Here is a 53,396-nt window from a genome sequence, read left to right as displayed (position 1 = left end):
ATGTTCCGCATCGCCGACGGCGAGGAACTCGGCTACGACGACCCCGAGATCCGCGGCCACTCCTTCGAGTTCCGCATCAACGGCGAGGACCCCGGACGCAACTTCCTCCCCGCCCCCGGCACCGTCACCACCTTCACCCCGCCCACCGGCCCCGGCGTCCGCCTCGACGCCGGCGTCGAGTCCGGCTCCGTCATCGGCCCCGCCTGGGACTCCCTGCTCGCCAAACTCGTCATCACCGGCGCCACCCGCCGACAGGCCCTCCAGCGCGCCGCCCGCGCACTGGCCGAGTTCAAGGTCGAAGGCATGGCCACCGCCATCCCCTTCCACCAGGCCGTCGTCGTCGACCCCGCGTTCACCGCCGACCCGTTCCGCGTCCACACCCGCTGGATCGAGACCGAGTTCGTCAACGAGATCAAGCCCTTCGCCCCCGCCGGCACCGACACCGACGAGGACGAGACCGGCCGCGAGACCATCGTCGTCGAGGTCGGCGGCAAGCGCCTGGAAGTCTCCCTGCCGTCCTCGCTGGGCATGACCCTGGCCCGCACCGGCCTCGCCGCCGGCGCCAAGCCCAAGCGCCGCGCCGCCAAGAAGTCCGGCCCCACCGCCTCCGGCGACACCCTCGCCTCCCCGATGCAGGGCACCATCGTCAAGGTGGCCGTCGAGGAAGGCCAAGAGGTCAACGAAGGCGACCTCATCGTCGTCCTCGAAGCCATGAAGATGGAACAGCCCCTCAACGCCCACAAGTCGGGCACCATCAAGGGCCTCACCGCAGAGGTCGGCGCCTCCCTCACCTCCGGCGCCGCGATCTGCGAGATCAAGGACTGAACCCGGCCCCGGAGCACCGGGGTACGGTACGAAGGGCCCGCAGGCGTTCACCGCCTGCGGGCCCTTCGCCACAGGGGACACCGCACGAGGGAGGACGCCGTATGCGCGCCGACGCGCGCCGCAACCACGAGCGACTGCTGGCCGAGGCCCGCGCCGCCTTCGCCGCGCACGGCACGGACGCCTCCCTGGAGGACATCGCGCGCCGCGCCGGAGTCGGGATCGGCACCCTCTACCGCCACTTCCCCAGCCGCGAGGCCCTGCTCGGCGCCGTCTTCCAGGAGGCCCTCGCCGCCCTCCTCGACCGCTCCGCGGAACTCGCCGAGGCGCCCGATCCGTGCGCCGCGCTCGTCGCGTGGCTGCGCACCCTGATCGCCCACGCGGGCGAGTACCGGGGCCTGTCCGTCGCCCTCATGTCCGCCTCGCAGGAACGGAGTTCGGCGCTCGCGGAGTGCAGCGAGCCCCTGCGCGCGGCCGGCATGCGCCTCCTCGCCCGCGCCCAGGACGCCGACCGGGTCCGCGCGGACGTGTCGATCGGCGACCTGATGAAACTCACCAACGGCATCGCCCTGGCCGCAGAACGCTCCCCGGAGGACCCGGATCTGGCGGACCGCCTACTGGACCTGACGGTCCGGGGCCTCCGGGCGTGAGGACCGCGGTCTGCGGGGCGCGGGGTCGGTACGCGCACGTTGGGGCGTACGCGTGGCCGGGCCTGTGCGCGCACCATGAGGCGTACGCGTGGGCGGGGTCGGTACGTGCACCATGAGGCGTACGCGTGGCGAGGCCTGTACGCGCACCGTGAGGCGTACGTGGGCGGGGTCGCTACGCGCACCGTGACGCGTACGCGGGGTGAGCCCGTCAGCTCGGTGGGCCGCACACGCGGCGGGCCCTGCGCACGGTGAGCCGCACGCCGGGCGGGCCCGTAGGGGCGTACGCACGGTGAGCGTAGGAGCAGGTAGGCCGTCAGCGCGGTGAGCGGTACGCGGCTGAGGCCGTGCGCCCCCGAGTGGGCCGCCGTCGCGGCCCCTACTCAGCGTCGGCGCATGTCCGCGACGCGGACCGGGCGTTCTGGGGCCAGGACCTCGCCCGCGAGGGCGCTGCCCGGGCCGCCGCGGAACTGTCCGCCCGGCATCCGGCCGCGCTGCCCGGGCAGCGGGAGGTCACGGCGCGGGCGGCCGCCGCCGCCCGGGGGGTGCTGCTCACCCCCGTGTCCGGCACGCGCGCCGGCCACGGCGATCTGCACGCCCTGGTCTGCCAGGGCCTGGAGCTCGGTGGCGGCCCGCTCGTCGTGGGCGGGCGGCTCGTCCGTCACCAGGCGCGTGATGACGTCCGTCGGCACGGTCTGGAACATGGTGTCGGTCCCGAGCTTGGTGTGGTCGGCGAGGACCACGACCTCCGCCGCCGCCTGCACCAGCGCCCGGTCCACGCTCGCGGAGAGCATGTTGGACGTGGACAGGCCGCGCTCGGCGGTCAGTCCACTGCCGGAGAGGAAGGCACGGGACACCCGCAGGCCCTGGAGCGACTGCTCGGCCCCGCTGCCGACGAGGGCGTAGTTGGAGCCGCGCAGGGTGCCGCCGGTCATGACGACCTCGACGCGGTTGGCGTGGGCGAGGGCCTGGGCGACGAGCAGCGAGTTGGTGACGACCGTGAGCCCGGGCACCCGGGCGAGCCGGCGGGCCAGCTCTTGCGTGGTCGTGCCCGCGCCGACGACGATGGCCTCGCCCTCTTCGACGAGGCTCGCGGCGACATCGGCGATGGCCGTCTTCTCGGCGGTCGCGAGATGGGATTTCTGCGGGAAACCGGATTCTCGCGTGAATCCGCCCGGCAGTACCGCACCGCCGTGCCGGCGGTCGAGGAGTCCTTCTGCCTCCAGCGCCCGCACGTCACGCCGTACGGTCACTTCTGAGGTCTGGACGACGCGGGCGAGCTCGCGGAGCGACACGGCTCCATTGGCGCGCACCATTTCGAGGATCAACTGGCGACGTTCTGCAGCGAACACGAAACTGACAGTAACGTGACCAGCCGATAGTTTTCAGCAGTTTGCGCCGAATTGCAGAAGATGCACACAGGCGGGGTCCCCAAGTGGTATGGGGGTCTCTGCCGTTGCTCGTTCTATGCCCCGCCTTGCCGGGGGTTGTCCGGCTCGGCGAACCGTTCCCGCAGGCGGGGACGGTGTCCGGTCGGCGACAGCCGACGACCTCGGGCCCCGCCGGCCCGCTTTCGGGTGTGCAACCGCCGTGCCACTTCCACGATCGAGCCCGACAAGAAGAGGGAGGTGGTGAAAGGATTTACGACGCCTTTGACCCCGCCTCCCGAACGACCCGTCACGCCACGGCACTTGACAGTTGCACCCACACCCGCCCAGCCGACGAGGTGATGGGTCATCGGATGGCGACGAGCAGCACTCCTGGCCGGGCACGTGGAGTTCCGATTCTCCGACGCGCCGCCGCGCGCCGACGCCGGGGTGGTCGACGGAACGTCGCGTACCGCGTCGGCGCACCACGTCCTGGATCTGGCCGAGTCCCACATCCTGACCTCGTCGCCCGACTCCCAGCGCAAGCTGCTGGGAAGCCGGCTGCGGGATCTCACCACCGACGCGGAGGAGCTCGCCGCCACCGCCGACCGGAACGAGGAGAGGCCGCTCGCGCTCGAAGGTCCCCGGAGGACTGACCGGAGGAGAACCGCCGGGACGGGTGCCGGGACCCCTCGGTCCCCGCACCCGGCCCTTACTCCGGCGGGCACGGCCGCCGTCAGGCCTCGCCGGCTGCCTTTCGGGTGTGCAGCTGGCGCGCCACCTCCGCGATCGAGCCCGACAGGGAGGGGTACACGGTGAAGGCGTTGGCGATCTGCTCCACCGTCAGGTTGTTGTCGACCGCGATCGAGATGGGGTGGATCAACTCGCTGGCGCGCGGGGCGACGACGCAGCCGCCGACCACGATCCCCGTGCCCGGGCGGCAGAAGATCTTGACGAAGCCGTCCCGGATGCCCTGCATCTTGGCGCGGGGGTTGCGGAGCAGCGGCAGCTTGACGACGCGGGCGTCGATCTTGCCGGCGTCGACGTCGGCCTGCGTGTAGCCGACGGTGGCGATCTCGGGGTCGGTGAAGACGTTCGACGACACCGTCTTCAGGTTGAGCGGCGCCACCGCGTCGCCCAGGAAGTGGTACATCGCGATCCGGCCCTGCATGGCGGCGACGGAGGCGAGCGCGAAGACGCCGGTGACGTCACCGGCGGCGTACACGCCGGGGGCGGAGGTGCGGGAGACCTTGTCGGTCCAGATGTGCCCGGAGTCCTTCAGGCGGACCCCAGCCTCCTCAAGTCCCATTCCGGCCGTGTTGGGGATGGCGCCGACGGCCATGAGGCAGTGGGTGCCGGAGATGACGCGGCCGTCGGAGAGGGTGACCTCGACCCGGTCGCCGACCCGCTTGGCGGACTCGGCGCGGGAGCGGGCCATGACGTTCATGCCACGGCGCCGGAAGACGTCCTCGAGGACGGCGGCGGCGTCCGGGTCCTCGCCGGGGAGGACGCGGTCACGGCTCGACACCAGGGTGACCCGGGAGCCGAGGGCCTGGTACGCGCCGGCGAACTCGGCACCGGTGACACCGGAACCGACCACGATGAGCTCCTCCGGGAGCTCCTTGAGGTCGTAGACCTGGGTCCAGTTGAGGATCCGCTCGCCGTCCGGCTTGGCGTCCGGCAGCTCGCGCGGGTGCCCGCCGGTGGCGATGAGCACGGCGTCGGCGGTGAGGGTCTCCTCGGAGCCGTCGGCGGCGGTGACGACCACCTGACGGGAGCCGTCCATCGCCTGCCGCCCGTCGAGCCGGCCGCGGCCGCGCAGGACGCGGGCGCCGGCCCGGGTCACGGAGGCGGTGATGTCGTGCGACTGGGCGAGCGCGAGCCGCTTCACACGCCGGTTGACCTTGCCCAGGTCCACGCCGACGACGCGGGCCGCCTGCTCGATGTGCGGGGTGTCGTCCGCGACGATGATGCCCAGCTCCTCGTAGGAGGAGTCGAAGGTGGTCATCACCTCGGCGGTGGCGATCAGGGTCTTGGAGGGAACGCAGTCGGTGAGGACGGACGCGCCGCCGAGTCCGTCGCAGTCGACGACGGTCACCTCCGCGCCGAGTTGGGCGCCCACCAGGGCCGCCTCGTATCCGCCGGGTCCGCCGCCGATGATCACGATCCGGGTCACTGGGATCTACGCCTCGCGCTCTCGTTCTGCCGGGGGGTCCCCCCGCTGGGCTGCAGTGCGTACGCCATTGTCCCGCACGCTTCAAGTGCGTGTTCCATTGTCCCGTACGCGCGGCCGGGCCACGCGCCGGGGCCTCACCGGCGGGTCGTGCGACCCCCGCGGGCACCGTCGAGATCCGGCCAAGAGGCCGCCACCACGGACTTCACCCTCCACCCCGCCCCCTCCCGTACCCTCGACCCCATGTCGCTCTACGCCGCGTACGCCGGCAACCTCGACGCGCGGCTCATGACGCGCCGCGCACCGCATTCCCCGCTGCGCGGTACCGGCTGGCTGAACGGCTGGCGGCTGACCTTCGGCGGGGAGCAGATGGGCTGGGAGGGGGCGCTGGCGACCATCGTGGAGGCGCCGCGCTCCCAGGTCTTCGTCGCGCTGTACGACATCGCTCCGATGGACGAGGACTCGATGGACCGCTGGGAGGGCGTCGGCCTCGACATCTACCGGCGTATGCGGGTCCGGGTGCACACGCTCGACGGCGAGGAGCCGGCGTGGGTGTACGTGCTCAACGCGTACGAAGGGGGCCTGCCGTCCGCCCGCTACCTCGGCGAGGTCGCCGACGCGGCCGAGTCGGCGGGCGCGCCGCACGACTACGTGATGGAGCTGCGCAAGCGCCCCTGCTGACGCCGCCGCCGGAGGGGGAGGGCCGCATCCCGTCCTCTTTGTCGGAAACGACAAGACAACGATCGCAGGTCCGTGCGCGACGTCATCTACGCGCGTAGGGATTCTCGGGCTAGGCTTCTGCGCGTATCAAATCCGTCCGGGGCTCCCCTCGGACCCCCCTCCCCGAGGCGAGAGAGTCAGTGAACGCTACTGCCACCCCGTACGAGGCCGCCGAGGCCGCCGCCGCGCGCCTTCGCGAGCTGACCGGAGTCGAGAACCACGACGTCGCCCTGGTCATGGGCTCCGGCTGGGCCCCGGCCGTCGACGCGCTCGGCGCGCCCGAGGCCGAGTTCCCGGTCACCGAACTGCCCGGCTTCCCGCCGCCGGCCGTCGAGGGCCACGGCGGCAAGATCCGCTCGTACAAGATCGGCGAGAAGCGCGCCCTGGTCTTCCTCGGCCGCACCCACTACTACGAGGGCCGCGGCGTCGCCGCCGTCGCGCACGGCGTCCGCACGGCCGTCGCCGCCGGCTGCAAGACGATCGTCCTGACCAACGGCTGCGGCGGCCTGCGCGAGGGCATGCGCCCCGGCCAGCCGGTCCTGATCAGCGACCACCTCAACCTGACGGCGGCCTCGCCGATCGTCGGCGCGAACTTCGTGGACCTCACCGACCTGTACTCGCCGCGGCTGCGCGCGCTGTGCAAGGAGGTCGACGAGACGCTGGAGGAGGGCGTGTACGTCCAGTTCCCCGGCCCGCACTACGAGACCCCGGCCGAAATCAACATGGTCCGCGTCATGGGCGGCGACCTGGTCGGCATGTCCACCGTCCTGGAGGCCATCGCTGCGCGCGAGGCCGGCGCGGAGGTCCTGGGCATCTCCCTGGTCACCAACCTCGCGGCGGGTCTCTCCGGAGAGCCCCTGAACCACGAGGAGGTCCTCCAGGCGGGTCGCGACTCCGCGGCGCGCATGGGCGAACTCCTCACCCGGGTCCTCGACCGCATCTGATCCCACCCGCCGCGGTCCGCCGCGCCCCTCCCCCTCCCCCTCCCCTCCCCTCCCTTCCCGGAGCCGGGGCGGGCCTCCGGCCCCGGCGCCCGAGCTGCCGCCCGCCCCGTACGGGCGGACCTCCCCGCCCCGGCCCTTGCGGGGCTGCGCACGCAGCCCCGCGCGTACTGGCCGGGACCGGGCTCCGGGACCGAGGATCGGTTCGGGACCGGGGGCGGTTCGGGACCGAGGACGGTTCGGGCCTGACGTTCGGGACCGAGGGCCCGAGACCCCCGGGTTCCGGGGATCCGGGTTCCGGGGTTCCAGGGATCCAGACCTGACGTTCGGACCGAACGTCCGGGACCGACGAGGCTTCGGGACCGAGGGCCCGAGCGCTGACGCTGGGATCCGGGACCTGACGTTCGGGTCCCGGGGCCGGGGACCGGGTGTCCGCGCTCCGGGGTTCCGGCCCGAGGCGCCGAGACCGAGGCGAAGCCCTCGGCGGCACGGCCCCGACCGGCCGGCGGTCCACCGACGTCCGGGGACGCCACCCTGGCCCGGGCTCCGACCTGACAGGTTCTGGAGCAGGGGCAGGTCCGGCTCCGGCCCGACAGGGCCGGGCGAAGGTCCCGTCCCCGCCCGCCGCGGGGGTCCGGGGGCGTAGCCCCCGGTTACGGGAAGGGGCGGGGTGGGGAAAAGAAAAGCCCCGCTCGAAACGCCCGCACGCTTTCGCTCCGCCCGCACACTCTCCGAAAGGCACACCACCGTGACGCAGGACGACCTCCTCGCCCGGGCCCAGGCGTGGCTCGCCGAGGATCCCGACCCGGAGACCCGTGAGGAGCTCGCCGCGCTCCTCGACCGCGGGGTCACCGACGAGCTCGCCGCCCGCTTCGCCGGCACGCTGCAGTTCGGCACCGCCGGGCTCCGTGGCGAGCTGGGGGCCGGCCCCATGCGCATGAACCGCGCCGTGGTCATCCGCGCCGCCGCCGGCCTCGCCGCGTACCTCAAGGCCAAGGGGCAGACCGGCGGCCTCGTCGTCGTCGGCTACGACGCCCGCTACAAGTCCGCGGACTTCGCCCGCGACACCGCCGCCGTGATGATCGGCGCCGGCCTGCGCGCCGCGCTGCTGCCGCGCCCGCTGCCGACGCCCGTCCTGGCGTACGCGATAAGGCATCTGGGTGCCGTGGCCGGCGTCGAGGTGACCGCGAGTCACAACCCGCCGCGCGACAACGGCTACAAGGTGTACCTGGGCGACGGCTCGCAGATCGTGCCGCCGGCCGACGCGGAGATCGCCGCCGAGATCGACGCCGTGCGCGTGCTCGCGGACGTGCCGCGCCCGGAGTCCGGCTGGGACGTGCTCGGCGACGAGGTCCTGGAGGCCTACCTGGCCCGTACCGACGCCGTGCTGACCCCGGGGTCCCCCCGCACCGTGCGGACCGTCTACACGGCCATGCACGGCGTCGGCAAGGACGTGCTGACGGCGGCCTTCGCCCGGCACGGCTTCCCCCCGCCGGCGCTCGTCGCCGAGCAGGCGGATCCCGACCCGGCGTTCCCGACCGTCGCGTTCCCCAACCCGGAGGAGCCCGGCGCGATGGACCTCGCCTTCGAGGCGGCCCGCGCCGTGGACCCCGACATCGTGATCGCCAACGACCCGGACGCCGACCGCTGTGCCGTCGCCGTCCCGGACACCTCCGTCGACGGCGGCTGGCGCATGCTCCGCGGCGACGAGGTGGGCGCGCTGCTGGCCGCGCACCTGGTCCACAAGGGCGCGCGGGGCGTGTTCGCCGAGTCGATCGTGTCGTCCTCGCTGCTCGGGCGGATCGCCGAGGCGGCCGGCGTGGGCTACGAGGAGACCCTCACCGGCTTCAAGTGGATCGCTCGCGTCGAGGGCCTGCGCTACGGCTACGAGGAGGCGCTCGGCTACTGCGTCGACCCCGAGGGCGTCCGCGACAAGGACGGCATCACGGCGGCGCTGCTCGTCGCCGAGCTGGCCTCGGAGCTGAAGGAGCGCGACCGCACGCTCACCGACCTGCTGGACGACCTGGCGGTCGCGCACGGCCTGCACGCCACGGACCAGCTGTCCGTGCGCGTCGAGGACCTGAGCGTCATCGCCGACGCGATGGCCGCGCTGCGCGAGAGGCCGCCGGTCAAGCTCGCCGGGCTCACCGTCGTCTCGGCGGAGGACCTGACGAAGGGCACGGAGTCGCTGCCCCCGACGGACGGTCTGCGCTACCACCTGGAGGGCGACTACAAGGCCCGTGTGATCGTCCGTCCGAGCGGCACCGAGCCCAAGCTCAAGTGCTACCTGGAGGTCGTGGTCCCGGTCGCCGACGCGAGCGAGCTGGCGACGTCCCGCGCGACAGGCACCGAGGTCCTGAACGCGATCAAGAAGGACCTGGCGGAGGCCGCCGGTCTGTGATCCGCCCGGTGCGGGCGGACCGCACCGGAACGCCCGGCCGACGCCCGGTCGCCGAAGCGCTCCGGTGCCGCGGCGCCCGCGCACCGGAGGGCCCCACGGAATCGACTCCGCACGCGCCCAGGCACCGGAGGGCCCGTACGGAAACGACTCCGCACGCGCCCGCGCGCCGGAGGGCCCGTACGGAAACGATTCCGTACGGGCCCTCCGGTCTTCCCGCCCGGGTGAATTCGCTACGGCAGACGCCCTAACGCACCCCCCGTGTCCGAGTGCCCCGCGCCAGGGTGACCCGGTGTCCCCCGTGCCCCCGGTGCTGACCCCGCGCCCCTCCGTCCCGGCCGCGCGCAGGCCCGCTCCCCGACCGCGCCCCCGGCTGCTCCGCCGGGCCGGCCCCGCCCTCCTCGGCTATCTGGCCGTACGTCTCCTGGGGCTGCTCGTCCTCGCGCGCTGGGCACATCTCAAGGGCCACGGGGTGTGGCCGACGATCGCCACCTCGTGGGACTCGGGCTGGTACCTGGGGATCGCCGACCACGGCTACGACCACGAGCTGGGCACCCGCACCAACCACAACAACCTGGCGTTCTTCCCGCTCTACCCGGCCCTGGTGAAGGCCTGCGCGGCCGTCACCCCGGGCTCCCGCGCCTCCGTGGCCCTGGTCCTCGCCGGGCTCTGCTCGCTGGCCGCCGCCCTGGGGATCTTCGCGGTGGGCGAGCGGCTGCACGGGCGCCGTACGGGCACGGTGCTCGCGGTGCTGTGGGGCGCGTCACCGGCGGCGGTGGTGCAGTGGATGGGCTACACGGAGTCGCTGTTCACGGCGCTCGCCGCGGGTGCGCTGTACGCGGTCCTGAGCGGTCGCTGGGCGTGGGCGGCGGGCCTCGCCGTGGCGGCCGGGCTGACCCGCCCGACGGGGATCGCGGTCGCGGCGGCCGTGTCGGTGACGGCCCTGCTCGCGGCGCGGCGCGGTGAGCGGCAGGCCCTCGCGGCGGCCGTCACGGCCCCGCTGGGCTGGCTCGGCTTCGTGGGCTGGGTGGGGCTGCGGCTGGGCCGCTGGGACGGCTACTTCGCGGTGCAGCGGACCTGGGAGAACGAGTGGGACGGCGGTGCGGACACCCTGCGCGTCCTGCGTGACCTGCTGGTCTACTCCCGCCACCCGCAGCTGTTCCTGGTGGCGGTCTCGGCCGTCCTGGTCCTTTCGGCGGCCCTGTACGCGTTGTCCGTGGCGGACGGCCAGCCGCTGCCGCTCCTCGTCTTCACCGGGGTGCTGCTGCTGGTCGTCCTGGGCAGCGGCGGCGTCTACTTCCCGCGCGCCCGCTTCCTCGTACCGGGCTTCCCGCTCCTGCTGCCCGTGGCGCTGGCCGTGGCCCGCGCACGTCTTCCGGCCGCGGCCGTGGTGCTGGGCGGCGCCGCCCTGTCCTCGGCGTGGCTGGGCGGCTACATGCTGCTGGTGTGGCCGGGCCCGCCGTGAGGCGGCGGGGCGGTGCCGCCGGCCTCAGCCGGTCGCCATGAGGATGACGAGCAGGACGAGGCCCGCGGCGGTCGGGGCGAGGATCTCGTAGGCCCAGCGGATCGACGGCTCGCCCTGGGCCGCCGGGCGGTCGGCGAAGCGCTCGGCGAGCTCTCGGATGTCGGCCACGGTCTGGTCGGCGGGGGCCGTGCGGGCCTTGCTGTCGGTGACGTCGGCGGTCGTCGAGGTGCGCCCGTGCGGGTCGTCCTGCGAGGCCCTGGCGGCACTGCGGGCGGCCTTCTTCCGCTGGCGCAGCGAGACGGGGACGGCCCACAGCTGGTACCTGCCGCCGGCGTGCGTGAAGGCCTCGCTGGAGTAGCTGGCCCGGACGTCGGCGACCGCGCCCCAGGGCAGCGTGATGGTACGGAAGGGGTTGCGGATGCGCAGCCGCCGGTCGTTGGCGTAGACGGCGGGGCGGATCGTGAAGGCCACGATCAACGGGATCACGAAGATCATCGAGGCGAGTGCCAGCCAGGGCGTGCGGCCCTCGCCGCGGACGATCGAGTCCACCCCGAAGACCGCGGCGAGCACGATCAGGAAGACCCCGCCCGCGATGCCCAGGGGCGACCGGAAGACACGGTCCTCCTCGGCAGGCTCGGAGGGCTGTGCGGCGGGCGGCTCGGGGGTCGTCATGCGCCCGATTCTGCCTCAGCCGCGCGCGGAGGGCCCAGGGGGCTCGGCAGGAGGGGGCCGGGCCCCGGGGCGCCGGGCCGCCGCTCAGGCCGCCGGGGCCGCCACCAGGTCCGCGTACACCACGATGTTGTCCGGGCGGTGCCCGTCCACCAGCTCGCCGCCGCAGGTGATCAGGCGGAGTTCGGGGCGCCGGGTGTCGCCGTACACCTTCTCGGTCGGGAAGGCCTTCTTGTCGACCTGTTCCAGCTCGCGCACGCGGAACACCGCGTCCGTGCCGTCGGCGCGCGTGACGGTGACGCGGTCGCCGACGTGGATGCGGCCCACGTTCCGCAGGACGGCGGGGCCGTTCGCGGTGTCGTAGTGGCCGATGAGGATCGCGGGGCCGGTCTCGCCGGGCGTGACGCCCTTGCCGTACCAGCCGATCCGGTCCGCCTGGGCGACCGAGGGGACCTGGACGCTGCCGTCCTGGTTCAGGCCGAGCTCGAGGATCGGCCCGGTGTCGACGCCGGCGGCGGGCACCCGGACCCGGACGGGTTCGGAGCGGGCCAGGGGCGCGGTCGCGAGCTGTTCGGCCGGGGCGGGCGCGGCGGTGGTCGTGACCCGCGGGGCGGGGACCGTCGGGCGCGCGGGCGCGGCCGCGGGGTCGGCGGGCGAGGCGCAGCCGGAGAGCGCGAGGACGGCGGTGGCGCCGGCCAGGGCGAGGAGGAGAGGGCGGCGGGTCATGGTCGTGCTCCGGGAAAGGGGTGCGGCGGGCCGCCGAGGAGGAGGGCGGCCCGCCGGGGGAAGTGCGGCGCTGTCAGGGGTGTGTGCCGCGGGGGGTGTGCTCGGGTCAGGCGCGGTCGGCGGCGCGGCGGCGCATGGCGGCGAAGCCGAGGCCGGCGGCGACGACAGCGGCGGCGCCCGCGGAGGAGGCGAACAGCGCGGTGTCGTTGGCCTGCTCGACGGTGCCGAGCTCCGCGCCGGCGGCGACCCCGCCCTTGGGGACGACGCTGGTCTGGCCGCCCTGGGTACCGGTCTGCGGGGCGCTCGTCGCCGGAGTCGTGGGCGTGGCGGCGGGCTTCTTCCCGCAGTCCTTCGGGAGCTTCGGGAAGTCGTTCCAGCGGTACGGCGCGGTGTCGCCGCCGTTGGTGTGCTGCCCGAAGCGCGGCGTGCGGGTGTCGGCGCGCTCGATCTTCATGCCGTTGACGGAGTCGAACGGGTGGGCACGGTCGATCGTGGACAGGGCCTTGCCCTTGCCGTCCTTGAGGACGGCCTCGGGGCCCTTCGTCAGGTCGTTGGTGAGGGTGACGGTCCAGCCGTTGCCGTAGGACGAGGCGATGACCTCGGTGACGGTGCACTCGCCGATGGTGGTGGGGCCGCTGATGATCTCGGCCGGCGGCTGGGGCTGCGGCTTGGGCTCGGCGCTGACGTGGACCGGGGCGCCCTGCCGCTCGGTGAAGGGGTCGTACGCGGCGAACGCGCCGTCCGCGCCCAGGACGACCAAGCCGGAGCCGAAGTACCAGACCGAGTTGGTGGCGTACAGGTAGCTGAAGCCGCTGCCCTTGCCCGTCACGCGGTCGATCTTCTGCAGCCCCGGGCGCCCGTCCTTCGGGTTCTTGCCGAGCTCCAGGAGGGTGCCGTCGGCCAGCTGGTAGACGCCGGGCTTGGCCCCGGTGACGCGGTATCCGCGCCAGTGGTACATCTCGCCTTCGTTGGTGAGAACGAAGTAGCTGCCGGCGTCGTCGAGGGCCGCCGGACGGTTGGCGGTCTCCAGCGTGCCGATGCCGGAGTCCTTGCCGAAGATCTCGGCGCGGTAGGCCGCGGCACCGAGCTTGTACACCTTCGCGTAGGTGCCGTCGGGGAAGTTGCGCTGAACGAAGTCGCCCGTGGTCGTGCCCTCCGCGGTGGCAGCGGGGCCGTCCGCCGCGAAGGCGGATCCGGCGGCGACGGCCGGGGTGATCGCGAGGCCCGCGAGGAGGGCGGTGGCGACGGCGGTGCGAAGGGCGGTGCGCATAACGACTCCTGAAGACAGTCAAGGTGGATGGGAGAGCCGCATGCCGCTGACATCTCGTTCGGTTGGGGCCGGTGAGTTCTGGCTGGCTGCAGGAGAAACGTTATTGATCTTGGGTTCTGGACTTGTCCGCTCCATGTCACAGGCATGTGACAGGACTCACCCGCCCCACCTCTCCCCCGCACCCACCTGCGCTTTCGCACGCTCGGACGAGCGGCCCCCTGTACACGCCGCTACGCGCGTAGATATGCTCGACTGGTGACCATGCCCACCACTGCAAACGCAGCAACTACTTTCGCCGACGTGACCGCGTCCGACAGCACGCTGCGCCGCTTCCTCCACGGGCTGCCCGGCGTCGACGCCGTCGGCCTGGAGGCGCGCGCCGCGTCCCTCGGTACACGATCGATCAAGACCACGGCCAAGGCCTATGCCATCGACCTGGCCATCTCGATGATCGACCTGACGACGCTCGAAGGCGCGGACACCCCGGGCAAGGTCCGGGCGCTCGCCGCCAAGGCCGTCAACCCCGATCCCACCGACCGCACGACCCCGACGACCGCCGCCGTCTGCGTCTACCCCGACATGGTGGCCACCGCCAAGGCCGCCCTGAAGGGCTCCGACGTCAAGGTCGCCTCCGTCGCCACCGCCTTCCCCGCCGGGCGCGCCGCCCTGCCGGTGAAGATCGCCGACACGGCCGACGCCATCGCCGCCGGCGCCGACGAGATCGACATGGTCATCGACCGTGGCGCCTTCCTCGCCGGCCGCTACCTGGAGGTGTACGAGCAGATCGCCGCCATCAAGGCCGAGTGCGGCGACCGCGCCCGGCTGAAGGTGATCTTCGAGACGGGCGAGCTGTCCACGTACGACAACATCCGCCGCGCCTCCTGGCTCGGGATGATGGCCGGCGCGGACTTCATCAAGACCTCGACCGGCAAGGTCGCGGTCAACGCCACCCCCGCCAACACGCTCCTGATGCTGGAGGCCGTGCGCGACTTCCGCGCCCAGACCGGCGTGCAGATCGGTGTGAAGCCGGCCGGCGGCATCCGCAACACGAAGGAAGCCATCAAGTTCCTGGTCCTGGTCAACGAGACCGCCGGCGCGGACTGGCTGGACAACCACTGGTTCCGGTTCGGTGCCTCCAGCCTGCTCAACGACCTGCTGATGCAGCGTCAGAAGCTGGCGACCGGCCACTACTCCGGCCCCGATTACGTGACGGTGGACTGATCAACATGGCATCTGTATTCGAGTACGCACCGGCGCCCGAGTCCCGGTCCGTCGTCGACATCGCCCCCTCCTACGGCCTGTTCATCGACGGCGAGTTCGTCGAGGCCGCGGACGGCAAGGTCTTCAAGACCGTCTCCCCCTCCACCGAGGAAGTCCTCTCCGAGATCGCCCAGGCGGGCACCGAGGACGTGGACCGCGCGGTGAAGGCGGCCCGGAAGGCGTTCGAGAAGTGGTCGGCGCTGCCCGGCTCCGAGCGCGCCAAGTACCTGTTCCGGATCGCCCGGATCATCCAGGAGCGCAGCCGCGAGCTGGCCGTCCTGGAGACCCTGGACAACGGCAAGCCGATCAAGGAGACCCGCGACGCGGACCTCCCCCTGGTCGCCGCCCACTTCTTCTACTACGCGGGCTGGGCCGACAAGCTCGACCACGCGGGGTACGGCGCGAACCCGCGCCCGCTGGGCGTGGCCGGCCAGGTGATCCCCTGGAACTTCCCGCTTCTGATGCTGGCGTGGAAGATCGCCCCGGCGCTCGCGACCGGCAACACGGTCGTCCTGAAGCCGGCCGAGACCACACCGCTCTCCGCCCTGTTCTTCGCGGACATCTGCCGCCAGGCGGGTCTGCCCAGGGGCGTCGTCAACATCCTCCCCGGCTACGGCGCCACGGGCGCGGCCCTCGTCGAGCACCCGGACGTCAACAAGGTCGCCTTCACCGGCTCGACCGCGGTCGGCCGCGCCATCGCCAAGTCCGTGGCCGGCACGGACAAGAAGCTCACCCTGGAGCTGGGCGGCAAGGGCGCCAACATCGTCTTCGACGACGCGCCGATCGACCAGGCCGTCGAGGGCATCGTCAACGGCATCTTCTTCAACCAGGGCCAGGTCTGCTGCGCGGGCTCCCGCCTGCTGGTGCAGGAGTCGGTCCACGACGAGCTGCTCGACTCGCTCAAGCGCCGCCTGAGCACCCTGCGCCTGGGCGACCCGCTCGACAAGAACACCGACATCGGCGCCATCAACTCCGAGGAGCAGCTGGCCCGGATCACCTCGCTCGTCGAGCAGGGTGAGGCGGAGGGCGCCGAGCGCTGGTCGGCCGCCTGCGAGATCCCGACCGCCGGCTACTGGTTCGCCCCGACGCTCTTCACGAACGTCACCCAGGCGCACACCGTCGCCCGCGACGAGATCTTCGGCCCGGTCCTGTCGGTGCTGACCTTCCGTACGCCGGACGAGGCCGTCGCCAAGGCCAACAACAGCCAGTACGGCCTGTCGGCGGGCATCTGGACGGAGAAGGGCTCCCGCATCCTCGCGGTCGCCAACAAGCTCCGGGCCGGCGTCGTGTGGGCCAACACGTTCAACAAGTTCGACCCGACCTCGCCCTTCGGCGGCTACAAGGAGTCGGGCTTCGGCCGCGAGGGCGGCCGTCACGGTCTGGAGGCCTACCTCGATGTCTGAGAAGTCAGAGCAGCGTCTGAGCGTCCAGAAGACATACAAGCTGTACATCGGGGGAAAGTTCCCCCGCTCCGAGAGCGGCCGGGTGTACGAGGTGACGACGAAGGCATCGGCCGCTGACGCGGCGGGCAAGGGCAAGTGGCTGGCCAACGCTCCGCTGTCCTCCCGCAAGGACGCGCGGGACGCGGTCGTCGCGGCGCGCAAGGCCTTCGGCGGCTGGGCGGGCGCGACCGCGTACAACCGCGGCCAGGTCCTCTACCGCGTCGCCGAGATGCTGGAGGGTCGCCGGGACCAGTTCGTCCGCGAGGTCGGCGAGGCCGAGGGCCTGTCGAAGTCGAAGGCGGCGGTGGTCGTGGACGCGGCGATCGACCGCTGGGTCTGGTACGCGGGCTGGACCGACAAGATCGCCCAGGTCGTCGGCGGTGCCAACCCTGTCGCCGGCCCGTACTTCAACCTGTCGACCCCGGAGCCCACGGGTGTCGTCACGGTCGTGGCCCCGCAGGACTCGTCCTTCCTGGGCCTGGTCTCGGTGATCGCCCCGGTCATCGCGACCGGCAACACCGCCGTCGTCATCGCGAGCGAGAAGTCCCCCCTCCCGGCCCTCTCGCTCGGCGAGGTGCTCGCCACCTCCGACCTGCCCGGTGGCGTGGTCAACATCCTGTCCGGCAAGGCCGCCGAGATGGGCCCGCACCTGGCGGCCCACCTCGACGTCAACGCGATCGACCTGACGGGCGCGGACGCCGAACTGGCCCGCGACCTGGAGATCGCCGCGGCGGACAACCTGAAGCGCGTCCTGCGCCCGCGCACGGAGGACTTCACCGAGTCCCCGGGCACGGACCGCATGACCGCGTTCCTGGAGACGAAGACCGTCTGGCACCCGACGGGTTCGCTGGGCGCGAGCGGCTCCTCGTACTGAGGCGCCCCAGCGGTAGGCCCCCGGCGTCCGTCCGGCCGGGGGCCTACCGTCATGCCCCGCGGGAACCGGCTACGGCAGCAGCCCCTGCGCCAGCGGCCCCGCCACCGGCAGGTCGGCCAGCGCGCCGCCCTTGGTGACGTGGTCGGTCACCAGGTTCGTGCCGACCGGCTTGAAGTCGGCGACCTGCGTGCCGAGTCCGTTGTCGAGCGGGTCCACGCCGGTGTTGGCCAGCGGGTCGATCTGGAGCTGCGTCAGCGGCGCGACGCCGTGGCCGACGCCCTCCAGGGCGGCGGCGCCGTCCACCTGGGTCAGCGAGTCGGCCGGCAGCGGCACCCCCACCCCGTCGGCGGCCTGCGCCGCGGCGCCCGCGCCGAGCAGGGCGGCGCCGGCCGCCGTGACGGTGAGCCCCGCCTTCAGCAGGGTGCTGCGACGGGGGGTCCGGGACTGTGCGTGACGCGCCATGGAGATCCTTCCAACGGCTTCGGGGGGTGATCGGGCGCCCACAGACGGTAGCGGAGGTGTGATGCTCGATACCAACGGGTCACCTCGGGGATCCCCTTTACGGGGGAATGGTTCACACTGGTGTCCCGTGAGTTCCCAACCGATCCCGACCCGGGTCGTCCTGCTCGCGGGCCCTTCCGGCTCCGGCAAGTCGTCCCTCGCCGCCCGCACCGGTCTGCCGGTCCTGCGCCTCGACGACTTCTACAAGGAGGCCGACGACCCGTCCCTGCCCACCGTCGAGGGCAGCTCGGACATCGACTGGGACTCCCCGCTCTCCTGGGACGCGGACGCCGCCGTCGCCGCCGTCGTCGAGCTGTGCCGCACGGGACGGACCCACGTGCCCGTGTACGACATCGCCACCAGCGCGCGGGTGGGCCGCGAGGCGCTCGACATCGAGCGGACCCCGCTGTTCGTCGCGGAGGGCATCTTCGCCGCCGACATCGTGGAGCGCTGCCGTGAGCTCGGCGTCCTCGCCGACGCGCTGTGCCTGCGCGGCCGTCCCTCGACGACCTTCCGCCGCCGGCTGCTGCGTGACCTCAAGGAGGGCCGCAAGTCGGTGCCGTTCCTGCTGCGCCGCGGCTGGCGCCTGATGCGGGCCGAGCGGTCGATCGTCGCCCGCCAGACCGCCCTGGGCGCCCATCCCTGCGCCAGGGACGAGGCCCTGGGCCGCCTCGCCGCCGCGGCGGCCGGCCGCCGCCGCACGCCGGCGACCCGCTGACGCACGGACCCGGCGCCCGGCCGTGCCCTGGTGGCCGACCGCCCCGGGCGCCGGCCTCGACCCGACCCCGGACACGCCGAGGGCCGGACAGGATCCCCGATCCTGCCCGGCCCTCGCCGGTGTTCCCCCGTACCCCCGTACGGCCCCCGTGTTTCCCCCGTGGGGCCCCGTGTCCCCCGTGGGACCCCCCGTGTTCCCCCCTCGCCTTCAGGCCACCAGCTCGCCGAAGGACTCCTCCTCGTCACGGCCGAAGCTCAGCACCTCGTCCTCGCGCAGTCGCCGCAGCGAGCGCCAGATGCTCGACTTCACCGTGCCGACACTGATGTCCAGGATCTCCGCGATCTCCGGGTCGGTCCGGCCCTCGTAGTAGCGCAGGACCAGCATCGTGCGCTGGAGCTCGGGCAGACGGGCCAGCGCCTGCCAGAGGACCGCGCGCAGTTCGGTGCCGCGCATCGCGTCCGTCTCGCCCACCGTCTCCGGGAGCTCCTCGGTCGGGTACTCGTTGAGCTTGCGCCGCCGCCAGGCGCTGATGTGCAGGTTCGTCATCGTGCGGCGCAGGTAGCCGCCGACCGCGGCCTTGTCGCTGATCCGGTCCCAGGCGCGGTACGTGGAGAACAGCGCGCTCTGGAGCAGGTCCTCGGCCTCGAAACGGTCACCGGTCAGGTGGTAGGCGGTGGCGTACAGGGAGGCCCGGCGCTCCTGGACGTAGGCCGTGAACTCGGCCTCCGAGCAGGAACGCTCCCCCGTGACCTCCCCGTACGCCGCTCCCCCGTCAGCCACGGCGACCATGTACGGCGCCTTGTGCTGACGCCCGACGCTGCGAACGCACCCCCGCCCGTTCACCGCGCCGGACTTCTCGGTGCTCCGCGTGACGTCGTGGAGGCGCGTGACAACTGCGCTTGAGGTGGTGCTGTGCAGTGCGTTCATCTCGCGCCCCCCGTCGGTTGGAGTCCGTAGGTCCTTGATGTCGAAAAGCCTGCCCGGCCGACTTCATCGCGGTGTCCGCCGACTGTCACAGCCGTGTCACAGGCGGGGGGTCGGTCGGGTCGGGAAGGGAGGACCGGCCGGACGGTCGAACTCGGACGGCCGCATGCGACAGAATGAGGCCGTGCCTTTCCTGTTGCTGATCGAGGACGACGACGCCATCCGCACGGCCCTCGAACTCTCGCTGTCCCGCCAGGGCCACCGTGTGGCCACCGCGGCGACGGGAGAGGACGGTCTGAAGCTGCTGAAGGAACAGCGGCCCGACCTGGTCGTGCTGGACGTGATGCTGCCCGGCATCGACGGTTTCGAGGTGTGCCGCCGCATCCGGCGCACGGACCAGTTGCCGATCATCCTGCTCACGGCCCGCAGCGACGACATCGACGTGGTCGTGGGCCTGGAGTCCGGTGCCGACGACTACGTGGTGAAGCCGGTGCAGGGCCGGGTGCTCGACGCCCGGATCCGTGCCGTGCTGCGGCGCGGCGAGCGGGAGTCCACCGACTCCGCCACCTTCGGCTCGCTGGTGATCGACCGCTCGGCGATGACCGTGACGAAGAACGGCGAGGACCTGCAGCTCACGCCGACCGAGCTGCGGCTGCTCCTGGAGCTGAGCCGGCGGCCCGGACAGGCCCTGTCGCGCCAGCAGTTGCTGCGGCTCGTGTGGGAGCACGACTACCTGGGCGACTCGCGGCTCGTCGACGCCTGCGTGCAGCGGCTGCGCGCCAAGGTGGAGGACGTGCCGTCCTCGCCGACCCTGATCCGTACCGTACGAGGTGTGGGCTACCGGCTGGACGTCCCTGCGTGAGCAAAGGGATCATCTCGGTGCTCAGGTTCACCAGCCTGCGCCTCCGGCTCGTCGTCGTCTTCGCCCTGGTCGCGCTCACCGCGGCCGTGTCGGCCTCCGGCATCGCGTACTGGCTCAACCGCGAGGCCGTGCTCAAGCGCACCCAGGACAGCGCCCTCAACGACTTCCGCCAGGAGATGCAGAACCGGGCGGCGTCCCTGCCGCTGCGGCCCACCGAGGACGAGCTGCGGCGCACCGCCGAGCAGATGGCGAGCGGCAGCGCCGGCTACAGCGTGCTGCTGATCGGTGAGCGGGACGCGGGCAAGCCGATCGTGGGCGCCTCGGATCCTGACAGGTTCACGCTCACGGACGTGCCGCGGTCGCTGCAGACGGCGGTGGAGACGAAGCGGCCGGTCTCGGAGGCCAACGCCTACCCGTACCACCTGTTCTGGCAGCGGACCCAGCGTGGCTCGACGCCGTACCTGGTCGGCGGGACGAAGATCGACGGCGGCGGGCCGACCGGCTACATGTTCAAGTCGCTCGCCGCGGAGAAGGCCGACCTGAACTCGCTGGCCTGGTCCCTCGGCATCGCCACCGGCCTCGCCGTGATCGGCTCGGTACTGCTCGCCCAGGTCGCGGCGACGACCGTGCTGCGTCCCGTGCACCGGCTCGGGGAGGCCGCCCGGCAGCTCGGCGAGGGCAAGCTGGACACCCGCCTGCGGGTCTCCGGCAACGACGAACTGGCCGACCTCTCCCGTACGTTCAACAGCGCGGCGGAGTCGCTCCAGAAGAAGGTCGCGGACATGAGCGCGCGGGAGGAGGCGAGCGCCCGCTTCGTCGCCGACATGTCGCACGAGCTGCGCACGCCGCTGACCGCGCTGACCGCCGTGACGGAGGTCCTGGAGGACGAGCAGGACACGCTCGACCCGATGATCGCGCCGGCCGTCGCGCTGGTCGTCAGCGAGACGCGGCGCCTCAACGACCTGGTGGAGAACCTGATGGAGGTGACCCGCTTCGACGCGGGCACCGCCCGGCTGGTCCTCGACGACGTCGACATCGCCGACCAGATCACCGCCTGCATCGACGCGCGGGCCTGGCTCGACGCGGTGGACCTGGACGCCGAGCGCGGCGTCGTGTCCCGGCTCGACCCGCGCCGCCTCGACGTGATCCTCGCCAATCTGATCGGCAACGCCCTCAAGCACGGCGGCTCGCCGGTGCGGGTGTCGGTGCGGACCGAGCGGACCGAGGACGAGAAGACCGGCGAGACCGCGGAGGAGCTGGTGATCGCGGTGCGGGACCACGGCCCCGGCATCCCCGTCGAGGTCCTGCCGCACGTCTTCGACCGCTTCTACAAGGCGAGCGCCTCCCGGCCGCGGTCGGACGGCAGCGGTCTGGGTCTGTCGATCGCCATGGAGAACGCCCTGATCCACGGCGGTTCGATCACGGCCGCCAACTCGACGGACGACGAGGGCCGGGTGGACGGCGCGGTGTTCGTGCTGCGACTGCCCCGGGACGCTTCGGGGATCGCGCGGGAACTGCAGACCCGCAGCAGCCAGGGCGAGGTGGAGGAGAGTTGAGACGTCGGCGTACGGGTGCCCTGCTCGCCCTGGGCGCGACCCTGGCCGCCGGACTGGTCACCGGCTGCGGCATCAGGACGACCTCGGTGCCGGTGGACGCGGGCGCGGCGCCCTCGCGGGTGCCGTGCAGCGTCACGGGCGCCGCGGACGAGCCCGCGGCGCAGGGAGTGCCGCTGCGGGTGTACCTGCTGTGCGGGGCCCAACTGGAGGCGGTGGACCGCCGGTCGCCGCTGCCGGAGGAGAAGGTCTCGGGCGATCCGGTCCGCACCGCCTCGGCGCTGCTCGCCCAGCTGGAGAGCGAGCCGTCGGACGAGGAGCGCCAGGCCGGTTTCACCACCGCGGTGAAGGGCCCGCTCGTGGTGAAGGCCGGCCACAAGGACGACCCGGCGGGCACGCTGCGGCTCAGCCGCCAGCCGGAGGACCTGCCTCCGACCGCGCTCGCGCAGATCGTGTGCACGTTCGCGGAGAGCGCGGCGGGCGCCTCCGGCACCGGCGGCGACTCGGTGGTCCTGGGCGGCCCCGGCACGTACGCGCCGCGGCGCTACAGCTGCCCGCGGGAGCTGAAGGAGCGTCCGGAGTCGGCGGTCCCGTCGACACCGGCCACGGCGTCCTGACCACCCCGTAAACCTTCCGCAGGGCCGGTCGTGAAGCCCGTGGGGCGCGCGGCGGAACCGATTCCGCCGGACATCGCGTCTTGGGGGGCGTGCAGCGTCAAGGTTCGGGCGGTTCGGGCAGTTCCGGCGACAGTGTCGCCGTGGTCGTACGCGTGGCGGGGTTCGTCCTCCTCCTCGCCCATCTGCTGCTCGTGGCCTGGGTGACGCTCCGCCCACGCGACGTGGCCTGGGTGACCGCGCCCAACCTGACCCCGCTGGCCGGGATCAGGGGCGACCTGGCGCTCGGCCCGGCCGAGGCCGTCCGGCGGATCGGCGGCGGGCTGCTCCTCCTGGCCCCGCTCGGGGTGCTGCTCCCGATGTCCGACGGCCGGCTCACCGTCTCGCCGTGGGCGTCCCTGACCCGGACGACGGCGGCGGGCGCGCTGGTGTCGCTGGCGGTCGAACTGCTGCAGACGGCCGTGCCCGGACAGGTCGTGGACGTGGACTCGCTCCTGCTGAACACGGTGGGCGTGGCGCTGGCGCACGTCCTGGTCGTCCCGGCCGCACGGGCACGGCTGCGCCGCGCCGGTGCGGCGGGCGCCTCCCGCGGGCCGGCTTCCGGGCCCTCGCGGGGGTCGGGTCCCTCACACGGCTCCGCGGCCGGCGCCTCCCTCGGGTCCTCCTCCGGCAGGAGGAGGAGGGAGCGGGGCTCTCAGGGGGCGACCCCGACGATTCCCAGGGTCGGGATCGCCCCGTAGACCGACGTTTTGTCCGGCACCGCGGGCCAGGATGGAGGCAGATCGGGGGCCGGACGGACGGCCCCCGCGAGACTCCGAAGGAGCCCACCATGGCCGCACTGACCCGCCCTCGTGACGGACGCGTGATCGGCGGAGTGTGCGCGGCGCTGGCCCGGCGCTTCGGCATCTCCGCCTGGACGATGCGCGTGATCTTCCTGGCCTCGTGCCTGCTGCCCGGCCCGCAGTTCCTGCTCTACCTGGCGCTGTGGGTGCTGCTGCCGGCGGAGAAGTCGCCGAGCCCGGCCTGGTAGCCGACGCGCGTACCCGGTACGTCCGCACACAAGCCCGAGGGCGCCCCTCCCGGTCATGGGAGGGGCGCCCTCGGGCGTGTTGTGCGCGGGGCGCCTCAGAGCGGCAGGCCGCCGCCCAGGCCGCCGCCGAGCACGGAGCCCACCGGCAGGCCGCCGAGGAGGCCGCCGGCCGCGCCGAGCGGGGTGGCCGCGAGGCCGCTCTGCGCGCCTTCGAGCGGCAGGTCCTGGGCCTGCTTCTGCAGCTCGCCCGGGAGGTTGTCGGCCTGCTCGACCGCACCCGGCAGGGCGTTCACACCCTGCTCGACACCGGAGCCGAGGGCGGTCTCGCCGCCACCGAGGGCCTCGGCCGCACCGTCGGGGAGCTCGGTGACGCCGTCGCCCAGCGGCGCGACGCTGGTGACCAGACCCAGCGCGTCGGTGCCGACCGGCAGCGAGGCCGGGGCGGCGGCGGCCGTTCCGGCGGCGGCAGCGGCGAAAGCGGCACCGAGCGCGGCGACACCGAGCGTCTTGGCGGCAGACTGCTTCATCAGAAAATCTTCCTCGGGAATCTCGGGTGCGTCTCGGGGCACGGGAGGGCCCTGAGAACATGGGGAATTCGGGGAATGCAGAGTGGCTACGCAAACTAACCAGCAAAGTTGCGCACCGCAAACACCGAAATGCGGCCGGGCGCGCCACGCCCGGCCGCCGCGCTGCCCGCCCCCGAGGCGGCCGGTCAGCCCGCCTGAGGAGAAGAGTCGCTGGTGGTGGCCGTCTGCTGGAACAGCCATTCGGACTTCAGCTCGGCATACCCCGGCTTGATCACGTCATTGATCATCGCCAGTCGTTCATCGAAAGGAATGAACGCTGATTTCATCGCATTGACCGTGAACCACTGCATGTCGTCGAGCGTGTAGTCGAATGCCTCGACCAGGAATTCGAATTCGCGGCTCATGCTGGTGCCGCTCATCAGGCGGTTGTCGGTGTTGACCGTGGCACGGAAGTGCAGCTTGCGGAGCAGCCCGATGGGGTGCTCCGCGTAGGAGGCCGCGGCGCCGGTCTGCAGGTTCGAGGTGGGGCACATCTCCAGCGGGATGCGCTTGTCCCGGACGTACGCGGCGAGCCGGCCGAGGGCCACCGAGCCGTCGTCGGCGACCTCGATGTCGTCGATGATCCGCACGCCGTGACCGAGCCGGTCGGCGCCGCACCACTGGAGGGCCTGCCAGATCGACGGCAGACCGAAGGCCTCTCCGGCGTGGATGGTGAAGTGGTTGTTCTCCCGCTTGAGGTACTCGAAGGCGTCGAGGTGACGGGTGGGCGGGAAGCCGGCCTCGGCGCCCGCGATGTCGAAGCCGACGACACCGGAGTCGCGGTAACGGTTGGCGAGTTCGGCGATCTCCAGCGCGCGGGCGGCGTGCCGCATCGCGGTGAGCAGCGCGCCCACCCGGATGCGGTGCCCGTTGGCCCGGGCCTGCCGCTCGCCCTCGCGGAAGCCCTCGTTGACGGCCTCGACGACCTCTTCGAGGGTGAGACCGGCCTCCAGGTGCTGCTCGGGGGCGTAGCGGACCTCGGCGTAGACGACGCCGTCCTCGGCGAGGTCGACCGCGCACTCGGCGGCGACGCGGACGAGGGCCTCGCGGGTCTGCATGACGGCGCAGGTGTGCGCGAAGGTCTCCAGGTAGCGCTCCAGGGAGCCGGAGTCGGCGGCCTCGCGGAACCAGATGCCGAGCTTGTCGGGCTCGGTCTCGGGGAGGCTCTCGTAGCCCTGGGTCCGGGCGAGTTCGATGATCGTGCCGGGGCGCAGACCGCCGTCGAGGTGGTCGTGCAGCAGGACCTTCGGGGCGCGACGGATCTGGTCCGCCGAGGGGGTGCTGGGGATCTGGCTCGTCATTTCCGCACTCTAGCGCCTACGCGCGTAGAGCGCGCCCCGTCGCGCCGGATCGGCCAGCCGGAATTTCCGGTGCGGCCACCGGCCGCGCGCACCTAGCCTGCCGGTATGACCACACCATCGGACGCGTCCGACGCCGACCCCGAACTGCGCCGGATCCAGGCCTTCCTGATCGCGTTCACCCGCCGGCAGGCCGAGCGGACCGTCGAATTCCCCGGCTGCTTCGCCGCGCTCGACGACACCTTCGCACTGTCCCACGGCAACAACAACGTCCTGGTCGACGGCGCGCCCGACCCCGAGACCCTGCCCGCCGTGGTCGAAGAGGCCATGTCCCATCTGGCGCACCGCAGCGTCTACGTCCCGGACACGGCCGTCGCGGAAGCCTGCTCCGGTCCCCTCGCCCGGGCCGGCTACACCCGCACCGCCGTCCTCGTCATGCGCCACACCGGCCCGGTCCCGGAGCTCGGCGGCGCCCGCGAGGTGGACCTGCCGGCCCTGCGCGGCCCCGTGGCCGAGAGCTGGAAGCGTTTCCTGCCGGACGCCGACGCCGACACGGTCCACGCGCTGGTGGAACGCCGCGCGGCCCGCCGCCGCGGCGCCGACGACGTCCGCTTCCTGGCCTCCCACGACGAGTACGGCGAGGTCGCCTCCTGGGCGGACCTCTACATGGACCCGGCCTCGGGTGTCGCCCAGATCGAGGACCTCGTCACGGCCGGGACCCACCTCGGCCAGGGCCACGCCGGAGTCGTCCTGGACACCGCCGTCCGTCTGGCCGCGACCGCCGGCTGCACCACGACCTTCCTCACCGCCATGGCCGACGACTGGCCACGGCACTGGTACGCGCGGAAGGGCTTTGTCACGGTCGGCGAGATGCACTGCTTCGAACGGGCATAGGAGAGGCGGGCGTTCGCCCGGCCGACGATACGTAACAGAGACCGCGCGTACGGGTGGTGTACACCTCCGCTTCTGAGACTGTTCTGTCATGGCGCACTACGCACTTGTGGGACCGAGCGACTCCCGGAGACCCCGGCTCGGGCGGCCCGTCGGAGCCACGAACCCGGTGACCGAGGCGGGCGGGGTGGTCCTGCTGCTTCCGGACGGCGAGCCCGCGTCGGGGCGGCGGGCCTCGGTCCGGGCGCACGCGACGGTGCTGCCGCTGGGACGGCAGTTGGTGCGGGCCGGCCGGTCGGACGGGCTCGTCGCGCACGTCGTCCGCTACCGGGGGCGCGGATGGAACGGCACGGACGCGCAGTTGGCGGCGGACGCCTCCTGGGCGGTGGCCGAGGCGGTGCGGCGGTACGGGGACGTGCCGGTGTGCCTCGCCGGGCGCGGCATGGGCGCCCGGGCGGCACTGCGCGCCGGGGGGCACACGGCGGTGGCCGCGGTGCTGGCGGTCGCCCCGTGGCTGCCGGAGGACGACCGGGCGGCCGAGCCGGAGCCCGTGCGGCAACTGGTGGGCCGGAGGGTGCTGATCGTGCACGGCACGAACGACGCCCGGACCGACCCCGAGCTGTCCTACCGCTACGCCGAGCGGGCCAAGAAGTCGAACCGGGACACCTGCCGCTTCGAGGTGCACGCGGACGGGCACGCACTGCGCCAGTACCACGACGAAGTCCACGCCCTGGCAGCCGACTTCGCGCTCTGGGCGCTGTTCGGGCACGCGCCGAGCCGGCCGCTCGCGGACGCGATGGCCGCGCCGCCGCCGTTGGGACTGCGGATGCCGCTGGCGGCGGGTTTCGGGCGCTCGCTCCGGTAGTCACTCGGGCAGCAGGCTGCCCCGCTTGCTCAGCAGGAACTTCTTGAAGGCCGCGACGGGCGGGGTGTCCGGGTGCCCGTCGAGCCAGGCCACGCCGATCTCGCGGACCGCGCGCGGCGAGGTCACGCCCAGTTCGACGACGCCGGGGCGGGCGACGGCCGGCGGCGGGAGGAGGGCGACGCCGAGGCCCGCGGCGACCAGTCCGCGCAGGGTCTCGGCCTCCTCGCCCTCGAAGGCGACCCGCGGTGTGAAGCCCGCCTGGGCGCACAGGTCGTCGGTGATGCGGCGGAGTCCGTAGCCGGGTTCCAGCGTCACGAAGGTCTCGTCGGCGGCCTCGGCCAGGCGGATGCGCTTGCGGGAGGCGAGGCGGTGGTCGTCGGGGACGACGAGCCGCAGCCGCTGTTCGTCCAGGCGGCGGGCGACCAGGTCGGGGGCGTCCGGCACGGGCGAGGTGAGGCACAGGTCGAGGTCGCCGGCCCGGAGCCGTTCGATCATCGCCTCGCCGTAGTTCTGCACCAGGGTGAAGCGGACCTTGGGGTGGTCGACCCGGAAGGCGCGGATGAGCCCGGGCACGGTCTCGGAGCCCATGGTGTGCAGGAAGCCGAAGGCGACCCGGCCGGCCGTGGGGTCGGCGTCGGCCCGTACGGAGTCGGCGGCCCGCTCGACCTCGGTGAGCGCGCGTTCGGCGGAGGAGAGGAAGCGGCGGCCGGCGGGGGTGAGGGAGACCGTGCGGCCGCGGCGGGCGAACAGGGCGACGCCGAGGTCCTCTTCGAGCCGGACCACGGCCCGGGAGAGGGTCGACTGCGGCACGCCCATCTCGGCGGCGGCGCGGGTCACGTGCTCGTGCCGGGCGACGGCGGCGAAGTACGCGAGCCGGGGCGCCAGCAGCAGTCCCATGTCTTCTTCGTTACTGTTCGGTGACAGGCGAGGCTGTGACCTGTACTCATGCAGCATGGGAACGATTACAGCAGTTCCGTGCATTGGACGCATGAAGCGGGGCGTCCTACGTTCGAGACATGCCTGACGCCAGTACCAAGGCGGCCGCCACCAGCACGGTCGCCGAATCCAGCCCCGCCGAGTCCCGTCTCGCCCCCGGCGCCCCCGGCTACCGCCGGATGAGCCTCGCGCTGTTCGCCGCCGGAGTGGCCACCTTCGCCCTCCTCTACTCCACGCAGGCGCTCCTCCCCGCCGTCTCGGCCGCGTTCGGCGCCACCGCGTCGGCCGCCTCCTGGACGGTGTCCGCCGCGACCGGCGCGCTCGCCCTGTGCGTCCTGCCCCTCAGTGCGCTGTCCGAGCGCTTCGGGCGCCGCTCGATGATGACGGTGTCGCTCGCGGTCGCCGTCGCCGTCGGCCTCCTCGTGCCGCTGGCCCCGAACCTGGAGAGCCTGGTCGCGCTGCGCGCGCTGCAGGGCGCCGCCCTCGCCGGCGTGCCGGCCTCGGCGATGGCGTTCCTGGCCGAGGAGGTGCGGCCGAGGGCGCTGGTCGCGGCGATCGGCCTGTTCGTCGCGGGCAACTCCATCGGCGGCATGAGCGGCCGGATCGTCACCGGCTGGGTGGCCCAGCTGTGGGGCTGGCGGGCCGGTCTGGCGGCCGTCGGCCTGATGGCCGCGGTGTGCGCGCTCGCCTTCCGGGCGCTGCTGCCGAAGGCGCGGCACTTCACCCCCGGCCCGCTCGCCCCGAGGGCGCTGGCGAGGAGCGTCCGCGGGCACCTCGCGGATCCGCTGCTGCTGCGTCTGTACGCGATCGGCGCGCTGTTCATGACGGTGTTCGGCGCCGTGTACACGGTGATCGGCTACCGCCTGGTCGAGGCGCCGTTCTCGCTGCCGCAGGGCGTGGTCGGCTCGATCTTCCTCGTCTACCTGGTCGGTACGGTCTCCTCGGCCGCGGCCGGCAAGCTGGTCGGCCGGATGGGCCGGCGCGGGGCGCTCTACCTCGCGGTCTCCACGACGACGGCCGGCCTGCTGCTCTCGCTCGCCGACGCGCTGCCCGCGGTGCTCGCGGGGCTGGTCCTGATCACGGCCGGCTTCTTCGCGGGACACGCGGTCGCCTCGTCCTCGGTGAGCCGTACGGCCAGGACGGGCCGCGCGCAGGCCTCGGCGCTCTACCAGTCCGCGTACTACCTGGGCAGCAGCGCGGGCGGCACGCTCGGCGCGGTGGCCTTCCACGCGGGCGGCTGGGCCGGGACGGTCCTGCTCGGTCTGGTCGCGGTACTCGGGGTCGTGTCGATCACGCTCTACGGGACGCGCAGCGCGCGGGCGGAGGCCCGACGTCACGGACTGGCCACGGTGGCCTGAGGCACTGCAACTGTTCGACTCCCCCGAGCGTCAAACGGGTCAGGACTCTAGGGGGAGTTGACGATCATGAACGGAATACGCAGACGCGCGGGCATCGGGCTCGCGGTCACGTCTCTGGTGGTACCCATGACGGTGGCGCTCGCCGCCACGCCGGCACAGGCCGCGTCGTGCAACGTCACGACCGGCCCGTACCAGAAGCAGGTGGAGAAGTTCCTCGGCCGGCCGGTCGACGGCAAGCAGTCCCTCGCCGACTGCAAGGCCATCCAGGCCTTCCAGGCCAAGCACGGGATCACCCCGACCCAGGGGTACGCCGGGACGATCACCTGGCGGACGATGTCCACGATGCTCGCGCAGCGCGCGGCCGGGACCAATCCCAACAAGGACCGCAAGTGTCCGACCAACAAGGGCCGGATCGCCTGTGTCGACCTGACCCGCCAGCTCAGCTGGATCCAGGACGGCTCCAAGCTGAAGTACGGCCCGGTGCCGGTGCGCACGGGCCGGGACGGCTCCGAGACGCGGACCGGCGCGAAGAAGATCTACTGGCGCAACATCAACCACTGGTCGACGCTTTACCACGTGTCGATGCCGTACGCGCAGTTCTTCGACGGCGGCCAGGCCTTCCACTCGGTCACCAAGTCGATGTGGAACCCGCCGGGTTCGGCCGGCTGCGTCAACATGACGCAGAAGGACGCCAAGGCGTACTGGAGCCTGCTCCGCAACGGTGACGACGTGTTCGTGTACGGGCGCAAGCCGGGCACCTGACGGGAACCGGCCCCGGTTGTCAGTGGCCTGCGGTAGCTTCCCCTCATCGGCGTCGAACGGGCGCCGGTGAGGGGCGAGCGGGGTGGACCGGTGGCTGCGCAGATGACCGAGGACCTGGAGAAGTACCGCACGGAGCTGACCGGTTACTGCTACCGGATGCTGGGCTCCGCCTTCGAGGCGGAGGACGCCGTGCAGGACACGATGGTCCGCGCCTGGCGCTCGCTCGACTCCTTCGAGGGCCGCTCCTCCCTCCGCTCGTGGCTGTACCGGATCGCCACGAACGTGTGCCTGGACTCGCTCACCGCGGGCAATCGGCGGGCCCGTCCGATGGATCTGACGGACCCGACGCCGGTCGCGCAGGCCCGGCTCAACGAGCGCCCGGAGGTCACCTGGCTGGAGCCGGTGCCGGACGGCCGCGTGCTGCCCTCGGTGGCCGACCCGGCGGAGACCGCGGTCTCGCGCGAGACGGTGCGGCTGGCGTTCGTGGCCGCCCTGCAGTATCTGCCGCCGAAGCAGCGGGCGGTGCTGATCCTGCGCGAGGTGCTCGCCTGGAAGGCGAGCGAGGTGGCCGAGCTGCTGGGTCTCACCGTCGCCGCGGTCAACAGCGCGTTGCAGCGGGCCCGTGCGACCATCGCGGACCAGGCCCCGGCCGCGTCGGACGCCGCGGACCCGCTGGACGAGGAGCAGAAGGCCCTGCTCGACCGCTATGTGGCCGCCTTCGAGGGCTACGACATGCAGGCCTTGACGGCGCTCCTCCACGAGGACGCGACGATGTCCATGCCGCCCTACGACCTGTGGCTGCGCGGCCACGAGGACATCGTGGGCTGGATGCTCGGCGTCGGCGAGGTGTGCCGCGGCTCGAAGCTCGTGCCGACCGTGGCGAACGGCCAGCCGGCCTTCGCGCACTACCACCCGGACCCGGAGGGCGGCTTCGCGCCGTGGGCGCTGATCGTCCTCCAGCTGAACGACGGGAAGATCGGCGGGATGGACTTCTTCCTGGACACGAAGCGCTGGTTCCCGCTGTTCGACCTCCCGGAGCGCCTCGACGCCTGACGCTCACAGGAGCTCGTCGAGCCCGACGAGCCGGAGCACCCCGCGCAGCTCCGGAGCGGCGCCCCGGAACTCGAGTCGGTGGCCGCGCCGCCGTGCGGCGAGCCGCACCCGCGCGAGCGCGTCCACGGCGGTGAGATCGGCCCGCACGAGTCCCCCGATCTCGCAGACGACGCGGCAGGGCTCGGCCGCGTCGAGCAGGGCACAGAGGCGGCCGACGTCGTCCGGGTCGGGCCGCCCGGAGAGCCGCAGTTCAAGAGTGCGAGACGTGTCCACACCTGGCAGACCGCTGGCGTGCCCGGAACTCATCGCCCCGTAGGCTCGGGCCATGACTCATGATCGCGTCGAACTGGTGATCTTCGACTGTGACGGTGTTCTGGTGGACAGCGAGCGGATCTACTGCCGGGTGGACCGGCAGGTCTTCGCGGAGCTGGGCGCCGACTTCACGGAGGCCGAGCTGGTGGAGCACTTCGTGGGCTCCCCGACGGAGATCTGGACCGCGCTGGTGGAGGAGCGCCGCGGTCGCCCGCTCCCCGCGGACTGGCACGCCCCCTTCCGCGACCTGTACGAGCAGGCGCTCGACGCGGAGCTCACGGTGGTCGAAGGCGTCACGGAGGTCCTGGACGCGTTGTCCGTCCCGTACTGCCTGGCCTCGAACGGCAGCCATGCCTCGATCCGCCGCAATCTGACCCGCACGGGCCTCCTGGACCGTTTCGAGGGCCGCGTCTTCAGTGCCCGCGACGTGGCCCGGGGGAAGCCGGCGCCGGACCTCTTCCTGCACGCGGCGGCTTCGATGGGGGTGCCGCCGGAGCGCTGCGCGGTCGTCGAGGACAGCGCGTACGGTGTCCGGGCGGCCCGCGCGGCCGGCATGCGCGCCTTCGGCTACTGCGGGGGTCTGACCCGGGCGGAGCGGCTGGCGGGCCCGGGCACGCGGGTCTTCGGCCACATGCGGGAGCTGCCGGGGCTGCTGGGGGCGGTCCACTCGTAGCCGGGGGAGGAGTGGTCGACGGTGAGTGCGCCCATGACGGTCTCCCCTCTCGGCGCGTCACCGGTCCCAGCATGCCGAACGGGGTCGATGGACGTCCATCGACCCCGTTCGCCCGAAGGCGTCACCGGCACATGCCAGAGGCGATCACGGCGTCACGCGATGCGGTCCAGCACGATCGGGTTCGGCGTGAAGGACGTGCCCTCCGGGGCGATGTCCCAGGCCGCGTCCAGGGACTGCAGGGCGTACTCGAACTTCTCCGGGGTGTCCGTGTGGAGGGTCAGGAGGGGCTGGCCCGCGGTGACGGTGTCGCCCGGCTTGGCGTGCAGCTCGACGCCGGCACCGGCCTGCACCGGGTCCTCCTTGCGGGCGCGGCCGGCGCCGAGGCGCCAGGCGGCGATGCCGATGTCGTAGGCGTCGAGGCGGGTCAGGACGCCGGAGGACGGGGCCGTCACGACGTGCTGCTCGCGGGCGACCGGGAGGGTGGCGTCCGGGTCGCCGCCCTGGGCGGCGATCATGCGGCGCCAGACGTCCATCGCGGAGCCGTCCGCGAGGGCCTTCGCCGGGTCGGCGTCCTTGATGCCGGCCGCGGCCAGCATCTCGCGGGCGAGGGCGACGGTGAGCTCGACGACGTCCGCCGGGCCACCGCCCGCGAGGACCTCGACCGACTCGCGGACCTCGAGCGCGTTGCCGGCGGTGAGGCCGAGCGGCGTCGACATGTCGGTGAGCAGGGCGACCGTCTTGACGCCGCTGTCCGTGCCGAGGGCGACCATGGTGGAGGCGAGCTCGCGGGCGTCCTCGATGTTCTTCATGAAGGCGCCGGTGCCGACCTTCACGTCCAGGACCAGGGAGCCGGTGCCCTCGGCGATCTTCTTCGACATGATCGAGGAGGCGATGAGCGGGATGGCCTCGACCGTGCCCGTGACGTCGCGGAGCGCGTAGAGCTTCTTGTCCGCCGGCGCCAGGCCGTCGCCCGCCGCGCAGATCACCGCGCCGGTCGTGTCGAGGACGTGCAGCATCTCCTCGTTGGAGAGCAGCGCGCGCCAGCCCGGGATCGACTCCAGCTTGTCGAGGGTTCCGCCGGTGTGGCCGAGGCCGCGGCCGGAGAGCTGCGGGACGGCCGCGCCGCACGCGGCGACCAGCGGGGCGAGCGGCAGGGTGATCTTGTCGCCGACGCCGCCGGTGGAGTGCTTGTCGGCGGTGGGGCGGGAGAGCGCGTCGAAGTTCATGCGCTCGCCGCTCGCGATCATCGCGGCGGTCCAGCGGGCGATCTCGTCGCGGTTCATGCCGTTCAGCAGGATGGCCATGGCCAGGGCGGACATCTGCTCGTCGGCGACCACGCCGCGGGTGTAGGCGTCGATGACCCAGTCGATCTGCTCCGGGCTCAGCTCGCCCTTGTCCCGCTTGGTGCGGATGACGGAGATGACGTCCATGGTGGTGCCTCTTTCTACGCGCATAGAGGGTGGTGCGGGGAGGAAGACGGGAGCGGCCCCTCCATGGTGGCGGAAGGGCCGCTCCTCGGTACTACTTCGACAGGTGGTCCGGGCCGAAGGCCTGCGGCAGCATCTCGGCCAGCGTCGTGAACCCGGCGGGCGTCTCCAGGACGAGCTCGGGTCCCCCGAACTCGTACAGCAGCTGCCTGCACCGGCCGCACGGCACCAGCGGGCCGCCGCTGCCGTCCACGCACACGAAGTGCGTCAGCCGGCCGCCGCCGGTCGCCTGGAGCTCCGACACCAGGCCGCACTCGGCGCACAGCCCGAGTCCGAACGAGGCGTTCTCCACGTTGCAGCCGGCGACCACCCGCCCGTCGTCGACGAGCGCCGCCGCGCCGACCGGGAAGCCGGAGTACGGGGCGTAGGCCCGGGACATCACCCGGCGCGCCGTCGTCCGCAGCAGCTCCCAGTCCGGCTCGGGGGCGGCCGGGGTCACTTGCCCTGGCCCTTCCGGTACGGCAGACCGTCCGCCTTCGGCATCCGCAGCCGCTGCGCCGACAGGGCCAGCACGAGCAGCGTGGTGACGTACGGGGCGGCGTCGACGAACTGGCTCGGGACCTCGTCGGTCAGCACGTACCAGAAGAAGAAGCCGACGGCGAAGACGGCGCCGATCGCGGCGACCACCCACTTCTTCCGGTACATCTGCCACAGCGCGGCGATCACCAGGAGCAGGGCGACGAGCAGCAGCAGCGCGTGGACGTTCTCGGCGCCGCCGCGCAGCTTCAGGCTGTCGGTGAAGCCGAACAGGCCGGCGCCCATCGCCATGCCGCCCGGCATCCAGTTGCCGAAGATCATCGCGGCGAGACCGATGTAACCGCGACCGCCGGTCTGGCCCTCCTGGTAGATGCCGGTGGAGACGATCGCCAGGAACGCGCCGCCGAGGCCCGCGAGGGCGCCGGAGACGGTGACGGCGATGTACTTGTACTTGTAGACGTTCACGCCGAGGGACTCGGCCGCCACCGGGTTCTCACCGCAGGAGCGCAGCCGCAGGCCGAAGGCCGTGCGCCACAGCACCCACCAGGTGCCCGGGATCAGCAGGATCGCGACCACGGTCAGCAGCGACAGGTTGGTCACCAGACCGCCGACGATGCCGGCCAGGTCGGAGATCAGGAACCAGTGCTTGGCCTGGAGGTCCTGCAGCCAGTCCGAGAGGCCCGGGATGGTGATCTCGGTGATCTGGTCGATGCGCGGGGACTGCTTGGAGGAGCCGCCCTCGGCCTCGGCGAACGTGAAGTTCGACAGGTACTGGGTGAAGCCGACCGCGAGGATGTTGATCGCCACACCGGAGACGATGTGGTTCACGTTGAACGTGACGGTGATGATCGCGTGCAGCAGGCCGCCCAGCGCACCGCCGAGCAGACCGACGAGGACACCGGTCCACGGACCCCACTGGTAGCCGGCCCAGGCGCCGAACCAGGTGCCGAGGACCATCATGCCCTCGAGACCGATGTTGACGACGCCCGCGCGCTCGGACCACAGACCGCCGAGACCGGCGAGGCCGATCGGCACGGCGAGCTGGAGCGCGCCGGAGACCTGGCCGACCGAGGTGAGGTCGTTGGCCCCGGAGACGACCCGGACCAGGGAGAACAGGACGAGACCGGCCGCGACGATCAACAGGATCCAGGGCCAGGTCAGCTTGCGGCGGCCGCCCGCCTTCTTGGGCGCGGCGCTCGGCTTGGTGGCGGTGCCCGTGCTCATGCCGCAACCTCCTTGTCGGTCTTGATGGCGCCGCCGGCGGCGAGTTCCTCGCCGACCTTCTGCTGCTGGCGGCGGAGGCCGTAACGGCGGACGAGTTCGTAGGAGACGACCACGGCGATCACGATGATGCCCTGCATGATCTGCGTGATCTCCTTCGGATAGCCCGCGACGTCGAGCGACGACGACGCCTTCTCCAGGAAGGCGAACAGGAGGGCCGCGAAGAGGATGCCGACCGGGTGGTTGCGGCCGAGCAGGGCGACGGTGATGGCGGTGAAGCCGACGCCGACGGGGAAGTCGAGGCTGTAGGTGTGGGTCTCGCCGAGCAGGGTCGGCATGCCGGACAGACCGGCGAGGGCGCCGGAGAGCAGCATCGAGGTGAGGATCATCTTCTTGGCGTCGACACCGCTCGCCTGGGCGGCGGACTCGCTGGCGCCGGTGGCGCGCAGGTCGAAGCCGAACTTGGTCCGGTTGAGGACGAACCAGTAGACGACGCCGAGCGCCAGGGCGACGAAGGTGAAGCCGTAGATCTCTCCGTTGCCCTCGCCCATGTCGATGCCCGGGAACCAGCCGGACTCGGAGATCTCACCGGTGGTGAGGTTGTTGGAGCCCTCCGGCTGGACGCCGAAGTTCTTCGGCAGGATCAGCCAGGCCACCAGAGAGGTCGCGATCGCGTTGAGCATGATCGTCGAGACGACCTCGGAGACACCGCGGGTGGTCTTCAGGATGCCGGCGATGCCGGCCCAGAAGGCGCCGGTGAGGATCGCGACGAGCACGATCACCAGGATGTGCAGCGGGCCGGGCAGCTCGATCGAGGCACCGACCAGGGCGGAGACCATCGCGGCGAGCCGGTACTGGCCGTCGACGCCGATGTTGAAGAGGTTCATCCGGAAGCCGATGGCGACGGCGAGCGCCGCCAGGTAGAGGATTCCGGTGTAGTTGACGATCAGGACCTGGATATCGGAGTACCCGGCGTTCTCGATCATCAGCCGGATCGGCTCGATGGGGTCGAGGCCGGTCGCGAGCAGCACCAGCACGGTGAGCACGAACGAGGTGACCAGGGCGAGCACCGGGCCCGCGGCCCCGATGATCAGCTTGTCCTTGTCGATTTTCATCATCGGGCGTCACCGTCTTCGGGCTGCTCTTCGGTGCCTTCGAGCTGGCCGGTGGCCGCGCCGGTCATGGCGGAGCCCAGCTGCTCGGGCGTGATGGTGGCGGGGTCGGCGTCCGCGACGAGCTTGCCGCGGTACATGACCTTGAGGGTGTCGGACAGGCCGATGAGCTCGTCGAGGTCGGCGGAGATCAGCAGCACGGCCAGGCCCTCGCGGCGGGCGTCGCGGATCGCGTCCCAGATCTGCGCCTGGGCGCCGACGTCCACACCGCGCGTGGGGTGGGCGGCGATCAGGAACTTCGGGGCGTGGCTCATCTCGCGGCCGACGATCAGCTTCTGCTGGTTGCCGCCGGACAGGGAGGCGGCGGTGACGTCGATGCCGGGGGTGCGGACGTCGTACTCGCGCACGATCCGCTCGGTGTCCTTGCGGGCGGCCTTCGGGTCGAGGATGCCGCGCTTGGAGTTGGGCGCCTCGGTGACGTGACCGAGGATGCGGTTCTCCCAGAGCGGGGCCTCGAGGAGCAGGCCGTGGCGGTGACGGTCCTCGGGGATGTAACCGATGCCGCCCTCGCGGCGCCTGCGCACCGAGAGCGCCGAGATGTCGTCGCCGTCGAGGGTGATGACACCCGCGTCGGGGCTGTTCATGCCCATGAGGGCTTCGATGAGCTCGGTCTGGCCGTTGCCCTCGACGCCGGCGATGCCCAGGATCTCGCCCTTGTGGATGGTCAGGGCGATGTCGTCGAGGAGCTTGCGGCCCTCGCCGACCTCCTGCACCCCGACCGCGCCGGACGGGTCCGGCGGCGCGGCCGTGGTCAGCGGCGCGGCGGCCGCGGCGCCGGCCTCGGTCAGCGTCAGCCCCTGGACGCGGAGCATGGGCACGTCGGTGACGGTCGACTCGCGGGTCTCCGGCGACGGCAGCTCGGTACCGACCATCAGCTCGGCGAGCTGCTTGGTGGTGGCGGTCTTCGGGTCGGCGGTGCCCACGGTGGTGCCGCGGCGGATGACGGTGATGTCGTCGGCGACCTTCAGGACCTCGCCCAGCTTGTGCGAGATGAAGATGACGGTCAGGCCCTCGGCCTTGAGCTCGCGCAGGTTGTCGAAGAGCGCGTCGACCTCCTGCGGGACCAGCACGGCGGTCGGCTCGTCGAGGATGAGGATCTTGGCGCCGCGGTAGAGGACCTTGAGGATCTCCACGCGCTGCCGGTCGGCGACGCCGAGGTCCTCGACCAGCGCGTCGGGGCGGACGCCGAGGCCGTACGCCTCGGAGATCTCCTTGATCTTCTTGCGGGCCTTGGCACCGATGCCGTAGAGCTTCTCGCCGCCGAGGACGACGTTCTCCAGGACGGTGAGGTTGTCGGCGAGCATGAAGTGCTGGTGCACCATGCCGATGCCGCGCGCGATGGCATCGCCGGGGCTGGAGAAGCTGACCTGCTCGCCGTCGATGGCGATGGTGCCCTCGTCCGGCTTCTGCATGCCGTAGAGGATCTTCATCAGGGTCGACTTGCCGGCACCGTTCTCGCCGATGAGGGCATGCACGGTGCCCTTGCGGACGGTGATGGCGATGTCCTTGTTGGCGACGACGCCGGGGAAGCGCTTGGTGATGCCGTGGAGTTCTACGGCAGGGGGGCTGGACGCGTTGATGGCGCACTCTCCTTGGCCGGAAGGAGCGGGAGCGGACGGGCAGGGCGGGGCGAAGTTATCGTGCCGCTGGGACATCTACACGCGTAGCACTGCCGAAAATTGAAAACCCGTACGGGAATGGGTCCGGGGCCCGGCTCCGGTGGGGGCGTCCCACCGTCGCCGGGCCCTCGGTTCAGGTCTGACCTGGGCGCCGTTACGGCGCGGTCTTGACCGTGATCTTGCCGTCGATGATGGCCTTCTTCGCCTGCTCGACAGCGGCGGTCACGTCGGTCATCTTGGTGTACGCCGGGTTGGAGTCGGCCAGGCCGACGCCGTCCGTGGCGAGGCCGTAGCGGATCTCACCGCTCTGCGGCTTGCCGTCCTTGACCGACTTGATCAGGTTGTAGACGGAGTCCGACACGTCCTTGGTGACCGAGGTCAGGATGTGGTCCTTGTAGGCGGCCAGACCCTTCTGGTTGTACTGGTCCGAGTCCACACCGATGGCCCACTTGCCGGCCTTGGCGGTGGCCTCGATCGCGCCGGAGCCGGCGAGACCGGCGGCCGCGTAGATCACGTCGGCGCCCTTGTCGAGCTGGCCCTGCGCGGCGGCCTTGCCGAGGTCCGGCTTCGAGAAGCCGTCGAAGTTCGGCGGCTGGGTCAGGTACTGGGTGAGCACCTCGACCTTCGGGTTGGTGTCCTTGACGCCCTGGGTGAAGCCCGCCTCGAACTTCTTGATCAGCGGAACCTCGACACCGCCGATGAAGCCGACCTTGTTGGACTTGGTGGCCTTGGCGGCGGCGACACCGGCCAGGTAGGAGCCCTGCTCCTCGTTGAAGACCAGGTTGGCGATGTTCTTGCCGGTCTTCGACGTGTCGTCGATCAGGCCGAAGGTGGTCTTCGGGTAGGCCTTGGCGACCTTCTCGATGGCCGGGGCGTAGGCGAAGCCGACACCGATGACCGGGTTGTTGCCGGCGCGGGCCAGCGCGGTGAGGCGCTGCACCTTGTCGGCGTCGCCCTCACCCGCGGACGGCTCGGCCTCGGCGCCCTTGACGCCGAGGTCGTCCTCGGCCTTCTTCAGGCCCTCGTAGGCGGCGTCGTTGAAGGACTGGTCGCCGCGACCGCCGATGTCGTAGGCGATGGCGGCCTTGGTGGCACCGGCGCTGGAGCTGCTGGAGCTCGAACCGGAGTCCGTCGACGACTTGCCGCACGCGGTGGCGGACAGCGCGAGCGCCGCGGAGGCGATGCCCACGGTGGTGATCCTGGTGATCCGGCGCAAGAGGAGGGTCCCTTCAAGACTGACCGAAAGCGCCTCTTCCGGCGCTGGTTTCGCGGCGATCGTAACGCGCGTAGATGTCAGTTAAAGACCCGTTCATGAGTCGTTATCGGATCGACGCGAACCGGCCAACAGGCAACCCGTGGCGTCCGGCCCGATACGGCCCGTCATACACGCTGGTGCGGGCCTACGGGCCGGGCCCCGAATCGACACGCCGAGGGCTGGGGCCGGACGGATGAACGCAGTCCGGCCACCCTATAAGTCGTACTTAAAGTCCGGATTTCGGCAGTTGCTCCAACACGGGATCGGCGCGTCGGACCACGAACCGGATCAGACCTTCGGCGCGCCGTCGATGAGCGCCGCCGCCGTGAAGAGCTCCACGGCCACCCCGATGGACCGCTCGTCCACATCGAAGTCGCCCGCGTGCAGGTCGCGGACGCGGGTGTCGCCGGGGGCGCGGACGCCGAGCCGGGCCATGGCGCCGGGCACGTGCTCCAGGTACCAGGAGAAGTCCTCGCCACCGAGGGACTGCTCGGTGTCCTCGATCGCGTACGGTCCGCGCCGGGCGGACATCGCGTCGCGGAGCAGCTCCACGATGACCGGGTCGTTGACGACCGGCGGCACGCCGCGGACGTACTCGACGGTCGACTTGGCCCGGTGGAGGGTGGCGACCTCGTCGATCGCCGCGTGCACCAGGTCGGGGGCGTCGCGCCAGGCGGGCAGGTCGAGGCAGCGGACGGTGCCGGAGAGCTCGGCGTGCTGCGGGATGACGTTCGGCGCGTGGCCGGCCTCGATGCGGCCCCAGGTGACGGACAGGCCGGAGCGGGCGTCCACCCGGCGGGCCAGGACCGCGGGGACGTCGACGGCGACCCGGGCGGCGGCCGTGACCAGGTCCGTGGTCAGGTGCGGGCGGGCGGTGTGGCCGCCGGGGCCGTCGAGGGTGATCTCCAGGCGGTCGCAGGCGGAGGTGATGGGCCCGACCCGCAGGCCGATCTTGCCGGCGTCGACCCTCGGGTCGCAGTGCACGGCGATGATCCGCCCGACGCCGTCCAGGACGCCCGCGGCGATGGCGTCGGCGGCGCCGCCCGGCAGCACCTCCTCGGCGGGCTGGAACACCAGCCGTACGGCCGCGGGCAGCCTGCCCTGGCGGTCCAGCTCGGCGAGCACGAGCCCGGCGCCCAGAACGGCCGTCGTGTGGACGTCGTGGCCGCAGGCGTGGGCGCGGTTCGGCTCGGTGGACCGGTAGGAGACCGTCTTGACGTCCGGGATGGGCAGCGCGTCCAGGTCGGCGCGGATCGCCAGCATCGGCCGGCCGCGGTCCCACGTCCCGATGTCACAGATGAGCCCGGTGCCCCCAGGAAGCACCTGCGGGCGCAGCCCGGCGGCCTCCAGGCGGGTCTTGAGCGCGGCGGTGGTACGGAACTCCTGGTTGCCGAGCTCGGGATGCATGTGCAAGTCCCTGCGGAACGCGATCAGTTCGGCACGCAGGGGTTCGGACAGCGTTCCGGGCAGCGCTGCGGGCGCCGCCCCGGGGCCGGGCTCACGGGACTTCAACTGGTTCACCTTTTGAAGGGTAGGCCCCCGGAGAGATCAACTGCCCGTTGATCACGAAAAGTTCAGCCCGTTAGGGGAAAGAAACCTCGTTCCTCGGGCGTGACGGTCACCCTCTGTGGGTACGCTTACCCGAATTCGAGTCTTTCGGTACGGGTCGCGGTGCCGGCGACACCCGCCAGGAAGCCCTGGGCGCGCGGTGAGGCGTTCTCGCGGAGCCACTCGGGGGCGATCTCGCACACGGCGACCTTCACCCCGGTGCCGACGAGGGCCAGGGGCAGGGTGTGCACGACCGTGGAGGGGAAGCTGACGATCGTGCGGCCGATGGGGCCGCGGCGGGCGATCAGCTCCAGCGGGAGGTCGGGACGGACCACCTCCAGGCCGGTCTCGACGGCGATGCGGTGCAGTTTGTCGGTGCTCTCGCGGCGGTGGGCGAAGTAACGGGTGGCGCCGTGGGTGCGGGCCAGGACGGTGACGGCCCGCAGGTACTCGTCGGGGTCGACGACCCCGGTCTCCACCAGGGAGGTGCCGACCAGGTCGGAGCCGCGGGTGAGCCGGGGCGGGCCGAAGCGGGACCGGGTCCAGGCGAAGTCGTTGACCGTGACGGTCGTGCCCGGCGGCGGCTCGACGGGCAGCGAGGTGAAGATCTCCACGGTGCGGCGGCGGCCCGGCGCGAGCTTGCGGCGGGCGAGCGAGGTCACCGGAGCGAGCACCAGCTCGCGCGGGCCCCCGCTGCCCCGCCGGTGCCAGCGCACCAGGCGCTCGCCGCGCGCGAGTTGGGCGGCGAACTCCATGGTGGCGGTGCCGTCGTCGACGACGGTGACCCGGTGGGGGCCGAAGAGGCCGAGCAGCAGCTGGACGTAGCGGGAGAAGGGGTCTCCGACGATGACGCGTTCGGCGGCGCGCAGCGGCCCCGCGAGCTCCCTGAGCGTCTTCGCCACGGCCCCCTTGCCCTGCCGCGCGTCCTGCCACTTCACGGTGACCCCCTCGTCCCTGGCCAGCTGCGCCATCCGGCGCAGCTGGCCGCGGGACATGGGGTCGGTCGGCGAGAGCACGACCACGGTGAGGCCGGCGGGTGCAGGCGAGGGATCCGCCGGCGGGGTCGGAGCGGGGCCCGCCGTGCTGCGACGCCGGTCCGGCTGGGGCGGGACCGCGCCGAGGCGGGGCGGTTCGTCCCGGAGGGCCGCGGCGTGGGCCCATTCCAGGACGTTCAGGAGCTGGACCGGACTCTCGACGAACGCCAGCCGGCCGGTCATGCGGCGACGAGTCCCGGGACCCGGCGGAGCTTCTTCATCGGGCCGAGCTCGGACTCGTAGACCTTCTTGACGCCGTCGCCGAGGGCGGTCTCGATCGTGCGGATGTCACGGACCAGGCGCTGCAGGCCCTGCGGCTCGACGGAGGCGGCCTGGTCGGAGCCCCACATGGCGCGGTCGAGGGTGATGTGGCGCTCGACGAACGCGGCGCCGAGGGCGACGGCGGCGAGGGTGGTCTGCAGGCCGGTCTCGTGGCCGGAGTAGCCGATCGGGACGTTCGGGTACTCCTCCTGCAGCGTCTGGATGACGCGCAGGTTCAGCTCCTCGGCCTTGGCCGGGTAGGTGGAGGTGGCGTGGCAGAGCAGGATGTTGTCGCTGCCCAGGACCTCGACCGCGTGGCGGATCTGCTTCGAGGTGGACATGCCGGTGGACAGGATCACCGTGCGGCCGGTGGCGCGCAGCTCGCGCAGCAGCTCGTCGTCGGTGAGGGAGGCGGAGGCCACCTTGTGCGCGGGGACGTCGAACTTCTCCAGGAAGGCGACGGCCTCGGTGTCCCACGGGGAGGCGAACCACTCGATGCCGCGCTTCCTGCAGTGCTCGTCGATGGCGCGGTACTCGTCCTCGCCGAACTCGACGCGGTGGCGGTAGTCGATGTACGTCATCCGGCCCCAGGGGGTGTCGCGCTCGATGTCCCACTGGTCGCGCGGGGTGCAGATCTCGGGGGTGCGCTTCTGGAACTTGACGGCGTCACAGCCCGCCTCGGCGGCCACGTCGATGAGCGCGAAGGCGTTGTTCAGGTCACCGTTGTGGTTGATGCCGATCTCACCCGTGATGTAGACGGGCTGACCCGGGCCGGCGGTCTTGCTGCCGAGGGTGCGAAGGCGGTTGGTCATGATGGTGGTTCCTTATGCGTCGGGGGTGTGGGGCTCGGGGATGTGGAGCTCGGGTCCGAGGAGCCAGGCGGCGATCTCGCGGATCGCTCCGGAGCCGCCGGGGGTGTGGGTGACCGCGCGGGCGGCGGCCCGTACGGAGTCGTGGGCGCTGCCCACCGCGACGGGCCAGCCGACGAGGTGGAAGCAGGGCAGGTCGTTGACGTCGTTGCCGGCGTAGAGCACCCGTTGCGGGTCGACTCCCTGCTCGTCGCACCACTGCTTGAGGGCCAGGTCCTTGCGGTCCACGCCGTGCAGCACGGGGATGCGCAGCTTGCGGGCGCGGGCGGCGACGACCGGGTTCGCCTCGGTGGAGAGGATGAGCAGCGGGACGCCGGCCTTGCGCAGGGCGGCGATGCCGAGGCCGTCGCCGCGGTGCACGGAGACGAACTCGCGTCCGTCGGCGTCGATGTGGACGCGGTCGTCGGTCTGCGTGCCGTCGAAGTCGAGGACCACGGCGTCGACGTCGGCGAGCGCCGGGGTGGCGGCCTCGTCGAGCAGCGGCGCGAGGGCGCGGGCGCGGGCCAGGTCGTGCGGGTCGTCGATCTCCAGCACGCGGGCCGGGTCCGTGACGACGAGCGCGGTGCGGCCGAAGAAGCGGTGCCGGTGGGTGCGGAAGCCCCCGGCGTCCATCGCGTAGACGGCACCGGTCTCCAGGTACTCGGCCTCGCGGTCCTGGCGGCGCGGCCGGTGGGCCTTGTCGTGGTTGACCCCGGTGGCGCCCTCGGCCGTGTCCTTCCACAGGAAGCCGTGGCTGGGGGCGGCGGTGAAGGCGGTGTCGGCCCCGCCCGAGACGATCCTCGCGGCGGTCTCGTCGACCTCGTCCGCGGTGAGGAAGGGGCTGGTGCACTGGACGAGGAGGACCACGTCGGCGGCGCGCCCGTGGGTGGCCTCGAAGGCGTCCATCGCGTGCAGGACGGCCGACTCGCTGGTGGCGGTGTCCCCGGAGAGTTCGGCGGGACGCCGGACCGCCTCCGCGCCGAAGGCGCGGGCGGCCGCGGCGATGCCGGAGTCGTCGGTGGAGACGACGACGTCGGTGACGTGCGGGGCCGCGAGGCAGGCACGGACGGCGCGGCCGACCAGCGGGACGCCGGCCACGGCGGCGACGTTCTTGGCGGGGACGCCCTTGGAGCCGCCCCGCGCGGGGATCACGGCGAGCACGGTCGGGGTGGGCATCACAGTTCTCCCAGGCGGCGGATGACGGGGGCGACGCGCTGCACGCCGTGGCGGTAGGCGCCGCGCGCGGCCTCGCGGACGACCCGGCGCACCCCGCTCTCGCGGGGCTCGGGCGCGGTGACGTCGAGGCGGTGGCGGGCGAGGATGCCGGGCAGGTAGCCGCCGGCGGTCTCGGACGTGTAGTACGGGGCGACCGGCGGCAGCGCGGGGCCGTCGAGGAGCTCGGCGACCCGCTCGCGGGCGGCGTCGAAGGCCTTCTCGTACGGGATCGCGCCGGGCAGTCCCGCGGCTCCCACGCCCTGGCGGGACAGCCAGTCCTCGTCCGGCTTCGGTACGGCGCCGTTGTCGAGCCGGTCGAAGGAGGTGAGGAGGCCGGAACCGATGAAGTGGTGGTTGCCGAGCGCCTCGCGGACCCCCAGGTCGGTGAGGACCGCGGTCGGGATCCGCCGGTGCAGGGCTTCGAGGGCGGCCGTGGAGGAGACGGTGACCAGCAGGTCGGTGCGGTCCAGCACCTCGCCCATGTGCCCGTACACGAGGCGGAAGTTGGGCGGCACCGGCAGGTCGCGCACCAGCTTCTGGTACGGGAACTCCTCCAGGTGCGTGGTGTGCTCGCCGGGCCGGGAGCGCAGCTTGAGGAGCACCTCGCGCTGCGGGTGGCGCCGGGCGTGCTCGACCAGCCGGCGCAGCACGTAGGCGCGTTCGGCCTTGGTGACGGGCACGGAGGGCTGGGCGGCGAGGACGAGGGTGTCGCGGCCGGGCTCGGGGGTGTACGGGGCGCCGCCCAGGAAGGGCAGCGCGGCCTCGACGACGGCGTCCGGGTCGGCGCCGACGCCCTCGTACACGGCGCGGAAACGGTCGGCGTCGTGACGGGAGTTGGCGAGCACGACGTCGGCGCCGTGGCGCAGCAGGAGCCCGTCGGCGAGCTTCTCGTAGACGACGCCGACGTAGCCGGTGACGATCACCGGGCGGCGCTGCAGGGAGAGTTCGGCGAGACCGTGGAGCATGGCGCGGACGGTGCCGCCGACCAGGGCGAGGACGATGACGTCGTAGCCCTCGCCGCGCGCCGCCGCGTCCCGGACCTCGCGCAGGAACTCCGTCCCCGTCACCTCGCGCGGGGCGGTGTCGGACACCGCGGTCTCGGCGAGCTGGCGGGTGGTGGGGGTGGCGCGGCCGCGCAGCACGAATCCCTGGGGATCTTCGTTCTCGGCGCTTTCCGCGGTGATTCTGCGTGCGGTGAGCACGCCCCATTTCCACCGGGTGTCGGAGTCGGCGAGGACGGCGACGCGCGCCGCTCGTTCGGTACGTGATGGCACGTCGAGGACGCTAGAAGGGAAGGGGGATTCGCGGCCCAACTGGGCCACAACAAATGGTTAACAGCACCATGACGCATTGCGGGAAACGGACAGGAAGGGGGGCTGATGCGGGGTGGTTAAGAGGCCCGCCGCTTCGTGTTCACCGGGCATCCCCTTGTCGGTCAGGACTAATGCCGGGGCGGCGCCTAGCGTCGGCCGCGTGGTCAAGCTCTCCGTCGTCGTGCCGTTCTACAACGTGCAGACATACGCCCCCGACACCCTCAGAAGCCTGCGTGCGAACGCCCGCGAGGACTTCGAGTTCCTGCTGGTCGACGACTGTTCGACGGACGGGACTCCGGAGCTCCTGGCACGGGCCGAGCGCGAGATCCCGGGGGCGAGGCTGGTCCGGCACCCGCGCAACGAGGGGCTGGCAACCGCCCGCAACACCGGCCTGGACGCGGCCCGCGGCCGCTACCTGGCCTTCCTCGACGGGGACGACTGGCTCTCCCCCGGTTTCTACGCGGGCCTGGTCGCGACCATGGACGAGCTGGACTGCGACTTCCTGCGCACCGACCACGTCCGGGTGACCGGCCGGAACCGGTCGGTGCGGCGGGCGCCGGTCGGGCGCCGGCACGAGCTGCTGCGGCCGCGGGACGCGATCCTGCCGGCCGACCGGACGACCTCGGTGGACTACCCGTACGCCTGGGCCGGGATGTACCACCGACGGCTGCTCGACCGGGGCCTGCTGCACTTCCCGCACGGGCTGCGGACGGCCGAGGACCGGCCGTGGATCTGGCGGCTGCACCGGGAGGCGGAATCCTTCGCGGTCACCAGTGATCTCGGAATCTTCTACCGGCGCGGTGTCGCCAACTCGCTGACCCAGGTCGGGGACGTGCGGCAGCTCGATTTCATTCGGGCTTTCGATCAGGTGATCGAGGATACGAAGAAAGATGCGGATGCGGACCGGCTGTTGCCCAAGGCCGTGCGGACCTATTGCGCAGTGATTTCCCACCACATCGGAAACATGGCCAAATTCGAACCGGGAGTGGGACGGAAATTGCGGGCCATGAGCGCGGGGGCGCTGCGGCGGATGCCGCAGGACGTCCTCGCGGAGGCGCTGACGGCGATGGGCGCGGACCGCGCGGCCCCGCTGCGCCGGCTCAAGCGCCGCCGTCCGGCCCCGGCTCCGACCGCCCCGGCCCCGGACGCTTCTGCCCCGGCGCAGGCCGCTCCGGCCCCGGCCTCCTCGGAGGTGACGGCGGCATGAACGGCGGCACCACGCAGATCTTCTACGCCTCCACCCTCTACGGGGCGGCCACCCTGGCCGCCGCGATCGACAGCGGCTGCTTCCGTCCGGCCGGCCGGCGCGTGCTGCTCGTCTCGACGAACGCGGCCGTGCCCGAGACGACCACCGCGCTGGACCGGATGCCCGGCTTCGAGCGGCTGCGCGGCCGCTTCGACGAGGTGCTGAACTGGAACGAGACGATCGAGCCGCTCCACCCGGGCGGCTGGACGCCCCGCCCGGACGACCTGCCGCTGCTCCAGCGGCATCTGCGGCGGCTCTGGGCACTCGGCACCGACCGGGTCGAACTCGTCGTGGAGTCCCTCCAGGTGGCACCCGCCCTCACGATCGCCCAGCTCTTCCCGGACGCGCCGATCGACGTGTACGCGGACGGGCTGATGAGCTACGGCCCCACCCGCAACAAGATCGACCCGCTGGTCGGCGAGCGGGTGCGCCGACTGCTCCACCTGGACCTGGTGCCGGGACTCGCGCCGCTACTGCTGGCCGAGTTCGGGGCGGTCCCCGAGACCGTGCCGACGGCGGCCTTCACCAAGGTCGTGGAAGAGCTCTCGGGCCCCGCGGCCACCGAGGAGGGCCCCGCCCTGCTGCTCGGCCAGTACCTGGCGGCGCTCTCCCTCCTCACCCCCGAGGAGGAGGGGGAACTGCACCTGCGCATGGTCCGCGGCGCGGTCGCCCGCGGTCACCGCCGCCTCGTCTTCAAGCCGCACCCGACGGCCCCCGACGCCTGGTCGAAGGCGCTCGTACGGGAGGCGGAGGCGCTCGGCGCCGAGCTGACCGTCCTGGACCGGCCGGTGCTCGCCGAGGTGCTCTACCGCGAGCTGCGGCCCGCGCTCGTGGTGGGCTGCTTCTCCACCGCGCTGTTCACCGCGAGCGCCTTCTACGGCATCGAGGCCGCCCGGGTCGGCACCCGGTCCCTGCTCACCCGGCTCTCGCCGTACCAGAACAGCAACCGGGTGCCCGTGGTCCTCGTGGACGCGCTGGTCCCCGACCTGGAGGGGTCCGGCCGGGAACCGATGGGCCTGCCCCAGCTGGAGAGCCTGGTCACCGCGGTCGGCTTCGCGATGCAGCCGAAGGTCCGACCGGACCTGCGGGAGGCGGCCGTACGGCATCTGTCCGGCCCTCTCGCCGCACCCACGCGGCACCACTTCACCCGCCGCCGGCTCACCTCGCTCGGCCTTCCCGGCGGCCTGCCGGTCCCCCGGCACCCGGGCCTGCGCCGCCTGGCCCGCCGCGCGCTGAGGCTGAAGCGGCGGGCGCTGGGCGGCAGATGACCGCGGGGGCTGCTCCCGTCAGGCGCGGGTGACGGGCTCCTGGATCTCGGTCACCCAGCCGGCCGGGTCCTCGGGGCACTCCAGGTACAGCTCGCGGGCGTATCCGGTGGACCGGTAGCCGTTGGTGTCGATCCAGCCGGCCAGGGTCTGCGCGGTCGGGAGGATGTCGTCCATGGAGCCCCGGTGGACGATGGTGGCGGCCTCCTCGATGCCGGGCAGGACGTGCACCAGGACGCCCTCCGCCTCCGTCCCCTCGGGGACGGTCATGCCCGCGTGCACGAGGACCGAGCCGTCACCCCTGCCCGCGTCCTCGTAGTACGCGATCCCCGGCCCGAAGCCGCTGACGCCGGCGGCCTCCAGCCGGCCGCACAGCTCGTCGTACAGCGGGCCGATGACCGGGCTGATGTCCTTCGGGCCGAAACTGCCGGCCGTTCCGCTCAGCTCGGCGATCCGCACGGCGGGGACCTTCTTGACGACGACGTCCTGCGTGGACATGCGTCCCTCGCTCTCGATGGCTCGGAGCCGCGCGCCGACCTGGGCGAGCCGGGCCCGCGCCTCCCCCAGGGCCGTCTCCAGCTCGGCCTGGCGCAGGCGCAACATCCCGCGGAGCTCGTCGGCGCCGATCGCGTCGCCGAGGATCGTCCCCACCTGTTCGAGGGTGAAGCCGAGGTCCTTGAGCGCGATGACGCGGTTGAGCCGGGCGAGCTGGTCCGCGGAGTAGAAGCGGTAGCCGCTGTGCGGGTCGACGTGGGCCGGGCGCAGCAGTCCGATGGCGTCGTAATGACGCAGCATGCGGACCGACACCCGCCCGTGCCGGGCGAAGTCTCCGATGGTGAACATGACGCCCCCTACGGAACGGCCTCACACGGTGTGAGGGTCAACCGGTCAGGCGGCGCTGCTGAGCGAGAGCTTCACGGCGAAGCCGAGGAAGAGCGCGCCGGCGGCCGAGGTCGCGCCCGCGGAGAGGCGCTTGCGGCGCCGGAAGGCGGCGGCGAGGCGCGTGCCGCCGAATATGAGGGTCGTCAGGTAGAGGAAGCTGCCGAGCTGCAGCAGGGTGCCGAGGACCAGGAAGGACAGCGCCGGGTAGGCGTAGGACGGGTCCACGAACTGCACGAAGAAGGAGATCAGGAAGAGGATCGCCTTGGGGTTGAACAGGCTGATGATCAGCGCCCTGCGGTAGGGGCGCTCCACCGGCCCGGTCCCCTCGGCGGCGTCGTCCGCCTCGTCGGCCAGGGACGCGCCGCGGGAGCGCCACATCGCCAGGGCGGCGCGCAGCATCCCGTACGCCATCCAGGCCAGATAGCCCGCGCCCGCGTACTTCACGATCATGAAGAGCAGCGGCGTGGTCTGCAGCAGCGAGGCCGCGCCGAGTGCGGCGAGGGTCATCAGGACCGTGTCGCCGGTGAACACCCCGGCGGCGGCCTTGTATCCGGTGCGTGTGCCCTTGCGGGCGGCGACGGACAGCACGTACAGCGAGTTCGGCCCCGGGAGCAGGATGATGAGGACGAGGCCCGCGAGATAGGTCGGCAGATCGGTGACACCCAGCATGAAGCGGAGTGTCGCACGGGGGTGCGACACTCCGCTCGGGTGTTTCGCATCGCGGAAGATCAGCCGCCGGCCCCGAGGCCCGTACGGCGGCGTCGGGCGGTGTGTCAGAACGCGTCGGTGGGGACGTAGGTGCCCCAGACCTCGCGCAGGGCGTTGCAGACCTCGCCGACGGTGGCGCGGGCCTTGAGAGCCGCCTTCATCGGGTAGAGGACGTTGACCGTGCCCGCTGCGCTCCCCGCAGCCTCCTTCAGCTCGGCCAGGGCGGCGTCCACGGCCGCCCGGTCGCGCTCGGCGCGCAGCTTGGCGAGCCGGTCGGCCTGCTGGGCCTCGATGGCCGGGTCGACGCGCAGCGGCTCGTAGGGCTCCTCGACGTCGATCGTGTAGCGGTTGACGCCGACGACGACCCGCTCGCCGGAGTCGGTCTGCTGCGCGATCCGGTACGCGGAGCGCTCGATCTCGTTCTTCTGGAAGCCGCGCTCGATCGCGCTGACCGCGCCGCCCAGGTCCTCGACCTTCGTCATCAGTTCCCGGGCCGCGGCCTCGACGTCGTCGGTCATCTTCTCCACGACGTAGGAGCCGGCGAAGGGGTCGACGGTGGTGGTGACGTCGGTCTCGTAGGCGAGCACCTGCTGGGTGCGCAGGGCCAGGCGGGCGGACTTGTCCGTCGGCAGCGCGATCGCCTCGTCGAAGGAGTTGGTGTGCAGCGACTGGGTGCCGCCGAGGACCGCGGCGAGGCCCTGGACGGCGACGCGGACCAGGTTGACCTCGGGCTGCTGCGCGGTGAGCTGCACGCCGGCGGTCTGGGTGTGGAAGCGGAGCATCAGCGACTTGGGGTTCTTCGCGCCGAACTCCTCCTTCATCACCCGCGCCCAGATCCGGCGCGCGGCGCGGAACTTGGCGACCTCCTCCAGGATGGTCGTGCGGGCCACGAAGAAGAAGGAGAGGCGTGGCGCGAAGTCGTCCACGTCCATGCCCGCGGCGACGGCGGTCCGGACGTACTCGATGCCGTCGGCCAGGGTGAACGCGATCTCCTGCGCGGGCGAGGCGCCTGCCTCGGCCATGTGGTAGCCGGAGATCGAGATCGTGTTCCACTTCGGGATCTCGGCCTTGCAGTACTTGAAGATGTCGGCGATCAGGCGCAGCGAGGGCTTGGGCGGGAAGATGTACGTGCCGCGGGCGATGTACTCCTTCAGCACGTCGTTCTGGATCGTGCCGGTGAGCTGGTCCGCGGGGACGCCCTGCTCCTCGCCGACGAGCTGGTAGAGCAGGAGCAGCAGGGCGGCGGGGGCGTTGATGGTCATCGACGTGGACACCTTGTCCAGCGGGATGCCGTCGAAGAGGACCCGCATGTCGTCGAGGGAGTCGATGGCGACGCCGACCTTGCCGACCTCTCCGTGCGCGATCGGCGCGTCGGAGTCGTGGCCCATCTGGGTCGGCAGGTCGAAGGCGACCGACAGGCCCATGGTGCCGTTGTCGATCAGCTGCTTGTAGCGGGCGTTGGACTCCACGGCGGTGCCGAAACCGGCGTACTGGCGCATGGTCCACGGCCGGCCGGTGTACATCGACGGGTAGACACCGCGCGTGAAGGGGTAGCCGCCCGGCTCGCCCAGCTTCTCCGCCGGATCCCAGCCCTCCAGGGACTCCGGCCCGTAGACCGGCTCGATGGGCAGTCCGGACTCCGACTCGCGCGCCATGTGTGCCTCCCGTGAAGACCTGCTACTGAGCGGTACCGACCCTCGCGACGGACTGTAGTGGCGCCCGTACGACGTGGAGGAGTGCAGCACGCTGGGACCTTCCTCACAGGATGCACGTCTCTTTTCGGTCACATGCGCAACCTCCCGGGTGCGGGAAGCATCCCTTGTGTAGACACGTCGTTCCCGGGGGGCTGAGATGAAGCGTTCGTCCGTCATACGCAGGGCTGTTCTGGTCGCCACGGCCGTGGCCCTGGCCGCCGGCTGTACGGCCCAGGCCAGTGACACCGGGAAGGGCACGGTCAGCCCGGCACCCACCACGGCGGCACCGACGGCGAGCGCCACGGGCGACGACAAGCCGTCCTCGCCCGCCACGCCGTCCACCGGGACGCCCTCGGCCTCGGCCACCACCGAGCCGCCGAAGACCAAGGTGATCATGGACGACGGCGACGAGACCGCGCAGGTGCGCGAGCTCCAGGCGCGGCTGCGGCAGGTCGGCTACTTCGATCGGGCGCCCACCGGCTTCTTCGGGACGATGACCGCGGGCGCGGTGAAGGCCTTCCAGAAGAAGCGTGAGCTGCCGCAGACGGGCACGGTCGACGAGACCACCTGGCAGAAGCTGATCGGCATGACGCGCGAGCCGACCGCCGACGAGCTGCGTCCGGCCACCACCAACAAGCTGGACGCGCCCGACCCGCGCTGCCTGACCGGTCGCGTGCTGTGCATCAGCAAGGAGAGCCGCACGCTGGCCTGGATGATCGACGGCAAGGTCGTGTCGTCGTTCGACGTGCGTTTCGGCTCGGAGAACACGCCGACCCGCGAGGGCGAGTTCAAGGTCGAGTGGAAGGCCCGCGACTGGACGTCGACGATCTACCACACGCCGATGCCGTACGCGATGTTCTTCAGCCGGGGCCAGGCCGTGCACTACTCGGCGGACTTCGCGGCCCGCGGCTACAACGGGGCCTCGCACGGCTGCGTCAACGTGCGGGACAAGGGGAAGCTCGCGGTGCTGTTCGACCAGGTGAAGGTGGGCGACAAGGTCGTCGTGCACTGGTAGCCGCGGGGTCGAGGGCGGCTGAGGAGGAAGGGGCGCGGGTGGGACCGGGGGAACGTGTCCCACCCGCGCCGGTGCGCCGAGCCGAAGGTACGGGGGGAACCCCGGCTCCGTGCGCTCGCCGATGACCAGTCGGCTCATTCAGTACAGCGTCGGCGGGTCGAAAAGTGTCACACCCGCCTTTCGGCGCTATGAACGGGAGCGGTCGGAGCCGTGCTTCCCGGGCCCGTGCGAGCCCGCTTGCCGGTCCTTGGCCGCGTGCCCGCGGCCCTTGTCGCGGCCGTGGTCCTGTTCGCCTCGATCGCTCTTGTCGTCGCCGTCGGCGCCGCCCGTGTCGGAACCGCTGCCGGAGCCGCCGTTCCCGGAGCCGCCGCTGCCCGAGGGCGTGCGCCCGGCGGAGGGCTTGGTGGTGGCGGTGGCCGGCACACCGGAGAGGATCCGGTCGCAGTAGCGCTTCACGGTCTCACCGCTCCTGAGCGCACTCGTGATCCGCTCCCGGCCGCTGTCGGGGAGCCTGCCCGCGCGGAAGTCCTGACAGGCCTTGATCACCTTGTCGCGGTACTGGTCGCCTTCGTTCACCGCCCCGCCCGGGTTCGTGCCGGGGGTGGCGGTGGCGTCGCCGCCCGGCCCCGCCGTGGCGGTGGTCGGGCCGTCGGTGGCGCCGGGAGCGGCGGTCCGATCGTCGGGACCGGTGGGGACGCCGGGCACCTCGGTGCCGGTGCCGCCGGTCGGCGAGCCGGAGACGTTCGGGCCGGTGGTGTCGGCGGCCGTGACCGAGCGCCCGGGCGCCGGTTCGCCGGTCAGCGGGAGCATTCCCGTACCGGCGGCGACGGCCACTCCGCCGACCGTGACGGCGGCGAACGCGGCGGCGAGGCCGTAGCGCAGGGAGCGTCCCCAGCCGCGGCCGGGCAGGACGCGGGCGATGCGGACGGCGCCGAGGTCGGTCGTGGCACGACCGGCGGATCCGGGTACGACGGCCTCCGCCGCGCGCTCGGCGACGACCTTGCGGAAGGCGGCGAGGGCGGCGGCCTCGCCGGGAAGTTCGCCCGCCCGTTCGAGGGCGACCGGCGTCCGGGCAGCGTCGAGCGCCCGCGCGAGGATCTCGGCCTGCGCGCGGGACACGTCGTCGACGGAGTCGACCGGCTCGCCGCGCAGCAGCCGCTCCGCGGCCTCCTGGTCGAGCCACTGGTACCGCTCGTCGGCCATCACATGTCCTTCTGCGTCCGCGCGCGCGATTGCGTCACACCGCCGGGAGTCGTGACCCCCGGCCGTCGGCCACGCTGCGGAGGGACACCGTCCAGTGGGGTGGCGTCCCCGTCGGGTCCGGGCGCGCCGAGGAGTTCGGCGAGCTTCTTGAGGCCGCGGTGGGCGGCGGTACGGACCGCGCCGGGCCGCTTGCCGAGGGTGTCGGCCGCGCTCTTGGCGTCGAGGCCGACGACGACCCGCAGG

At 72.3% G+C, this 53,396-nt stretch carries 51 protein-coding genes (1 of these 51 only partly in view); 24 read left to right on the top strand and 27 right to left on the bottom strand.

The features are described from left to right. Both AB0M16_RS02700 and AB0M16_RS02695 read left to right on the top strand, forming a co-directional pair. On the top strand, positions 1–825 hold an 825-nt coding region (locus AB0M16_RS02700), incomplete at its 5' end, for a biotin/lipoyl-containing protein (RefSeq protein WP_365337907.1). Between the two features lie 101 nt (positions 826–926). Next, a complete protein-coding gene (locus AB0M16_RS02695) occupies positions 927–1,472 on the top strand; it encodes a helix-turn-helix domain-containing protein (RefSeq protein WP_365337905.1) in 546 nt (181 codons plus the stop codon). Positions 1,473–1,852: 380 nt separating this feature from the next. Here the strand turns inward: AB0M16_RS02695 and AB0M16_RS02690 are convergent, their stop codons facing one another. Next, positions 1,853–2,821, bottom strand: a complete 969-nt coding sequence (locus AB0M16_RS02690) for a DeoR/GlpR family DNA-binding transcription regulator (protein WP_365337903.1) — start codon at positions 2,819–2,821, stop codon at positions 1,853–1,855. Positions 2,822–3,572: 751 nt separating this feature from the next. Beyond that, positions 3,573–5,012: an NAD(P)H-quinone dehydrogenase gene (locus AB0M16_RS02685; protein ID WP_365337901.1), complete on the bottom strand. Its 1,440-nt coding sequence runs from the start codon at positions 5,010–5,012 to the stop codon at positions 3,573–3,575. Positions 5,013–5,252: 240 nt separating this feature from the next. Between AB0M16_RS02685 and AB0M16_RS02680 the strand changes: the two genes are divergently transcribed. From AB0M16_RS02680 to AB0M16_RS02665, 4 genes are all read left to right on the top strand, one after another. Next, the gene (locus tag AB0M16_RS02680; protein ID WP_365337899.1) at positions 5,253–5,690 is read left to right on the top strand and encodes a gamma-glutamylcyclotransferase; all 438 of its coding nucleotides are present in this window, start codon (positions 5,253–5,255) and stop codon (positions 5,688–5,690) included. A 179-nt stretch (positions 5,691–5,869) separates the two neighbouring features. Further along, positions 5,870–6,673 (top strand): purine-nucleoside phosphorylase, encoded by an 804-nt coding sequence (locus AB0M16_RS02675; protein WP_365337897.1) that lies wholly within the window; start codon positions 5,870–5,872, stop codon positions 6,671–6,673. Positions 6,674–7,418: 745 nt separating this feature from the next. Next, positions 7,419–9,071: a phospho-sugar mutase gene (locus AB0M16_RS02670; protein ID WP_365337895.1), complete on the top strand. Its 1,653-nt coding sequence runs from the start codon at positions 7,419–7,421 to the stop codon at positions 9,069–9,071. Between the two features lie 370 nt (positions 9,072–9,441). Further along, positions 9,442–10,533, top strand: coding sequence for a mannosyltransferase family protein (locus AB0M16_RS02665; protein WP_365337974.1), 1,092 nt, complete (start codon positions 9,442–9,444; stop codon positions 10,531–10,533). A 24-nt stretch (positions 10,534–10,557) separates the two neighbouring features. Here AB0M16_RS02665 and AB0M16_RS02660 read toward each other — a convergent pair whose 3' ends face one another. From AB0M16_RS02660 to AB0M16_RS02650, 3 genes are all read right to left on the bottom strand, one after another. Continuing rightward, positions 10,558–11,205, bottom strand: a complete 648-nt coding sequence (locus tag AB0M16_RS02660; RefSeq protein ID WP_365337893.1) for a PH domain-containing protein — start codon at positions 11,203–11,205, stop codon at positions 10,558–10,560. Between the two features lie 84 nt (positions 11,206–11,289). Then, positions 11,290–11,928 (bottom strand): class F sortase, encoded by a 639-nt coding sequence (locus AB0M16_RS02655; protein WP_365337891.1) that lies wholly within the window; start codon positions 11,926–11,928, stop codon positions 11,290–11,292. Positions 11,929–12,034: 106 nt separating this feature from the next. Continuing rightward, entirely contained in the window at positions 12,035–13,198 is a 1,164-nt protein-coding gene (locus tag AB0M16_RS02650; RefSeq protein ID WP_365337889.1) for a hypothetical protein, read from the bottom strand. 261 nt (positions 13,199–13,459) lie between these two features. Between AB0M16_RS02650 and deoC the strand changes: the two genes are divergently transcribed. From deoC to AB0M16_RS02635, 3 genes are read left to right on the top strand one after another with little or no spacing between them, the layout of a single operon-like run. Further along, positions 13,460–14,419, top strand: coding sequence for a deoxyribose-phosphate aldolase (gene deoC / locus AB0M16_RS02645; RefSeq protein ID WP_365337887.1), 960 nt, complete (start codon positions 13,460–13,462; stop codon positions 14,417–14,419). Positions 14,420–14,424: 5 nt separating this feature from the next. Next, the gene (locus tag AB0M16_RS02640; RefSeq protein WP_365337886.1) at positions 14,425–15,861 is read left to right on the top strand and encodes an aldehyde dehydrogenase family protein; all 1,437 of its coding nucleotides are present in this window, start codon (positions 14,425–14,427) and stop codon (positions 15,859–15,861) included. Continuing rightward, positions 15,854–16,774, top strand: coding sequence for an aldehyde dehydrogenase family protein (locus tag AB0M16_RS02635; RefSeq protein ID WP_365337884.1), 921 nt, complete (start codon positions 15,854–15,856; stop codon positions 16,772–16,774). The genes AB0M16_RS02640 and AB0M16_RS02635 overlap by 8 nt, the downstream gene beginning before the upstream one ends. Positions 16,775–16,843: 69 nt before the next feature. Here the strand turns inward: AB0M16_RS02635 and AB0M16_RS02630 are convergent, their stop codons facing one another. Then, the gene (locus AB0M16_RS02630; protein ID WP_365337882.1) at positions 16,844–17,236 is read right to left on the bottom strand and encodes a hypothetical protein; all 393 of its coding nucleotides are present in this window, start codon (positions 17,234–17,236) and stop codon (positions 16,844–16,846) included. A 61-nt stretch (positions 17,237–17,297) separates the two neighbouring features. Between AB0M16_RS02630 and AB0M16_RS02625 the strand changes: the two genes are divergently transcribed. Continuing rightward, positions 17,298–17,993, top strand: a complete 696-nt coding sequence (locus AB0M16_RS02625) for a uridine kinase (RefSeq protein ID WP_365337880.1) — start codon at positions 17,298–17,300, stop codon at positions 17,991–17,993. A 207-nt stretch (positions 17,994–18,200) separates the two neighbouring features. Here AB0M16_RS02625 and AB0M16_RS02620 read toward each other — a convergent pair whose 3' ends face one another. After that, the gene (locus AB0M16_RS02620) at positions 18,201–18,920 is read right to left on the bottom strand and encodes a SigE family RNA polymerase sigma factor (protein ID WP_365337878.1); all 720 of its coding nucleotides are present in this window, start codon (positions 18,918–18,920) and stop codon (positions 18,201–18,203) included. Between the two features lie 181 nt (positions 18,921–19,101). Here AB0M16_RS02620 and afsQ1 point away from each other — a divergent pair, with 181 nt between their 5' ends. The 5 genes from afsQ1 (at position 19,102) to AB0M16_RS02595 (ending at position 22,976) form a co-directional block, all read left to right on the top strand. Continuing rightward, positions 19,102–19,779 carry a two-component system response regulator AfsQ1 gene (afsQ1, locus tag AB0M16_RS02615; RefSeq protein ID WP_181019089.1) on the top strand — a complete coding sequence of 226 codons (678 nt, stop codon included), beginning with the start codon at positions 19,102–19,104 and terminating at the stop codon, positions 19,777–19,779. Beyond that, positions 19,776–21,335 (top strand): HAMP domain-containing sensor histidine kinase, encoded by a 1,560-nt coding sequence (locus AB0M16_RS02610; protein ID WP_365337876.1) that lies wholly within the window; start codon positions 19,776–19,778, stop codon positions 21,333–21,335. Before afsQ1 ends, AB0M16_RS02610 begins: the two co-directional genes overlap by 4 nt. Next, positions 21,332–21,949, top strand: a complete 618-nt coding sequence (locus tag AB0M16_RS02605) for a hypothetical protein (RefSeq protein WP_365337874.1) — start codon at positions 21,332–21,334, stop codon at positions 21,947–21,949. The genes AB0M16_RS02610 and AB0M16_RS02605 overlap by 4 nt, the downstream gene beginning before the upstream one ends. Before the next feature lie 140 nt (positions 21,950–22,089). Continuing rightward, a complete protein-coding gene (locus AB0M16_RS02600; RefSeq protein ID WP_365337872.1) occupies positions 22,090–22,686 on the top strand; it encodes a VanZ family protein in 597 nt (198 codons plus the stop codon). Between the two features lie 89 nt (positions 22,687–22,775). Then, positions 22,776–22,976 carry a PspC domain-containing protein gene (locus AB0M16_RS02595; protein ID WP_365337870.1) on the top strand — a complete coding sequence of 67 codons (201 nt, stop codon included), beginning with the start codon at positions 22,776–22,778 and terminating at the stop codon, positions 22,974–22,976. A 95-nt stretch (positions 22,977–23,071) separates the two neighbouring features. On the opposite strand, the gene AB0M16_RS02590 is transcribed toward AB0M16_RS02595, so the two are convergent. Together AB0M16_RS02590 and AB0M16_RS02585 are read right to left on the bottom strand one after the other, a co-directional pair. Beyond that, positions 23,072–23,503 carry a hypothetical protein gene (locus AB0M16_RS02590; protein ID WP_365337868.1) on the bottom strand — a complete coding sequence of 144 codons (432 nt, stop codon included), beginning with the start codon at positions 23,501–23,503 and terminating at the stop codon, positions 23,072–23,074. 185 nt (positions 23,504–23,688) lie between these two features. Continuing rightward, complete coding sequence (locus AB0M16_RS02585) at positions 23,689–24,843, bottom strand: adenosine deaminase (RefSeq protein ID WP_365337867.1); 1,155 nt, start codon at positions 24,841–24,843, stop codon at positions 23,689–23,691. A gap of 105 nt (positions 24,844–24,948) precedes the next feature. On the opposite strand from AB0M16_RS02585, the gene AB0M16_RS02580 reads away from it, so the two are divergent. Further along, a complete protein-coding gene (locus AB0M16_RS02580; protein WP_365337865.1) occupies positions 24,949–25,734 on the top strand; it encodes a GNAT family N-acetyltransferase in 786 nt (261 codons plus the stop codon). 88 nt (positions 25,735–25,822) lie between these two features. Beyond that, positions 25,823–26,596, top strand: coding sequence for an alpha/beta hydrolase (locus AB0M16_RS02575; protein WP_365337863.1), 774 nt, complete (start codon positions 25,823–25,825; stop codon positions 26,594–26,596). Here the strand turns inward: AB0M16_RS02575 and AB0M16_RS02570 are convergent, their stop codons facing one another. Beyond that, on the bottom strand, positions 26,597–27,550 hold the full coding sequence (locus tag AB0M16_RS02570; protein WP_365337861.1) for a LysR family transcriptional regulator: 954 nt from the start codon (positions 27,548–27,550) through the stop codon (positions 26,597–26,599). A 62-nt stretch (positions 27,551–27,612) separates the two neighbouring features. On the opposite strand from AB0M16_RS02570, the gene AB0M16_RS02565 reads away from it, so the two are divergent. The 3 genes from AB0M16_RS02565 (at position 27,613) to AB0M16_RS02555 (ending at position 30,705) form a co-directional block, all read left to right on the top strand. Next, positions 27,613–28,890 carry an MFS transporter gene (locus AB0M16_RS02565; RefSeq protein WP_365337859.1) on the top strand — a complete coding sequence of 426 codons (1,278 nt, stop codon included), beginning with the start codon at positions 27,613–27,615 and terminating at the stop codon, positions 28,888–28,890. A 66-nt stretch (positions 28,891–28,956) separates the two neighbouring features. Next, entirely contained in the window at positions 28,957–29,652 is a 696-nt protein-coding gene (locus tag AB0M16_RS02560; RefSeq protein ID WP_365337857.1) for a L,D-transpeptidase, read from the top strand. A gap of 102 nt (positions 29,653–29,754) precedes the next feature. Then, a complete protein-coding gene (locus AB0M16_RS02555; RefSeq protein WP_365337972.1) occupies positions 29,755–30,705 on the top strand; it encodes a sigma-70 family RNA polymerase sigma factor in 951 nt (316 codons plus the stop codon). Between the two features lie 3 nt (positions 30,706–30,708). Here AB0M16_RS02555 and AB0M16_RS02550 read toward each other — a convergent pair whose 3' ends face one another. Then, positions 30,709–31,011 (bottom strand): STAS domain-containing protein, encoded by a 303-nt coding sequence (locus AB0M16_RS02550; RefSeq protein WP_365337855.1) that lies wholly within the window; start codon positions 31,009–31,011, stop codon positions 30,709–30,711. 19 nt (positions 31,012–31,030) lie between these two features. Between AB0M16_RS02550 and AB0M16_RS02545 the strand changes: the two genes are divergently transcribed. After that, complete coding sequence (locus AB0M16_RS02545; protein ID WP_365337853.1) at positions 31,031–31,690, top strand: HAD family hydrolase; 660 nt, start codon at positions 31,031–31,033, stop codon at positions 31,688–31,690. Positions 31,691–31,842: 152 nt separating this feature from the next. Here the strand turns inward: AB0M16_RS02545 and AB0M16_RS02540 are convergent, their stop codons facing one another. The 11 genes from AB0M16_RS02540 to AB0M16_RS02490 all read right to left on the bottom strand — a co-directional run bounded on the left by AB0M16_RS02540 (position 31,843) and on the right by AB0M16_RS02490 (position 45,101). Beyond that, entirely contained in the window at positions 31,843–33,120 is a 1,278-nt protein-coding gene (locus AB0M16_RS02540) for a thymidine phosphorylase (protein ID WP_365337851.1), read from the bottom strand. Positions 33,121–33,211: 91 nt separating this feature from the next. Then, on the bottom strand, positions 33,212–33,616 hold the full coding sequence (locus AB0M16_RS02535; RefSeq protein ID WP_365337849.1) for a cytidine deaminase: 405 nt from the start codon (positions 33,614–33,616) through the stop codon (positions 33,212–33,214). Further along, entirely contained in the window at positions 33,613–34,878 is a 1,266-nt protein-coding gene (locus AB0M16_RS02530; protein ID WP_365337847.1) for an ABC transporter permease, read from the bottom strand. The genes AB0M16_RS02535 and AB0M16_RS02530 overlap by 4 nt, the downstream gene beginning before the upstream one ends. After that, the gene (locus AB0M16_RS02525) at positions 34,875–35,993 is read right to left on the bottom strand and encodes an ABC transporter permease (RefSeq protein WP_365337845.1); all 1,119 of its coding nucleotides are present in this window, start codon (positions 35,991–35,993) and stop codon (positions 34,875–34,877) included. The genes AB0M16_RS02530 and AB0M16_RS02525 overlap by 4 nt, the downstream gene beginning before the upstream one ends. After that, positions 35,990–37,702, bottom strand: a complete 1,713-nt coding sequence (locus AB0M16_RS02520) for an ABC transporter ATP-binding protein (RefSeq protein WP_365337843.1) — start codon at positions 37,700–37,702, stop codon at positions 35,990–35,992. Before AB0M16_RS02520 ends, AB0M16_RS02525 begins: the two co-directional genes overlap by 4 nt. Before the next feature lie 118 nt (positions 37,703–37,820). After that, complete coding sequence (locus tag AB0M16_RS02515; RefSeq protein WP_365337841.1) at positions 37,821–38,882, bottom strand: BMP family ABC transporter substrate-binding protein; 1,062 nt, start codon at positions 38,880–38,882, stop codon at positions 37,821–37,823. A gap of 327 nt (positions 38,883–39,209) precedes the next feature. Beyond that, the gene (locus AB0M16_RS02510; RefSeq protein WP_365337839.1) at positions 39,210–40,442 is read right to left on the bottom strand and encodes an amidohydrolase; all 1,233 of its coding nucleotides are present in this window, start codon (positions 40,440–40,442) and stop codon (positions 39,210–39,212) included. Positions 40,443–40,558: 116 nt separating this feature from the next. Further along, positions 40,559–41,686, bottom strand: a complete 1,128-nt coding sequence (locus AB0M16_RS02505; RefSeq protein ID WP_365337837.1) for a hypothetical protein — start codon at positions 41,684–41,686, stop codon at positions 40,559–40,561. Continuing rightward, positions 41,683–42,576 carry an N-acetylneuraminate synthase family protein gene (locus AB0M16_RS02500; RefSeq protein WP_365337835.1) on the bottom strand — a complete coding sequence of 298 codons (894 nt, stop codon included), beginning with the start codon at positions 42,574–42,576 and terminating at the stop codon, positions 41,683–41,685. Before AB0M16_RS02500 ends, AB0M16_RS02505 begins: the two co-directional genes overlap by 4 nt. A gap of 12 nt (positions 42,577–42,588) precedes the next feature. Then, the gene (locus AB0M16_RS02495) at positions 42,589–43,788 is read right to left on the bottom strand and encodes an acylneuraminate cytidylyltransferase (protein WP_365337833.1); all 1,200 of its coding nucleotides are present in this window, start codon (positions 43,786–43,788) and stop codon (positions 42,589–42,591) included. Then, entirely contained in the window at positions 43,788–45,101 is a 1,314-nt protein-coding gene (locus AB0M16_RS02490) for a DUF6716 putative glycosyltransferase (protein WP_365337831.1), read from the bottom strand. Before AB0M16_RS02490 ends, AB0M16_RS02495 begins: the two co-directional genes overlap by 1 nt. 199 nt (positions 45,102–45,300) lie before the next feature. Between AB0M16_RS02490 and AB0M16_RS02485 the strand changes: the two genes are divergently transcribed. Next, complete coding sequence (locus AB0M16_RS02485; protein WP_365337829.1) at positions 45,301–46,347, top strand: glycosyltransferase family 2 protein; 1,047 nt, start codon at positions 45,301–45,303, stop codon at positions 46,345–46,347. Next, a complete protein-coding gene (locus AB0M16_RS02480; protein ID WP_365337827.1) occupies positions 46,344–47,654 on the top strand; it encodes an alpha-2,8-polysialyltransferase family protein in 1,311 nt (436 codons plus the stop codon). Before AB0M16_RS02485 ends, AB0M16_RS02480 begins: the two co-directional genes overlap by 4 nt. Before the next feature lie 18 nt (positions 47,655–47,672). On the opposite strand, the gene AB0M16_RS02475 is transcribed toward AB0M16_RS02480, so the two are convergent. The 3 genes from AB0M16_RS02475 to AB0M16_RS02465 all read right to left on the bottom strand — a co-directional run bounded on the left by AB0M16_RS02475 (position 47,673) and on the right by AB0M16_RS02465 (position 50,896). Further along, entirely contained in the window at positions 47,673–48,494 is an 822-nt protein-coding gene (locus tag AB0M16_RS02475; protein ID WP_365337825.1) for a MerR family transcriptional regulator, read from the bottom strand. A gap of 45 nt (positions 48,495–48,539) precedes the next feature. After that, positions 48,540–49,202: a leucine efflux protein LeuE gene (gene leuE, locus AB0M16_RS02470; RefSeq protein WP_365337823.1), complete on the bottom strand. Its 663-nt coding sequence runs from the start codon at positions 49,200–49,202 to the stop codon at positions 48,540–48,542. 104 nt (positions 49,203–49,306) lie between these two features. Beyond that, positions 49,307–50,896, bottom strand: coding sequence for a methylmalonyl-CoA mutase family protein (locus tag AB0M16_RS02465; RefSeq protein WP_365337821.1), 1,590 nt, complete (start codon positions 50,894–50,896; stop codon positions 49,307–49,309). Between the two features lie 196 nt (positions 50,897–51,092). On the opposite strand from AB0M16_RS02465, the gene AB0M16_RS02460 reads away from it, so the two are divergent. Continuing rightward, positions 51,093–51,950: a L,D-transpeptidase family protein gene (locus AB0M16_RS02460; RefSeq protein WP_365337819.1), complete on the top strand. Its 858-nt coding sequence runs from the start codon at positions 51,093–51,095 to the stop codon at positions 51,948–51,950. Positions 51,951–52,136: 186 nt separating this feature from the next. Here the strand turns inward: AB0M16_RS02460 and AB0M16_RS02455 are convergent, their stop codons facing one another. Continuing rightward, positions 52,137–53,153: a hypothetical protein gene (locus tag AB0M16_RS02455; protein ID WP_365337817.1), complete on the bottom strand. Its 1,017-nt coding sequence runs from the start codon at positions 53,151–53,153 to the stop codon at positions 52,137–52,139. After that, positions 53,153–53,396 carry the final stretch of an RNA polymerase sigma factor gene (locus tag AB0M16_RS02450; RefSeq protein ID WP_365337970.1) on the bottom strand. The gene runs 425 nt beyond the window's last position, so only the last 244 of its 669 coding nucleotides appear in the window; its start codon lies off the right edge, out of view; the stop codon is at positions 53,153–53,155. The genes AB0M16_RS02455 and AB0M16_RS02450 overlap by 1 nt, the downstream gene beginning before the upstream one ends.

The sequence above is a fragment of the Streptomyces sp. NPDC051921 genome (assembly GCF_040680975.1).
GTDB lineage: Bacteria > Actinomycetota > Actinomycetes > Streptomycetales > Streptomycetaceae > Streptomyces.
Note: the sequence above shows the minus strand (reverse complement) of the source record. Positions and strands in the feature narration are given on the sequence as shown.

Excerpts from the sequence above, each read along its gene's own strand:
- AB0M16_RS02695 (WP_365337905.1), top strand. The coding sequence starts at position 927 with ATGCGCGCCGACGCGCGCCGCAACCACGAGCGACTGCTGGCCGAGGCC.
- AB0M16_RS02680 (WP_365337899.1), top strand. The coding sequence starts at position 5,253 with ATGTCGCTCTACGCCGCGTACGCCGGCAACCTCGACGCGCGGCTCATG.
- AB0M16_RS02660 (WP_365337893.1), bottom strand. The coding sequence starts at position 11,205 with ATGACGACCCCCGAGCCGCCCGCCGCACAGCCCTCCGAGCCTGCCGAG.
- AB0M16_RS02655 (WP_365337891.1), bottom strand. The coding sequence starts at position 11,928 with ATGACCCGCCGCCCTCTCCTCCTCGCCCTGGCCGGCGCCACCGCCGTC.
- AB0M16_RS02650 (WP_365337889.1), bottom strand. The coding sequence starts at position 13,198 with ATGCGCACCGCCCTTCGCACCGCCGTCGCCACCGCCCTCCTCGCGGGC.
- deoC (WP_365337887.1), top strand. The coding sequence starts at position 13,460 with ATGCCCACCACTGCAAACGCAGCAACTACTTTCGCCGACGTGACCGCG.
- AB0M16_RS02640 (WP_365337886.1), top strand. The coding sequence starts at position 14,425 with ATGGCATCTGTATTCGAGTACGCACCGGCGCCCGAGTCCCGGTCCGTC.
- AB0M16_RS02635 (WP_365337884.1), top strand. The coding sequence starts at position 15,854 with ATGTCTGAGAAGTCAGAGCAGCGTCTGAGCGTCCAGAAGACATACAAG.
- AB0M16_RS02630 (WP_365337882.1), bottom strand. The coding sequence starts at position 17,236 with ATGGCGCGTCACGCACAGTCCCGGACCCCCCGTCGCAGCACCCTGCTG.
- AB0M16_RS02625 (WP_365337880.1), top strand. The coding sequence starts at position 17,298 with ATGCTCGATACCAACGGGTCACCTCGGGGATCCCCTTTACGGGGGAAT.
- AB0M16_RS02620 (WP_365337878.1), bottom strand. The coding sequence starts at position 18,920 with ATGAACGCACTGCACAGCACCACCTCAAGCGCAGTTGTCACGCGCCTC.
- AB0M16_RS02595 (WP_365337870.1), top strand. The coding sequence starts at position 22,776 with ATGGCCGCACTGACCCGCCCTCGTGACGGACGCGTGATCGGCGGAGTG.
- AB0M16_RS02590 (WP_365337868.1), bottom strand. The coding sequence starts at position 23,503 with ATGAAGCAGTCTGCCGCCAAGACGCTCGGTGTCGCCGCGCTCGGTGCC.
- AB0M16_RS02585 (WP_365337867.1), bottom strand. The coding sequence starts at position 24,843 with ATGACGAGCCAGATCCCCAGCACCCCCTCGGCGGACCAGATCCGTCGC.
- AB0M16_RS02580 (WP_365337865.1), top strand. The coding sequence starts at position 24,949 with ATGACCACACCATCGGACGCGTCCGACGCCGACCCCGAACTGCGCCGG.
- AB0M16_RS02575 (WP_365337863.1), top strand. The coding sequence starts at position 25,823 with ATGGCGCACTACGCACTTGTGGGACCGAGCGACTCCCGGAGACCCCGG.
- AB0M16_RS02570 (WP_365337861.1), bottom strand. The coding sequence starts at position 27,550 with ATGCTGCATGAGTACAGGTCACAGCCTCGCCTGTCACCGAACAGTAAC.
- AB0M16_RS02565 (WP_365337859.1), top strand. The coding sequence starts at position 27,613 with ATGCCTGACGCCAGTACCAAGGCGGCCGCCACCAGCACGGTCGCCGAA.
- AB0M16_RS02560 (WP_365337857.1), top strand. The coding sequence starts at position 28,957 with ATGAACGGAATACGCAGACGCGCGGGCATCGGGCTCGCGGTCACGTCT.
- AB0M16_RS02555 (WP_365337972.1), top strand. The coding sequence starts at position 29,755 with ATGACCGAGGACCTGGAGAAGTACCGCACGGAGCTGACCGGTTACTGC.
- AB0M16_RS02550 (WP_365337855.1), bottom strand. The coding sequence starts at position 31,011 with ATGAGTTCCGGGCACGCCAGCGGTCTGCCAGGTGTGGACACGTCTCGC.
- AB0M16_RS02545 (WP_365337853.1), top strand. The coding sequence starts at position 31,031 with ATGACTCATGATCGCGTCGAACTGGTGATCTTCGACTGTGACGGTGTT.
- AB0M16_RS02540 (WP_365337851.1), bottom strand. The coding sequence starts at position 33,120 with ATGGACGTCATCTCCGTCATCCGCACCAAGCGGGACAAGGGCGAGCTG.
- AB0M16_RS02530 (WP_365337847.1), bottom strand. The coding sequence starts at position 34,878 with ATGAGCACGGGCACCGCCACCAAGCCGAGCGCCGCGCCCAAGAAGGCG.
- AB0M16_RS02525 (WP_365337845.1), bottom strand. The coding sequence starts at position 35,993 with ATGATGAAAATCGACAAGGACAAGCTGATCATCGGGGCCGCGGGCCCG.
- AB0M16_RS02520 (WP_365337843.1), bottom strand. The coding sequence starts at position 37,702 with ATGTCCCAGCGGCACGATAACTTCGCCCCGCCCTGCCCGTCCGCTCCC.
- AB0M16_RS02505 (WP_365337837.1), bottom strand. The coding sequence starts at position 41,686 with ATGACCGGCCGGCTGGCGTTCGTCGAGAGTCCGGTCCAGCTCCTGAAC.
- AB0M16_RS02500 (WP_365337835.1), bottom strand. The coding sequence starts at position 42,576 with ATGACCAACCGCCTTCGCACCCTCGGCAGCAAGACCGCCGGCCCGGGT.
- AB0M16_RS02495 (WP_365337833.1), bottom strand. The coding sequence starts at position 43,788 with ATGCCCACCCCGACCGTGCTCGCCGTGATCCCCGCGCGGGGCGGCTCC.
- AB0M16_RS02480 (WP_365337827.1), top strand. The coding sequence starts at position 46,344 with ATGAACGGCGGCACCACGCAGATCTTCTACGCCTCCACCCTCTACGGG.
- AB0M16_RS02475 (WP_365337825.1), bottom strand. The coding sequence starts at position 48,494 with ATGTTCACCATCGGAGACTTCGCCCGGCACGGGCGGGTGTCGGTCCGC.
- leuE (WP_365337823.1), bottom strand. The coding sequence starts at position 49,202 with ATGCTGGGTGTCACCGATCTGCCGACCTATCTCGCGGGCCTCGTCCTC.
- AB0M16_RS02465 (WP_365337821.1), bottom strand. The coding sequence starts at position 50,896 with ATGGCGCGCGAGTCGGAGTCCGGACTGCCCATCGAGCCGGTCTACGGG.
- AB0M16_RS02460 (WP_365337819.1), top strand. The coding sequence starts at position 51,093 with ATGAAGCGTTCGTCCGTCATACGCAGGGCTGTTCTGGTCGCCACGGCC.
- AB0M16_RS02455 (WP_365337817.1), bottom strand. The coding sequence starts at position 53,153 with ATGGCCGACGAGCGGTACCAGTGGCTCGACCAGGAGGCCGCGGAGCGG.